The sequence below is a fragment of the Kitasatospora sp. NPDC048722 genome, assembly GCF_040650235.1.
Lineage (GTDB): Bacteria > Actinomycetota > Actinomycetes > Streptomycetales > Streptomycetaceae > Kitasatospora.
This window is the reverse complement of sequence record NZ_JBEZGX010000070.1, coordinates 1-40742: the sequence shown is the minus strand read 5'-3', so window position 1 is coordinate 40742 and position 40742 is coordinate 1. Positions and strand designations below refer to the sequence as shown.

At 72.8% G+C, this 40742-nt stretch carries 34 protein-coding genes and 2 tRNA genes; 29 read left to right on the top strand and 7 right to left on the bottom strand.

Annotated elements, in window-relative coordinates; translation table 11 throughout:
* Positions 1-128: 128 nt before the first annotated feature.
* Both AB0C76_RS35280 and AB0C76_RS35275 read right to left on the bottom strand, forming a co-directional pair.
* Positions 129-899: a hypothetical protein gene (locus AB0C76_RS35280; RefSeq protein ID WP_359973550.1), complete on the bottom strand. Its 771-nt coding sequence runs from the start codon at positions 897-899 to the stop codon at positions 129-131.
* A complete protein-coding gene (locus tag AB0C76_RS35275; RefSeq protein ID WP_359973549.1) occupies positions 896-1720 on the bottom strand; it encodes a hypothetical protein in 825 nt (274 codons plus the stop codon). The genes AB0C76_RS35280 and AB0C76_RS35275 overlap by 4 nt, the downstream gene beginning before the upstream one ends.
* 189 nt (positions 1721-1909) lie before the next feature.
* On the opposite strand from AB0C76_RS35275, the gene AB0C76_RS35270 reads away from it, so the two are divergent.
* Entirely contained in the window at positions 1910-4546 is a 2637-nt protein-coding gene (locus tag AB0C76_RS35270; RefSeq protein WP_359973547.1) for a valine--tRNA ligase, read from the top strand.
* Between the two features lie 282 nt (positions 4547-4828).
* Positions 4829-5356, top strand: coding sequence for a hypothetical protein (locus tag AB0C76_RS35265; RefSeq protein ID WP_329931159.1), 528 nt, complete (start codon positions 4829-4831; stop codon positions 5354-5356).
* A gap of 37 nt (positions 5357-5393) precedes the next feature.
* On the opposite strand, the gene AB0C76_RS35260 is transcribed toward AB0C76_RS35265, so the two are convergent.
* Together AB0C76_RS35260 and AB0C76_RS35255 are read right to left on the bottom strand one after the other, a co-directional pair.
* The gene (locus tag AB0C76_RS35260; protein ID WP_359973545.1) at positions 5394-6926 is read right to left on the bottom strand and encodes a glycosyl hydrolase family 18 protein; all 1533 of its coding nucleotides are present in this window, start codon (positions 6924-6926) and stop codon (positions 5394-5396) included.
* Positions 6927-7078: 152 nt separating this feature from the next.
* Complete coding sequence (locus tag AB0C76_RS35255) at positions 7079-8122, bottom strand: glycosyltransferase (protein WP_359973544.1); 1044 nt, start codon at positions 8120-8122, stop codon at positions 7079-7081.
* Positions 8123-8408: 286 nt separating this feature from the next.
* Between AB0C76_RS35255 and AB0C76_RS35250 the strand changes: the two genes are divergently transcribed.
* The 8 genes from AB0C76_RS35250 to rodA all read left to right on the top strand — a co-directional run bounded on the left by AB0C76_RS35250 (position 8409) and on the right by rodA (position 17235).
* Positions 8409-9800 (top strand): folylpolyglutamate synthase/dihydrofolate synthase family protein, encoded by a 1392-nt coding sequence (locus tag AB0C76_RS35250; RefSeq protein WP_359973542.1) that lies wholly within the window; start codon positions 8409-8411, stop codon positions 9798-9800.
* A gap of 2 nt (positions 9801-9802) precedes the next feature.
* Positions 9803-10153: a DUF4233 domain-containing protein gene (locus AB0C76_RS35245; protein ID WP_359973540.1), complete on the top strand. Its 351-nt coding sequence runs from the start codon at positions 9803-9805 to the stop codon at positions 10151-10153.
* A gap of 87 nt (positions 10154-10240) precedes the next feature.
* Positions 10241-10654 (top strand): nucleoside-diphosphate kinase, encoded by a 414-nt coding sequence (gene ndk / locus AB0C76_RS35240; protein ID WP_359973538.1) that lies wholly within the window; start codon positions 10241-10243, stop codon positions 10652-10654.
* A gap of 321 nt (positions 10655-10975) precedes the next feature.
* Positions 10976-12001, top strand: coding sequence for a rod shape-determining protein (locus AB0C76_RS35235; protein ID WP_329931217.1), 1026 nt, complete (start codon positions 10976-10978; stop codon positions 11999-12001).
* A 98-nt stretch (positions 12002-12099) separates the two neighbouring features.
* Entirely contained in the window at positions 12100-13062 is a 963-nt protein-coding gene (gene mreC, locus AB0C76_RS35230; protein ID WP_359973536.1) for a rod shape-determining protein MreC, read from the top strand.
* Positions 13063-13065: 3 nt separating this feature from the next.
* Positions 13066-13707, top strand: a complete 642-nt coding sequence (mreD, locus tag AB0C76_RS35225; protein ID WP_359973534.1) for a rod shape-determining protein MreD — start codon at positions 13066-13068, stop codon at positions 13705-13707.
* A gap of 58 nt (positions 13708-13765) precedes the next feature.
* The gene (gene mrdA, locus AB0C76_RS35220) at positions 13766-16039 is read left to right on the top strand and encodes a penicillin-binding protein 2 (RefSeq protein ID WP_359973532.1); all 2274 of its coding nucleotides are present in this window, start codon (positions 13766-13768) and stop codon (positions 16037-16039) included.
* Positions 16036-17235: a rod shape-determining protein RodA gene (gene rodA / locus AB0C76_RS35215; RefSeq protein WP_359973530.1), complete on the top strand. Its 1200-nt coding sequence runs from the start codon at positions 16036-16038 to the stop codon at positions 17233-17235. Before mrdA ends, rodA begins: the two co-directional genes overlap by 4 nt.
* An 84-nt stretch (positions 17236-17319) precedes the next feature.
* Here the strand turns inward: rodA and AB0C76_RS35210 are convergent, their stop codons facing one another.
* A complete protein-coding gene (locus AB0C76_RS35210; RefSeq protein ID WP_359973528.1) occupies positions 17320-18615 on the bottom strand; it encodes a M14 family zinc carboxypeptidase in 1296 nt (431 codons plus the stop codon).
* A gap of 457 nt (positions 18616-19072) precedes the next feature.
* Between AB0C76_RS35210 and AB0C76_RS35205 the strand changes: the two genes are divergently transcribed.
* The 6 genes from AB0C76_RS35205 (at position 19073) to obgE (ending at position 28256) form a co-directional block, all read left to right on the top strand.
* Positions 19073-21001 (top strand): TIGR03960 family B12-binding radical SAM protein, encoded by a 1929-nt coding sequence (locus AB0C76_RS35205; RefSeq protein WP_359973526.1) that lies wholly within the window; start codon positions 19073-19075, stop codon positions 20999-21001.
* Between the two features lie 221 nt (positions 21002-21222).
* The gene (locus tag AB0C76_RS35200) at positions 21223-22023 is read left to right on the top strand and encodes a TIGR03936 family radical SAM-associated protein (protein WP_359973524.1); all 801 of its coding nucleotides are present in this window, start codon (positions 21223-21225) and stop codon (positions 22021-22023) included.
* Between the two features lie 398 nt (positions 22024-22421).
* A complete protein-coding gene (locus tag AB0C76_RS35195) occupies positions 22422-25841 on the top strand; it encodes an Rne/Rng family ribonuclease (protein ID WP_359973522.1) in 3420 nt (1139 codons plus the stop codon).
* Positions 25842-26070: 229 nt separating this feature from the next.
* Positions 26071-26388, top strand: coding sequence for a 50S ribosomal protein L21 (rplU, locus tag AB0C76_RS35190; RefSeq protein WP_030233759.1), 318 nt, complete (start codon positions 26071-26073; stop codon positions 26386-26388).
* Positions 26389-26402: 14 nt separating this feature from the next.
* On the top strand, positions 26403-26660 hold the full coding sequence (gene rpmA / locus AB0C76_RS35185) for a 50S ribosomal protein L27 (protein ID WP_030058248.1): 258 nt from the start codon (positions 26403-26405) through the stop codon (positions 26658-26660).
* A gap of 120 nt (positions 26661-26780) precedes the next feature.
* Positions 26781-28256, top strand: a complete 1476-nt coding sequence (gene obgE, locus AB0C76_RS35180; RefSeq protein ID WP_359973520.1) for a GTPase ObgE — start codon at positions 26781-26783, stop codon at positions 28254-28256.
* Between the two features lie 76 nt (positions 28257-28332).
* Here the strand turns inward: obgE and AB0C76_RS35175 are convergent, their stop codons facing one another.
* Positions 28333-29124 carry a hypothetical protein gene (locus AB0C76_RS35175; RefSeq protein WP_359973518.1) on the bottom strand — a complete coding sequence of 264 codons (792 nt, stop codon included), beginning with the start codon at positions 29122-29124 and terminating at the stop codon, positions 28333-28335.
* A gap of 324 nt (positions 29125-29448) precedes the next feature.
* On the opposite strand from AB0C76_RS35175, the gene proB reads away from it, so the two are divergent.
* From proB to AB0C76_RS35150, 5 genes are all read left to right on the top strand, one after another.
* On the top strand, positions 29449-30585 hold the full coding sequence (gene proB / locus AB0C76_RS35170; RefSeq protein ID WP_359973516.1) for a glutamate 5-kinase: 1137 nt from the start codon (positions 29449-29451) through the stop codon (positions 30583-30585).
* Between the two features lie 152 nt (positions 30586-30737).
* Positions 30738-31262 carry a hypothetical protein gene (locus AB0C76_RS35165; RefSeq protein WP_359973514.1) on the top strand — a complete coding sequence of 175 codons (525 nt, stop codon included), beginning with the start codon at positions 30738-30740 and terminating at the stop codon, positions 31260-31262.
* 58 nt (positions 31263-31320) lie between these two features.
* Positions 31321-32643 carry a glutamate-5-semialdehyde dehydrogenase gene (locus AB0C76_RS35160; RefSeq protein ID WP_359973512.1) on the top strand — a complete coding sequence of 441 codons (1323 nt, stop codon included), beginning with the start codon at positions 31321-31323 and terminating at the stop codon, positions 32641-32643.
* Positions 32644-32758: 115 nt separating this feature from the next.
* The gene (locus AB0C76_RS35155; RefSeq protein ID WP_359973511.1) at positions 32759-33352 is read left to right on the top strand and encodes a hypothetical protein; all 594 of its coding nucleotides are present in this window, start codon (positions 32759-32761) and stop codon (positions 33350-33352) included.
* 194 nt (positions 33353-33546) lie between these two features.
* Positions 33547-34515 carry a hypothetical protein gene (locus tag AB0C76_RS35150; protein WP_359973509.1) on the top strand — a complete coding sequence of 323 codons (969 nt, stop codon included), beginning with the start codon at positions 33547-33549 and terminating at the stop codon, positions 34513-34515.
* Between the two features lie 99 nt (positions 34516-34614).
* On the opposite strand, the gene AB0C76_RS35145 is transcribed toward AB0C76_RS35150, so the two are convergent.
* Positions 34615-35676: a M48 family metallopeptidase gene (locus tag AB0C76_RS35145; protein ID WP_359973507.1), complete on the bottom strand. Its 1062-nt coding sequence runs from the start codon at positions 35674-35676 to the stop codon at positions 34615-34617.
* Positions 35677-35924: 248 nt separating this feature from the next.
* Here AB0C76_RS35145 and AB0C76_RS35140 point away from each other — a divergent pair, with 248 nt between their 5' ends.
* From AB0C76_RS35140 to AB0C76_RS35105, 8 genes are all read left to right on the top strand, one after another.
* On the top strand, positions 35925-36071 hold the full coding sequence (locus tag AB0C76_RS35140) for a hypothetical protein (RefSeq protein WP_359973505.1): 147 nt from the start codon (positions 35925-35927) through the stop codon (positions 36069-36071).
* A gap of 165 nt (positions 36072-36236) precedes the next feature.
* A complete protein-coding gene (locus tag AB0C76_RS35135) occupies positions 36237-36392 on the top strand; it encodes a hypothetical protein (RefSeq protein WP_359973503.1) in 156 nt (51 codons plus the stop codon).
* Positions 36393-36529: 137 nt separating this feature from the next.
* Complete coding sequence (gene nadD, locus AB0C76_RS35130; protein ID WP_359973501.1) at positions 36530-37162, top strand: nicotinate-nucleotide adenylyltransferase; 633 nt, start codon at positions 36530-36532, stop codon at positions 37160-37162.
* 14 nt (positions 37163-37176) lie between these two features.
* Entirely contained in the window at positions 37177-39000 is a 1824-nt protein-coding gene (locus tag AB0C76_RS35125) for a LytR C-terminal domain-containing protein (RefSeq protein WP_359973499.1), read from the top strand.
* Positions 39001-39150: 150 nt separating this feature from the next.
* Positions 39151-39609: a ribosome silencing factor gene (gene rsfS / locus AB0C76_RS35120; RefSeq protein WP_359973497.1), complete on the top strand. Its 459-nt coding sequence runs from the start codon at positions 39151-39153 to the stop codon at positions 39607-39609.
* Positions 39606-40253, top strand: coding sequence for a histidine phosphatase family protein (locus tag AB0C76_RS35115; protein ID WP_359973552.1), 648 nt, complete (start codon positions 39606-39608; stop codon positions 40251-40253). The genes rsfS and AB0C76_RS35115 overlap by 4 nt, the downstream gene beginning before the upstream one ends.
* Positions 40254-40427: 174 nt before the next feature.
* Positions 40428-40500: transfer RNA gene (locus AB0C76_RS35110), tRNA-Ala, on the top strand.
* A gap of 43 nt (positions 40501-40543) precedes the next feature.
* Positions 40544-40616: transfer RNA gene (locus AB0C76_RS35105), tRNA-Ala, on the top strand.
* The last annotated feature ends 126 nt before the right edge of the window (positions 40617-40742 follow it).

The window sequence follows — 40742 nt, the reverse complement described above, 5'->3', positions numbered from 1 at the left end:
CGGTGAGCAGCGCCGAGCAGCCGAGTTCGTAGAGCACCTCGGCGCGGATGCCGTCGGCGGGCGGCCCCGCACCACGACGGTGCGGGGCCCTCTCGTTCGTTCGGAGGTCCGGTGGACGGGGCCTGGGGTTACTTCGGCACCTCGGCGACCGCGCGCAGGTCGCGGGTGTCGGCGGCGAGCTTGTCCACGTCCGGCTGGGTGCCGTCGTCGGCGCCCTTGAGCACCATCACGAGGCTGCTGCTGTCGGCCCAGGCGCACACGGCCATCTTGGTGTCGCCGTCCACGGACGTCCCGCACTCCATGGTGCCGCCCTTCGGACCGGGGTCGACCGCGTGCCGGTCGCTGACCTGCCCGCCCGAGCCGGAGAATCCCTGGAACATCTGGTCCAGCTCCTGCTTGGGCAGCAGGACCTTTCCGTACACGCCGACCGCGACCAGCTGCGGGTCGGAGTCGGCGTCCTGGTAGACCGCGGCGACGCCGGTGGGCTTCCAGTTGCCGTCGCCGTTGCCGATCTTGGACGTGATCTCGTCCTGGATCTTCTGGGTCGTGGTCGGGTCGTCGTTGGCCTTGAGGTCCTTGAAGGCCGTCGGCATCACGATCTTCTGGGTGCCCGCGTTGTTCGTCAGGTCGAAGACGAAGTACGCGAGCGCGCCGCCGCCGAGGAGCAGCACGCCGAAGACGCAGCCGAGGACGATCCACAGCGTCTTGTGCGACTTGCGGGGCGGGGGCGGCGGGTACATGCCGTACCCGGGGTAGCCGGCCTGGTCGGGCGCGGGGTAGCCGGGCGGCGGTGCCTGCGGCGGCACGGCGCCGTACGGCTGTCCGGCGGGCGGCGGCGGGGCGCCGTAGGGCTGGTTGGGAGGCGGCGGCGGGGCGCCGTACGGGCTCTGGTCGGTCACTTGGCCACCTTCATCGCGTCGCGGATGGCGCGGGTCTTCTCCGCGGCCTGGGCCGCGGAGAGCGGGGTCGGGGCGGTGCCGGTGATGCTGACGTGGTTGAAGCTGACGCGGCCGTAGGTGGACTTGTCGGCCCACACGCAGACGACGGGTCCGGGCTTGCCGATGATGCTGGTGGCGCCGCAGGCGAGCTTCGCGGCGGAGCTCGTGCTGTCGTTCGCGGGGTAGTCCGTCATCGGCGTGGTCCAGGTGATGCCGCCGCTGTCCTGCTTCGACTCCTGGATGATCTGGTCGGGGTTGTTCAGCTGCCCGTAGATGCCGATCACCGAGATCGTGTCGAGCGGGTCGGCGCCCTTGGTGTAGCTGGCGATCACGCCGGTGAGGTTCGAGCCGTACTTCGCGGACTCGGGCTTGTTGGGGTCGGCCGGCTTCTCGTCGGACGACTTCTTGACGTAGCCGTCCGGCAGCGACTGCGGGGCGGAGAGCTTGTAGTTGCCGCCCGAGGAGTCCTTGCCGCCGAGGACCTTCCACGCGGCGAAGCCGCCGCCGCCGAGCACGAGCGCGCCGATCACCAGGCCGACCACCAGGCCGCCCTTGCCCTTCTTCGGCGGCGGCGGGTACCCCGGCTGGCCGTACGGGGCCTGCGGAGGCACGCCGTAGGGCTGCTGGGGCGCTCCGTACTGCGGCTGGCCCTGCGGCGGGTAGCCGTACTGGGGCTGCGGCGCCCCGTACGGCTGCTGCGGCGGCTGCGGCGCGCCGTACGGGGGCTGTCCCCCGTAGGGCTGCGGCTGTCCCTGCGGATACTGCTGACCCTGGCCGTACATCTGTCTGTGCTCCCCCGCCGCACCCGCGGCCTGTCTGGTGTGGAATTGTTCCCGTGTACGTCCGGAAATCCGGACGATTGTCCGGGCACGGTACCGCACGCCGCCCACGGCCGCCCCGGTCGGGAGCGCGGTGTCCGCGGACCGAAAGCGGTTCGTAACCCGAGCCCACGGTTACGTAAACTGTGCGTCGTGACCGACACGACGAACCAGCGCCCCGTGAGCACCACCGGGGACGATGCGGCAACCCTCCCGACGACCTACACCCCCGCGGACGTAGAGGGTGAGCTGTACGAGCGCTGGGTAGAGCGTGGCTACTTCACCGCGGACGCCAAGAGCGACAAGCCCCCGTTCACGATCGTCATCCCCCCGCCGAACGTGACCGGCAGCCTGCACCTGGGCCACGCCTTCGAGCACACGCTGATCGACGCGCTGGTGCGCCGCAAGCGGATGCAGGGCTACGAGGCGCTCTGGCAGCCCGGTATGGACCACGCCGGCATCGCCACCCAGAACGTGGTCGAGCGCGAGCTCGCCAAGGAGGGCAAGTCCCGCGACGACCTGGGCCGCGAGGCCTTCGTCGAGCGCGTCTGGAAGTGGAAGGCGGAGTCCGGCGGCCAGATCTCCGGCCAGATGCGCCGCCTCGGCGACGGCGTGGACTGGTCGCGCGAGCGCTTCACCATGGACGAGGGACTCTCCCAGGCCGTCCAGACCATCTTCAAGAAGCTCTTCGACGACGAGCTGATCTACCGGGCCGAGCGCATCATCAACTGGTGCCCGCGCTGCCTGACCGCCATCTCGGACATCGAGGTGGAGTACCAGGACGACGACGGCGAGCTGGTCTCGATCCGCTACGGCGAGGGCGAGGACTCCATCGTCGTCGCCACCACGCGCGCCGAGACGATGCTGGGCGACACCGCGGTCGCCGTCCACCCCGAGGACGAGCGCTACAAGCACCTGGTCGGCACCGAGATCGAGCTGCCGCTCACCGGCCGCCGCATCCCGATCGTCGCCGACACCCACGTCGACCCGGAGTTCGGCACCGGCGCCGTCAAGGTGACGCCCGCGCACGACCCGAACGACTTCGAGATCGGCCAGCGCCACGGCCTGCCGAACATCGCCGTGATGGACGAGCACGCCGTCATCACCGTGCACGGCCCCTTCCTCGGCCTGGACCGCCTGGAGGCCCGTTCGGCGATCGTCGCCGCGCTGCGCGCCGAGGGCCGGATCGTCGCCGAGAAGCGCCCGTACGTCCACTCGGTCGGCCACTGCTCGCGCTGCAAGACCACCATCGAGCCGCGGCTTTCCATGCAGTGGTGGGTCAAGGTCGGCCCGCTGGCGAAGGCCGCCGGCGACGCGGTCCGCGACGGCAAGGTCAAGATCCACCCGCAGGAGATGGAGAAGCGCTACTTCGACTGGGTCGACAACCTGCACGACTGGTGCATCTCGCGCCAGCTGTGGTGGGGCCACCGCATCCCGGTCTGGTACGGCCCGAACGGCGAGGTCGTCTGCGTCGGACCCGACGAGCAGCCGCCCGCCGGCGAGGGCTGGCACCAGGACACCGACGTCCTGGACACCTGGTTCTCCTCCGGCCTGTGGCCGTTCTCGACGCTCGGCTGGCCGGAGCGGACGGAGAGCCTCGCGAAGTTCTACCCGAACTCCGTCCTGGTGACCGGCTACGACATCCTCTTCTTCTGGGTCGCCCGGATGATGATGTTCGGCCTCTACGCGATGGACGGCACCCCGCCGTTCCACACCATCGCGCTGCACGGCATGGTCCGTGACCAGAACGGCAAGAAGATGTCGAAGTCCTTCGGCAACGTGGTCAACCCGCTGGACTGGATGGACAAGTACGGCTCCGACGCGCTGCGCTTCACGCTCGCGCGCGGTGCCAACCCCGGCGTCGACGTGCCGATCGGCGAGGACTGGGTCCAGGCGGCCCGCAACTTCGCCAACAAGATCTGGAACGCGACCCGCTTCGCGCTGATGAACGGTGCCACCGTCGAGGGCCCGCTGCCCGCGCCGGAGGAGCTGACCGCGAGCGACCGCTGGATCCTGTCGCGTCTGAACAGCACCGTCGCCGAGGTGGACGGGCTGTACGAGGACTACCAGTTCTCCAAGCTGTCCGAGGCGCTGTACCACTTCGCCTGGGACGAGGTCTTCGACTGGTACGTCGAGCTCTCCAAGACCACCCTGGCCAAGGGCGGCCCGCAGGCCGACGCCGCGCGCCGGGTGCTCGGCGAGGTCCTGGACGTCACGCTGCGCCTGCTGCACCCGATCGTGCCCTTCGTCACCGAGACGCTGTGGACCACGCTCACCGGCGCCGAGTCGGTCGTCATCGCCGACTGGCCGCAGGACAGCGGCTTCCGCGACGCCGCTGCCGAGGCGGAGATCGCCACGCTGCAGCAGGTCGTCACCGAGGTCCGCCGGTTCCGCACCGACCAGGGCCTCAAGCCGGGCCAGCGCGTCCCGGCCGCCCTGGAGCTGGACGGCACCGCGCTGGCCGCCCACGAGGACGCGATCCGCTCGCTGCTGCGGCTGACCGCCCCCGAGGAGGGTTTCGCGGCCACCGCCTCGCTCCCGGTCGCCGGTGCCACCGTGGCGCTGGACCTCTCCGGCACCATCGACGTCGCGGCGGAGCGCAAGCGCCTCGCCAAGGACCTCGCGGCGGCCGAGAAGGAGAAGGCCCAGACCACCGGCAAGCTCGGCAACGAGGCGTTCCTCGCCAAGGCACCGGACGACGTGGTCGCCAAGATCCGGACCCGCCTGGAGGCCGCCGAGGCCGACATCGCCCGGATCACCGCCCAGCTCGCGGCGCTGCCGCAGGGCTGAGCCGCCCCGCCGGCCCACGACGAGGGGCCGTATTCCGCGACCAGCGGAGTACGGCCCCTCCGTCGTTTACACCGAATAGCCCAGCAACATTGCTCCCTTCCGGCGAATATTCATCCTGGACCGGGTAAGGTCCTATTCCGCTCGAATTCATTCCGGTCTTGCCAGCGCGGGTTCTCGGAAGTTTGCAGGTCGGATGTGTACGGTGTGCTCTGAGTTTGCGCGGTGCGCTCCTGCGGGCTTCTGCCGGGCGTTTCGCTGAGCCAACGGACGGGAGGGCATGGCGTGGTGGTGACCGAAGAGTTGGTCGACGAACTTCCTGCCGAGGCGGTCGAGGAGGCCAAGGCCAGGGCGGCGACGCTGCTGCTCGCGTTCCGGCACGGCAACCAGCTCGCGTTCGACCACGAGCTCGACGTGCTGTTCGCGGAGCACGCCGAGCGCGAGGTGACGACCCTGCTCGCCTGGATCGCCGCGGAGGCGGTCCGCAAGGCCTACGCCCCCGCGGTCGGCGACAAGGTGCTGCGCGCGATGGCCCGGCGCGCCCCGGCCGACGCGGGCGCGGTCTGCGTCGACGAGGAGACCGCCGACGCCGCCCGGCTGATCGAGGCCGTGGCCGTCGGGGACGTGGCGGAGGTCCGCGGCCTGGTCGCCGCCAACGCCGACACCACCTTCCTGCTCGGCGGCCTGCTGCAGGGCGTCGCGATGATGCTGCCGTTCCTGCCCGAGGGCGAACTCGGCGAGATCACCGCCGAGTTGCGCCGCCGGCACGGCGGCGGTGCGGCGCACGTGCCGGAGGCCCGGGCCGGGGTCTGAGCCGGGGCCGGCTCCGGCACGGGCTTCCGGGCCGGGGTCACGGCATGGCGTGCAGGTGCGCGCCGATGGTGTTCGCGACCGGACTGCCCGCCGAGGCGTCCCAGTTGGTCGACCAGGTCATCGCCCCGCCGATCCCCGGCCAGGTGGTGGCGGGCCGGTAGCTGCCGCAGTCGGTGCCGGCGGCGAGGCAGTCCAGCGCGTCGTCGACGACGCCCGCGCTCACGTACCCGCCGCCCGCGGCGCTGGTCGAGGCCGGCACCCCGAGCCCGACCTGGTCGGGCCGCAGTCCGCCCTGGAGCTGGATGCAGGCGAGCGCGGTCAGGAAGTTCTCGGTGCCCTGCGCGTACACGTTGCCGTCGCAGCCGTTCATCGTGCCGGAGTTGTAGTACTGCATGTTGACGATGGTGAGGACGTCCTTCACGTTCAGCGCCAGCTTGAAGTACTCCATGCCGGTCGACTGCATGTCGATGGTCTGCGGCGCCATGGTCAGGACGAACCCGCTGCCGGCCTTGGCCGCGACCGCGTGCAGCGCCTGGCCCAGGTACGTCGCGTTGACGCCGTTCTCCAGGTCGATGTCGATCCCGTCGAAGCCGTAGGTCTGCATCAGCGACCACGCGGAGCTCGCGAAGTTCGCCGCCGACGCCGGGTCGGCCACCGACACCGTGCCGTTCTGCCCGCCGACCGAGAGCACGACCCGCTTGCCGGCCGCCCGCTTGGCCGCGATGTCGGCCTTGAACCGGGCGTCGGTGTAGCCGCCGAGGCGCGAGGACAGGGCCGGGTCGAGGGTGAAGCTCAGTGCGCCCGGCGTGGTGGTGGCGTCGGCGAAGGCGACCGCGATGATGTCGTACGCGGCCGGGACGTCGCTGATGCGCTGGACGGCGGCGCCGTTGTCGAAGTTCTGCCAGTAGCCGGTGAGCAGGTGTCCGGGCAGGCCCGGCGGCTTGGTCGGGGTGCCGGTCGGGGTGCCCGTCGCGGTTGGGGTCGCGGTCGCCGTGGCGGTCGGGCTCGGGGACGAAGGGGGCGTCGGGCTCTGCGACGGCTGCGGGCCGCCGGGGCCCACCAGTGACACGTCGTCGGCCAGGAACGCCGCCTGCCCGTACCAGCCGTGCAGGTAGACGGTGACGCTCGTGGTGGTCGGGCCGGTGGTGAAGCCGGTGCTGAGCTGTGCCCAGCCCGCCGACGTCGTCCAGGTGCTGGGGTCGGTGCCGCCGGTGCCGCGGGCGCCGAGGTAGACGTACGAGCCCTGCACCCAGGAGCTCAGCGTGTACGCCGATGAGGGCTTCACGGCGACGGTCTGCGTGCACTCGCCGGTGTCGCCCGCGCCCGGGGTGGACCGCAGCGCGAACGAGCCGGAGCGGACGGTCGCGCTCTGGACGGTGCCGCCGGTGCAGGACCAGCCGGTGAGGGCACCGGCCTCGAAGCCGCCGTTGGTGATCAGGTCGACGTCCGCGGCGCGGGCGCCGGTGCCGGTGACGAGGACGAGTCCGCTCAGGCCCAGCGCGATCGCGCCGGCCCCGGCGAGCAGGGTGCGGACGGCGCGCGGGCGCCGCCGGTGTCGGGCAGGTGGCATGACTCCATCTCCTGTGGGGGAGGCCCGGCGGCGTGCTGTGGGGGTGCCGCCGTCCGGGGTGTCGATGGTGCGCGTGCGGGAGCTACCGACAACTCAAGTCCCGGTCGGGAACGGAGACTTGCCTCACAAGGTGGAGTAGACCAATTCGGCTGTCAAGCCCGGCCGGCGATCGGCGTCACGCCGCCCCTGGCCGGCGACGCCCTCGGGCCGGGCGAACTTCGCGATCCGGGCGGTGAGTTCGGCGATGCGTGCCGAGGCCGGGCCGTCGCCGTAGGGGCTCGGGGTGGCGGCGAGCCGGGCCAGCCGCTCTGCATGTTGCCCTGGGCCCAGCGGGTGCGCTGGGTGAGGAAGCGGCGCGGCGAGACCAGGGCCTCCTGGGAGACCTGGGCCTCGGTGACGCGGGTCAGGCGCCACCCTGCCAGGCGCAGGTCGAGGCCGGACTCGTAGTCCTCCAGCAGGGCGCGCTCGGGCCAGGGCCGGCCGGCCCGGCCCTCCTCGGCGGTGAGCGAGTCGAGGGCGGTGAGGCGCACGAACTGGCCGTTGCCGCCGAGGCCGACGCTGCCGGTGCGCCGGCGCAGCAGCTGCATGCCGGCGTTGTTGGCCTGGAACCCGACGTCCTGCATCCGTACGAGCGCGCGGGCGAACGCGTTGGCGGTGCGGCCGCGGCCGGGCAGCGGGAGCTCGTGGTCGGCGTTGCCCATCCGCACGCCGATCTGGACGGCGCCGGTGTCGGGGCGGCCGAGTGCCCTGTCGCTGCACACCTGCGCGAGGGTGCCGGCGCCGAGCTGTCCGTCGGCGTCGACGACGCCGATCACCACGCGGGAGCGGTCGGCGTCCTCGGGCAGCCGGGCGGAGATCTCGCGGTAGGCGGCGTTGAGGGCGGCGCCCTTGCCGATCCGCGCGTGCGGGCGGCGGCGCTGGACGAGGTGGACGCGGTCGTCGTGGGCCGTGGCGGCCAGGACGAGCTCGCGGGTGGCGTCCTCGCTGTCGTCGTCGACGACCCACAGGTGCGCCTCGGGCGCGGAGGTGCGCAGGCCGGCCGGGGTCTGGGCGACCACGGCCTCCTCGTCGCGGCAGGGGATGACCAGGTGCCGCTGGAAGGCGGCGGGGTCGCCGGGCTCGGCGGGGCGGTTGCGCCTGAAGGCGTGGCGGGAGCCGGCCCAGTAGACCAGGAAGCGGCCGAACACCAGGACCATGTAGGCGACGAGCAGCAGTGAGATCAGTCCGGCGAACCGGACGATCGTGTCGTGCCGGAGGGCGATCCAGTCGTGCAGGCGTCGGGCATGGCGCGGCGCTCCCGATGATCAAAGGCAATTGGCTCCCTGGAGATGCGAATCGATGGTTAATTGCGGTAAAAATTCGCTGAATCGATAGCAAGGGGGGTGAACTGGGAACCGTGGGCCAAGACCGGGCAAAGTGGTCGTTCTCACCCCGGCCCTCACCCTGTGAGGACGGGCCGCCGACCCTCCGTAGACTGTGGTCGTGAGCGACAAGGCCGACCCGAACCCGTACACCCTCCGCCCCGCCGACGGCGGCACCGGCGACGCCCTGCGCGACGTCGAGGTCGAGCTGTCCAAGCGCTGGCCGGAGAACAAGCTGGAGCCCTCGCTCGACCGGATCGAGGCGCTGATGGACATCCTGGGCCAGCCCCAGCGGTCCTTCCCCTCCATCCACATCACCGGCACCAACGGCAAGACCTCCACCGCCCGGATGATCGAGCAGCTGCTCAACGCCTTCGAGCTGCGCACGGGCCGCTACACCAGCCCGCACGTGGAGACCGTCACCGAGCGCATCAGCCTGGACGGCGCCCCGATCGCCCCGGAGCGCTTCGTCGAGGTGTACCGCGACATCGCGCCCTACGTGGAGATGGTCGACGCGCAGCAGCCGGTGCCGATGTCCTTCTTCGAGGTGCTGACCGGCATGGCCTACGCCGCCTTCGCCGACGCCCCGGTGGACGTCGCCGTGGTCGAGGTCGGCATGGGCGGCTCCTGGGACGCCACCAACGTCATCGACGCCGCCGTCGCGGTGATCACCCCGATCGGGCTGGACCACACCGACAAGCTCGGCGGGACCACCGGCGAGATCGCGGTCGAGAAGTCCGGGATCATCAAGTCCGGCGCCGTCGCCGTGGTCGCCCAGCAGCAGCTGGACGCCGCCCAGGTCATCCTGCGCCGGGCCGTCGAGGTGGACGCCACGGTCGCCCGCGAGGGCATGGAGTTCGGCGTGATCCGCCGTGAACTCGCCGTCGGCGGACAGCTGGTGACGCTGCGCGGGCTCGGCGGCGAGGAGTACGAGGACGTCTTCATCCCACTGCACGGCGAGTACCAGGCGCACAACGCGGCGCTGGCGCTGGCCGCGGTCGAGGCCTTCTTCGGCGTCGGCGGTGCCCGTGGCGGGCAGCTCGACGTGGACAAGATCCGCCAGGCCTTCTCCGGCGTCTCCTCGCCGGGCCGCCTGGAGATCGTCCGCCGCAGCCCCACGATCATCCTGGACGCCGCGCACAACCCGCACGGCGCCCGCGCCACCGTCGCCGCGATCACCGAGTCCTTCGGCTTCACCCGCCTGGTCGGTGTGATCGGCACCTCCGGCGACAAGGACGTGGCCGGCGTGCTGGAGGCCTTCGAGCCGATCCTCGCCGAGGTCGTCATCACCCAGAACTCCACCCACCGGGCGATGGACGTCGACGCGCTGGCGGCGCTCGCCGTCGAGGTCTTCGGCGAGGACCGCGTCCAGGTCGAGCCCCGCCTCGACGACGCGATCGCCGCCGCCGTCACCCTCGCCGAGGAGGAGGGCGACCTCGGCGGCGCCGGGGTCCTGGTCACCGGTTCGGTCATCACGGTGGGCGAGGCCCGCCTGCTGCTCGGGAGGAAGTGAAGATGAGGACGCTCTGCTCCTCGACGCTGATCGGCGAGGCGCTGCTGATCATGTTCGCGGCGCTGGTCGCGATGCGGCTCTCCAGCGTCTCGACGGCCGCGGTCTGGATCGTCAGCGGCATCGCCATGGCGCTGTGCATCGCGCTGTGCGGCATGATCAACCGGCCCGGTGCGGTGGCGCTCGGCTGGGCGCTGCAGGTCGGCCTGATCGCCAGCGGCTTCGTCCTGCCGACGATGTTCGGCCTCGGCGTGGTCTTCGCCGCCCTGTGGTGGTGCTCGGTGCACTACGGCCGCAAGGTGGACGAGTTCAAGGCCGCCCGCGCCGCCGCCTTCGCGGCCGCCGCGGAGGCCTAGACCAGCGCAACCGGCGGGTCGTTCACGCAAGGTAACCTCTGCCGTACCGCATACCGTATGCCGAACCGATTCCCCAGGAGACGCACCGTGTCCCAGCGCACTCTCGTCCTGCTCAAGCCCGACGCCGTCCGCCGCGGCCTGGCGGGCGAGATCATCAGCCGCATCGAGCGCAAGGCCGGCTGGCAGCTCGTCGCCGTCGAACTGCGCACCTTCGACCGGGCGACGCTGGAGCAGCACTACGCGGAGCACGTCGGCCGCCCGTTCTACGAGCCGCTGCTGGAGTTCATGACCTCCGGCCCGTCGATCGCCCTGATCGTCGAGGGCGAGGACGTCGTCCCGGGCATCCGCATGCTGGCCGGCGCCACCAACCCGCTGGAGGCCGGCGCCGGCACCATCCGCGGCGACTACGCGACGATCACCCGCGAGAACCTGATCCACGCCTCCGACTCGCCCGAGTCCGCGGAGCGCGAGATCAAGATCTTCTTCCCGGCGCACGCCTGAGCCGGCCCGGGCGACACACCCGGAGGACCTAAGGACTGCCCCGGTCGGGACCATTGGCCCGGCCGGGGCATTCTTATCGTGAAATAGGGAACTGGGAGTGCCGACACGGCGTCCCAATCCTCGGAGAAGCGATCACGCTCCGGACAATGGACGGCATGCCCCGCGTCCACGTCCGTACCGCGAGGCGTGACTACGATGGACGCGACTCAAGGGCCCGGTAAGGCAGCTCAGCTGGTCTCCGCCCAAGCGTGGGCGCACGCAGTCGTCCACCCCTCATGAACTCCGAGCCCGGGAAGGCACCTACACCCCATGGCGAGCAACCTGTCGTTCATCGGCCGCGACTTGGCGATCGACCTCGGAACTGCCAACACGCTGGTGTACGTCAGGGGCAAGGGGATCGTGCTCAACGAGCCGTCCGTCGTCGCGGTGAACACCAACACCGGCGGCATCCTCGCGGTCGGCGCCGAGGCCAAGAAGATGATCGGCCGCACCCCGGGCAACATCGTCGCCATCCGCCCGCTCAAGGACGGCGTGATCGCCGACTTCGAGATCACCGAGCGGATGCTCCGCTACTTCATCCTCAAGATCCACCGCCGCCGCTACCTCGCCCGCCCCCGCGTCGTCGTCTGCGTGCCCTCCGGCATCACCGGCGTCGAGCGCCGCGCCGTCATCGAGGCCTCCTCCCAGGCCGGCGCGCGCCAGGTGCACATCATCGAGGAGCCCATGGCCGCCGCCATCGGCGCCGGACTGCCCGTCCACGAGGCCACCGGCAACATGGTCGTCGACATCGGCGGCGGCACCACCGAGGTCGCCGTCATCTCCCTCGGCGGCATCGTCACCGCCCAGTCCATCCGGGTCGCCGGCGACGAGCTCGACAACGCGATCGTCCAGCACATCAAGAAGGAGTACTCGCTGCTCCTCGGCGAGCGCAGCGCCGAACAGATCAAGATGAGCATCGGCAGCGCCTACGGCCTGGAGGGCGAGAAGGACGAGCACGCCGAGATCCGCGGCCGCGACCTCGTCAGCGGCCTGCCCAAGACCGTCGTCATCTCCGCCGCCGAGGTCCGCGAGGCCATCGACGAGCCGGTCAACTCGATCATCGACGCGGTCAAGACCACCCTCGACCAGTGCCCGCCCGAGCTCGCCGGCGACGTCATGGACCGCGGCATCGTGCTCACCGGCGGCGGCGCCCTGCTGCGCGGCCTCGACGAGCGGCTGCGCCGCGAGACCGGCATGCCGATCCACATCGCCGAGAACCCGCTCGACTCGGTGGCGCTCGGCTCCGGCAAGTGCGTCGAGGAGTTCGAGGCGCTCCAGCAGGTACTCGACGCGCAGCCGCGCCGTTAGCACCGACGACACATCCGACACTCAACTGAACGGGCCGCCGCCGCCCGGGCCCCACAGCCCCGGCGGCCGGCCAGGTACGAAGGGGCAGTACCAGCACCGTGAGGGACACACGAGAGAGCCGGCTGCTGCTCATCCTGCTGGTGGCGGTCGCCTTCGCGCTCATCACCGTGGACATCAAGGGCGGTGAGAGCTCCCCGCTCGGCGGTGCCAGGCGCGCCGCCGCCGGAGTCCTCGGCCCGGTCGAGCGCGGCGCATCCACCCTCGTCGACCCGGTCGCCAACACCGTCCGGGCCTTCCGCGACGCCGCCACCAACAGCGGCCGCACCGACCAGCTCGCCCGCGAGAACACCGAACTGCGGCAGAAACTCGCCTCCTCCGACATGGCCGCCGGCCGCACCAAGCAGCTCGACGACCTGCTGCGCACCGCCGGCGCCGGCGGATACACCGTCAAGGCCGCCCAGGTCATCGCGATCGGCCCGGCCCAGGGCTTCTCCTGGACCATCACCATCGACGCCGGCAGCGACGACGGCCTCACCCGCGACATGACCGTCATCAACGGCCAGGGCCTGGTCGGCCGGATCACCACCGTCGCCCCCACCACCGCGACCGTCCTGCTCGCCTCCGACCCCGGCTTCACCGCCGGCGCCCGGCTGGAGGGCAGCGGGGAGATCGGCTTCGCCTCCGGCGGCGGCGACAGCCCGATGAAGGTCTCCCTGCTCAACGGGAAGGCGCAGGTCAAGGCCGGCGACCGGCTGGTCACCTTCGGCTCGCAGAGCGGCCGCCCGTTCGTGCCCGGCGTCCCGGTCGGCAAGGTCGTCGAGGTCCAGGCCAACGCCGGCCAGCTGACCAAGACCGTCCTGGTCGAGCCGTTCGTCCAGTTCACCCGGCTGGACCTGGTCGGCGTCGTCGTCGTGCCGCCGCGCACCGACCCGCGCGACGGCGTGCTGCCGCCCGCGACGGCACCCGGCCAGAGCCAGGCCCCGGCCGCTCCCGCCGCACCGGCGGCGCCCGCCACCACGGCTCCCGTCGCACCGCCCGCCAAGCCCACTGGGGGGAACTGAGCCATGCGCCTCGCCCGCATCCCCGTCTCCGCCGTCCTGATCCTGTTCGGCCTGATCCTCCAGGTCAGCGTCTTCGGACGGCTCCAGCTCCCCGGAGCCACCCCGGACATACTGCTGCTCGTCGTCGTCGGCCTCGCCATGGTCTACGGGCCCACCGGCGGCTGCGTCGTCGGCTTCTGCGCCGGACTGCTCGCCGACCTCGCGCCGCCGTCCGACCACGCGATCGGCCGCTACGCGCTCGTGCTCTGCCTGATGGGCTACGCCGCCGGACTGCTGCGCCCGGAGCACGGCCGCCAGCGGTCCGTTTCCAGCGCGCTGCTGGTCGTCGCGGCCGCGGCCGTCGCCTCCACCGTGCTGTACGCGATGGTCGGCGCGCTGGTCGGCGACACCGCGGCCCGGCACGTCGGGCTCGGCGGCCTGGTGATCAGCGCCCTGCTGTACGACCTGCTGCTGGCACCGTTCGTCGTGCCGCTGGTGATGCTGCTCGGCCGCCGCTTCGGCCGCGACCCGGTGACCGCCGCCAGCGACGACGACGACGGCGGCCCCGGCCTGGGCACGCTGGCCCGCTACCGCACCACCCGTGAGGTCTCGGCGGGCCCCGGCTACAAGAAGCGGCGCGTGCCCGGCTTCGCCCGGCGCCCGTAACCCCGCCCCCCGCGGCCCCCGACCTCCCGACCCTCCCGCACCCTGGAGCGCACGAGACGTGAGCAACATCCCCGAGACCGGCCGAACCCGGCGGGTGACGATCCGTCTGGTGGTGCTGCAGATCCTGGTGCTGTCGCTGCTCGCCACCCTCGGCGGGCGGCTGTGGTACCTGCAGATCCGCAACGCCAGCGTCTACACCGCCAAGGCGACCGGCAACCACATCCGCGAAGTGGTCGAGCCCGCCGTGCGCGGCGAGATCCTGGACGCCTCCGGGCGGATCCTGGCCGGCAACGAGACCCGCCTGGTGGTCTCCGTCAGCCGCACCTCGCTGCTCCAGCAGAAGGACGGCGGCAAGGCGGCGCTCACCCGGCTCGCCGACGTGCTCGGCATGCCGGCCAAGGACGTGCAGGAGAAGGTCCGGCTCTGCGACGCCAAGACGCCGCAGCCCTGCTGGAACGGCTCGCCCTACCAGCCGATCCCGGTCACCAAGGAGGCGACCACCCAGCAGGCGATGCAGATAATGGAGCGCCGCGAGGACTTCCCCGGCATCACCGCGCAGCCCACCGCCGTCCGGCGCTACACCGGCGCCGAGGGCGCCAACATGGCCCAGGTGCTCGGCTACCTCTCGCCCGTCACCGACGACGAGGTCAGCAAGACCGCCGACAAGACCGGCCTGGACCGCTACCTGCCGGCCGACCAGATCGGCCGGGCCGGCCTGGAGTCGGTCTACGACCGCGACCTGCGCGGCACCGCCGGCGTCACCAAGCTGGAGGTGGACAACCTCGGCCGGGTGATCGGCACCGCCGGCACGGTGGCCCCGCAGACCGGCAACAACCTGGTCACCAGCATCGACGCCCGGGTGCAGAAGGTCGTCGAGGACAACCTGGCGCAGGCCATGAACGACGCCAGGAACACCTTCGACAAGGTCACCAACCGCAACTACGAGGCCGACTCCGGCGCCGCCGTCGTGATGGACGTGCACACCGGCCGGATCGTCGCCATGGCGAGCGCCCCGACCTACGACCCCAACCTCTGGGTGGGCGGCATCAGCGGCAAGGACTACCAGTCGCTGACCAGCAAGGACTCCAACTTCCCGCTGCTGAACCGGGCCATACAGGGTCAGTCCGCCCCCGGCTCGACCTTCAAGGTCGTCTCCACCACCGCCGCGGTGCAGGCCGGCTACTCGCTCGACGGCCGGTACGACTGCCCGAAGTCCATGACCATCGGCGGCCGCGAGTTCAAGAACTTCGAGAGCGAGAACTTCGGCGCGATCTCCCTGGAGAAGGCGCTGGAGGTCTCCTGCGACACCGTCTTCTACGGCCTGGCGTACGACCAGTGGATGAAGGACGGCGGCATCAAGCCGAAGAAGGACCCGGGTGACTGGTTCTTCAAGACCGCCCACGAGTTCGGCCTCGGCGCCAAGACCGGCATCGACCTGCCGGCCGAGGTCCCCGGCCGGGTGCCGGACCGGCAGTGGAAGCAGTCCTTCTACGACAACAACAAGGACGCCTGGTGCGCGCAGGCGCAGAAGGGCGGCAACAGCTTCTCCGACCAGATCGCCCGGGAGAACTGCGTCGACGGCTACCAGATGCGCGCCGGTGACGCCGTCAACTTCGCGATCGGCCAGGGCGACACCCTCGTCACCCCGGTCCAGATGGCCCGGATCTACTCGGCGCTGGCCAACGGCGGCACCTTCTACCGGCCGACCGTCGCCAAGGCGGTGATAAGCCCGGGCGGGGACCTCGTCCGCGAGATCGCCCCGCACGAGGACGCCAAGTTCCCCGGCGACCAGAAGCTCCTCGGCTACATCGACCAGGCCACCGCGGGCGTCATCACCAGCGGCACCGCGGCCTGGAAGTTCGCCGGGGCCGGCTGGCCGCAGGGCAAGATCGAGCTGCACGCCAAGACCGGCACCGCCGAGGTCGAGGGCAAGCAGACCACCTCGTGGCTCACCACGTACAGCAAGGACTACGCGGTCGTCATGACGATCAGCCAGGGCGGCACCGGTTCCGGCGGTTCCGGTGACGCGATCCGCCGGATCTACCAGGCGCTGTACGGCGTGGACGACAAGGGCAACGTCGACAACGGCAAGGCTCTGCTGCCCGCACCGCAGGCCGAGCTGCCGAAGTTCAACCCGGACGGCACCGCGATCATCAAGCCGGCCGCGTACACCGTCGAGGACCCGTCCGGCCCCGCCGACCCGGGCGTGACCGGCGGCTCCCCGCGGGTCTTCCTCGACCCGGCGCCGCCGGCCGGCCCGGCGACGCCCCTGCTCACCGCGGCCGGCGCCGCGCTCGAACCGCTGCGCGGCGCGGGAAGGGGACGGGCATGACCTCGTACGGCTCGTACCGGCAGCTGCGGCTCTCGCCGCAGCGCACCGGGGTGTCCAAGGCCCTCGCCAAGGACTCGCCGCTGTGGCGGCTCGACTGGATACTGCTGCTGGCCGCGCTGACCCTCTCGCTGGGCAGCTCGCTGCTGGTGTGGTCGGCCACCCGCGGGCGGGACTCGCTGACCCACGGGGACCCGCAGTACTTCCTCTACCGGCACCTCACCAACGTCGTCGTCGGGCTCGTGCTGTGCGCCGTCGTGATAGGGATAGGGAGCCGACGCTTCCGCACCCTCGTGCCCTTCGTCTACGTCGCCGTGATCCTGCTGCTGATGGCCACGCTGAGCCCGATCGGTTCGACCATCAACGGCGCGCACTCGTGGATCCAGCTCGGCGGCGGCTTCTCCGTCCAGCCGGCCGAGTTCGCGAAGCTCGGGATCGTGCTGGCGATGGCGGTCGTGCTGTCGGACCAGGTGGACGCGGGGGAACGGGCGTTCCCCTCGCACCGGGCGGTCTTCCGGGGCCTGATCTGGGCGTGCCTGCCGATGGGCCTCGTGCTGCTGATGCCGGACGCCGGGTCGGTCATGGTGATGTCCGCGATCGTGCTGGGCATCCTGCTCGGCTCGGGCGCGGCCAACCGCTGGGTCCTCGGGCTGCTGGTCCTGGGCACCGCGGGATCCCTCGCGGTCTGGAAGTTCGGGCTGCTGAGCAAGTACCAGATCGACCGCTTCGCCGCGTTCGCCAACCCGCAGCTCGACCCCTCCGGCGTCGGCTACAACACCGCGCAGGCCCGGATCGCGATCGGCTCGGGCGGGCTCACCGGCAAGGGGCTGTTCCACGGGACGCAGACCATAGGACAGTTCGTGCCGGAGCAGCAGACCGACTTCGTGTTCACGGTGGCCGGCGAGGAACTGGGCTTCGTCGGGGCGCTGGCGATCATCCTGCTGGTCGGCGTCGTGCTGTGGCGGGCCTGCCGGATCGCGCGGCAGGCGACCGACCTGTACGGGACGATCGTCGCGGCGGGCGTCATCGCGTGGTTGTCGTTCCAGGCGTTCGAGAACATCGGGATGTGCCTGGGCATCATGCCGGTGGCGGGCATCCCGCTGCCGTTCGTGTCGTACGGCGGTTCGTCGATGTTCGCGGTGTGGATGGCCATAGGGCTGCTCCAGGCGGTGCGCAGCCAGCGGCCGATAGCGGCGTGAGAGCGAGTCCTTGAGTCGAGGGCCGGTCCGGGAGCGAATCCCGGGCCGGCCCTCGGCCTCTCCATGGGGCTCGGCGGTCGAGGGTCAGCCGAGCAGGCACTCGGCGGCGGCGAGGGCGGCGCGGGTCTGGTGGGCCACCTGCTGCTCGACCGGCACCCAGCGGGCGCCGAAGCGGTGGCGCAGCTGGTTCAGGCTCTCGGTGACGATGGCGCGGGCGCGCTCGCGGCCGGCCTCCGCGCCCGGTCCGCGGACGTCGGCCAGCAGCCGCAGCAGCATCGACGCGACGCGCAGCGGTACCCGGGCGGCGACGATCGCGGCGGTCGTCACCCGGGAGACCGTGAGCGGCTCCGCGCACCAGCGCTCCAGCCACTCGTCCGCGACCGACGGGCAGACCGCCAGGTTGAAGTCGGCGGCGCGCACCAGCGGGCCGTGCACGGCGCGGGCGTGTGCGGGGACGCGGGCGAGCAGTCCGGAGAGTTCCTCGGCGCGGTCGCGCAGGGTGCGGGCGGCGGCGGTGACGGCGGGGCCGACGGCGGGGTGGGGGCGTGGGTCGGCGACGGCGTCGACGGACCACATGGGGACTTCGAGGACGGCGGTGGCACCGCCGTGGCGGGTGGCGTAGGACCAGGTGGAGAGTTCGGGTTCGTCGGGCAGGGCGCGGGTGGCGGCGCCGCTGCCGGGTGTGGGCATGAGGTAGGTACCGGGGGCGGGGCTGGCCCATCCGATGGCGTCGAAGGAGTCGATGTCGAGGGGGAGGCCGGCGCGGTCGGCGGAGCGGGCGAAGCGTTCGGGCAGGCCGGGGACGGGGCGGGTGAGCTGGACGAAGGCGCCGCCGAAGTCGACGCCGTGCAGGGAGCACTGGAGGAAGGGGCGCAGTTCGTCGATGAGCGCGGTGAGGGCGAGGCTTTCGGGCATGGGGCGGCGGCCGGTGGCGGGGGAGGGGAGGAGTTCGGGCTGTTCCTCGAAGGAGGGGCGGAAGAAGTGCTGGTAGTGGCGGCGCATGGTGAGGGGGCCGTCGAGCCAGCCGGCGTTGAGGGCGGCGCCGTCGGGGTCGAGGCACAGCAGGAGGTGCCAGGAGAGGCCGGGGCGGGCGGGGGAGGCGAGGAGGAGTTCGGCGAGGCGGACGGCGGTGGCGGTGCCCACGGGTTCGTTGGGGTGGGGGCCGCCGACGGCCAGGACGGTGTGCGGGCCGCGGTCGACGGAGAGCAGCAGCAGGGGCCGTCCGGCGCGGGAGCGGCCCACCTCGCGCAGCCGGCAGCGGTCGGGGTGGCTGCGGGCCAGCCGCCGGGCCGCGGCCTCGGCGCCGGCCACCGTCGGGTAGCGGGCCGGCGTCACGTCGAGGGACCGGGGCGGACGGACCCGGTGGCCGGTGTCGGTCATGCTTCTCCTTGCCCCCGGGCGTGGGCCGCCGGGGCGCGGAGGGGTGCGCCGCCGGCCGCGGCCCGCGGGCCGGGGCGGTGTCGGTCGCCGGTGGGGAGTCGGCGGGGGGCCGAGCGTACGGCCCAACTCCCGGCGCGGGAAGGGGTGCAGGGGTGGGTGGCGGAGCCCTGCCAGTAGCGCACGGGCTCTCCGGGGGTGTCAACGGCGGACGGTCCGGCAGCGGCGGGCGCGCACCGTGCGTGCGGGGCGGGTGCGAACGGACCCGGCCGCGCCGGTGCGCGCCGCGGGCGGGGGCGCGTGCGGGGCGGGCGGCGCCGCGGGCGTTCCGGCGGGCGAAGGCCGCCGATCGGGCCCGCCGGGTCGTTCCCCGGATTGGGCTACCCTTGAGGGTCACCCCTCCCAGCCGTCGCCTGCCGGTGCGCGCGGCCCCGAATCACGTCGTAAGGGTTCCTAGTACATGACTGTCGAATCGGTCTTCCCACGCCTGGAGGCCCTCCTCCCGCACGTCCAGAAGCCGATCCAGTACGTCGGCGGCGAGCTCAACTCGACCGTCAAGGACTGGGACGCCTGCGACGTCCGCTGGGCGCTGATGTACCCCGACGCCTACGAGGTCGGCCTGCCCAACCAGGGCGTCATGATCCTCTACGAGGTGCTCAACGAGCGCGAGGGCGTGCTGGCCGAGCGCACCTACAGCGTCTGGCCGGACCTCGAGGCGCTGATGCGCGAGCACCGCGTGCCGCAGTTCACGGTGGACGCCCACCGGCCGGTGAAGGCCTTCGACGTGTTCGGCCTGTCGTTCTCCACCGAGCTCGGCTACACCAACATGCTGACCGCCCTCGACCTGGCCGGCATCCCGCTCGAGGCCAAGGACCGCACCGACGACGACCCGATCGTCCTGGCCGGCGGTCACGCGGCGTTCAACCCCGAGCCGATCGCGGACTTCCTGGACTGCGCGGTGGTCGGCGACGGCGAGCAGGCCGTGCTCGACATCACCGACATCATCCGGGCCTGGAAGGCCGAGGGCCGTCCGGGCGGGCGCGACGAGCTGCTGCTGCGCCTGGCGCGCACCGGCGGGGTGTACGTCCCCAAGTTCTACGACGTCGAGTACCTGGCCGACGGCCGGATCGGCCGCGTCGTGCCGAACGCCCCGGGCGTGCCGTGGCGGGTGTCCAAGCACACCGTCATGGACCTCGACGAGTGGCCCTACCCGAAGCAGCCGCTCGTCCCGCTCGCCGAGACCGTGCACGAGCGGATGTCCGTGGAGATCTTCCGCGGCTGCACCCGCGGCTGCCGCTTCTGCCAGGCCGGCATGATCACGCGCCCCGTGCGGGAGCGAAGCATCACCGGCATCGGCGAGATGGTCGAGCGCGGGCTCAAGGCGACCGGCTTCGAGGAGGTCGGCCTGCTGTCGCTGTCCAGCGCCGACCACACCGAGATCGGCGACATCGCCAAGGGCCTGGCCGACCGGTACACCGAGGACAAGATCGGCCTGTCGCTGCCGTCCACCCGCGTCGACGCCTTCAACATCGACCTCGCCAACGAGCTGTCCCGCAACGGGCGCCGCTCCGGCCTCACCTTCGCGCCCGAGGGCGGCAGCGAGCGCATGCGCAAGGTGATCAACAAGATGGTGTCGGAGGAGGACCTGATCCGCACCGTCGCCACCGCGTACGGCAACGGCTGGCGCCAGGTGAAGCTGTACTTCATGTGCGGCCTGCCGACCGAGACCGACGAGGACGTGCTCCAGATCGGCGAGATGGCGAAGAACGTCATCCAGAAGGGCCGCGAGGTCACCGGCCAGAACGACATCCGCTGCACCGTCTCCATCGGCGGGTTCGTGCCCAAGCCGCACACCCCGTTCCAGTGGGCCCCCCAGCTGTCCGCCGAGGCCACCGACGCCCGTCTGGCCAAGCTGCGCGACTCGATCCGCGGCGACCGCAAGTACGGCAAGAACATCGGCTACCGCTACCACGACGGCAAGCCGGGCATCATCGAGGGCCTGCTCTCGCGCGGCGACCGCCGGGTCGGCGGGATCATCCGCGCCGTCTACGAGGACGGGGGCCGCTTCGACGGCTGGCGCGAGCACTTCTCGTACGACCGCTGGATGGCCTGCGCCGAGAAGGCGCTGGCCGGCACCGGCGTCGACGTCGACTGGTACACCACCCGCGAGCGCACCTACGAGGAGGTGCTGCCCTGGGACCACCTGGACAGCGGCCTCGACAAGGACTGGCTGTGGGAGGACTGGCAGGACGCCCTGGAGGAGGTCGAGGTCGACGACTGCCGCTGGACGCCGTGCTTCGACTGCGGCGTGTGTCCCCAGATGGACACGCACATCCAGATCGGCCCCACCGGCAAGAAGATGCTGCCGCTGACGGTCGTCAACAAGTAGTCGCTCGGCACACCGACGACCCCCGGCCGGAGCGCTCCGGCCGGGGGTCGTCGGTGTGTGGCTGACCAGGGGCGGAGCGAGGGGCGCGGCGGGGCGCGTACCCTTTGAGGTGACAGAGTCCGGACAGTGGCGGGAACCCGCCGCGCCGGACGGGGACAACTGACTAAGGACTGAGCGACCTGGCACGCCGTACGCCCGACGGTCCGCCGCCCGCGCCGACGGTGCAGCGGATCCGTCTCCGCTACACCAAGCGCGGCCGGCTCCGCTTCACCAGCCACCGCGACTTCCAGCGCGCCTTCGAGCGCGCCCTGCGCCGCTCGGCCGTGCCGATGGCGTATTCGGCCGGCTTCACCCCGCACCCCAAGGTGTCCTACGCCAACGCCGCCCCGACCGGGGTGGCCAGCGAGGCGGAGTACCTGGAGATCGGCCTCGCCGCCGTCCGCGACCCGCAGGCGCTGCGCGCCCAGTTGGACGAGTCGCTGCCCGCCGGCCTGGACGTCATCGACGCGGTCGAGGTCCGGACGCCGAACTTCGTGGAGCGCCTGGAGGCCTCCGAGTGGCAGGTGCGGCTGGACGGCGTCGAGCCGCAGGAGGCGGCCCGCGCGGTCGAGGTGTTCCTCGCCGAGGAACGGGTCGAGGTGCAGCGCCAGACCAAGAACGGCGTGCGCGTCTTCGACGCGCGCGGCGCCGTGGCGGCGCTCGAAGTCCTCGCGCCGCAGGTCGACGGCGGTGCGGACACGGAGGCCGGAGCGGCCCACGATGTTCGGACGGGCCGTGCCTGTGCGATACTGCGCCTGGTAGTACGACACGCCACACCAGCCGTACGACCCGACGACGTGTTGTCCGGTCTCCGTGCGACGGCCGACCTGGCGCCGCCGGTCCCCGCAGAGGTGACCAGGCTGGCGCAGGGGCCGCTCGACGAGGAGGCCGGCACGGTGACCGACCCGCTGGCGCTCGACCGCGCCGCGGCCCCGGCCGGCTCAGATCCGGCCGCAGGGCTGCGCGCTACCGCGTCCGCCTAGCGGGCGGAGGCCGGGTCCAGTGCCTCACTGGACCCGAGGGTCCTCCGGGGTTCCCGCGGCTCCCCAGGGGAGCGAGCGTCGTCGCAGCACAGGCCGGCCCCTTGGGGCCCGCCGACCAGGACGGTCGGCGGGCCCGAGGACCCCTTCCGGGAGCCACCCGGGGTTGGGGGACGGCGCAGCTTGGGAAAACCACAGAAGACTGGTCAGACCAGAAGACTTTCGACACCCCGCCGAGCGTGGGGCGCCGAGCGAGACTACGAGCCCCTGTGCGGCCTCGCGTCCGCGCGGCGGCACCGTGAAAGGGTCCGGCCCGAGCACCGTGAGCGGTGCCGGCCGGCCGTAGGTGTCGTGCCGTGCCCGGATGCGGAGCCCGGGGGCCTGACGGGAGATCCACCCGCATGCTCGATAACACCGATCCGCAGCAGTCTGCGACGGAACCGAACGACACCGGTGCGACCGGTGGCGAGGGCGCGTCCGCCGCGCCGCCGCGCCGCCGTCGCCGCGCGGTGTCCCGCCCGGCGGGTGCTCCGCAGGGTGCGGCGGCCGAGGCCGCCGAGACCGTGATCCCGGCCGAGGTCCAGCCCGCCGCCGTCGCCGAGGCTCCGGCCGAGGAGGCCCCCGTGGCCGAGAAGCCGGTCCGGGCCCGCCGGACCCGCAAGCGCGCCGAGGCCCCCGCCGGGGCGCCCGCCGCCGAGGCCCCGGCCGCCGCCGAGGTCCAGCCCGCCGCCGTCGCCGAGCAGGCCCCGGTGGCCGAGCCGGTGGCCGAGAAGGCCGAGCAGCCCGCCGCGGAGGAGGCGCCCGCCGCGCCGGCCCGCCGCGCCCGCCGCCGTCGCGTGGTCGAGGCCGCGCCGGTCGTCGAGGCCCCGGTCGAGGAGCCCGTGGCCGAGGAGGAGCCGGCCGAAGAGGAGGCCGAGGTCGAGGCCGCCGCGCCCGCGCCGGTCGCCGAGCCCGCGCCGGTCGCCGAGCCCGCCCCGGCCGTCGCGGCCGAGCCGCCGCACCGGGTGCGCCGCCGCGCCGTGCGCCCGTCCACCGCGATCTTCCAGGCCCCGGTGTTCCAGGAGCCGGCCCCCTTCGTCGCCCCGGCGTCGACGCAGCAGCAGCCCGCCGCCGTCGAGACCCCGGCCGCCGCCGTGGAGGCCCCGGTGGCCGCCGAGCGCGAGGACGAGGACGAGTACGAGTACAGCGGCGTCGGCCGCCGCCGCCGGGTGCGCGCCCGGGTCGAGCCGGGCCGCTCGAAGGGCGCCGCCAAGGCCGCCCAGAGGGCCGCCGCCAAGGCCGCGCCCAAGGCCGCTCCGGTGGTCGTCGAGGCCCCGGTCGAGGCGCCCGCCGCCGTGGCCGAGGCCCCCGCCGCCGGTCCGGAGACCGAGGGTGAGTGGGAGGACGACGGCCGTCCGTCGCGCCGCCGCCGCCGGGGCGGCCGTCGCCGCCGCCGTGGCGAGGCCGAGGAGTTCGAGGCCGAGGTCCACGAGGCCGAGCAGCCCGCCGAGGAGCCGGCCGCCGCGGCCGTCGACGAGGAGGACGAGGACGACGACGACGACCTGGCCGCCGGCCTGTCCTCGTCGCGCCGTCGCCGCCGTCGCCGCCGCCGCAGCGGTGAGGCCGGTGCGGTCGAGGCCGCCGAGACCACCGAGGACGGCGTCCGCACGGTCGTGAAGGTGCGCGAGCCGCGCCGCCGCTCGACCGAGCCGTCCTTCGACCCCGACGAGGTCCAGTCCATCAAGGGCTCGACCCGTCTGGAGGCCAAGAAGCAGCGCCGCCGTGAGGGCCGCGAGCTGGGCCGCCGCCGGGTGCCGATCATCACCGAGGCCGAGTTCCTGGCCCGCCGCGAGTCGGTCGAGCGCGTCATGGTGGTGCGCCAGAACGGCCAGCGCACCCAGATCGGCGTCCTGGAGGACGGCGTGCTCGTCGAGCACTACGTCAACAAGGAGCAGGCCACCTCGTACGTCGGCAACGTCTACCTGGGCAAGGTCCAGAACGTGCTGCCGTCGATGGAGGCCGCGTTCGTCGACATCGGCAAGGGCCGCAACGCCGTGCTGTACGCCGGTGAGGTCAACTTCGGCTCGCTGGGCGGCCACGGCGGCCCGCGCCGGATCGAGTCGGTGCTGAAGTCCGGCCAGTCCGTGCTCGTGCAGGTCTCCAAGGACCCGATCGGTCACAAGGGCGCCCGCCTGACCAGCCAGATCTCGCTGCCCGGCCGCTACCTGGTCTACGTGCCCGAGGGCTCGATGACCGGCATCTCGCGCAAGCTCCCCGAGAACGAGCGCGCCCGCCTGAAGCAGATCCTCAAGAAGATCGTCCCGGACGACGCGGGCGTCATCGTGCGCACCGCCGCCGAGGGCGCCTCCGAGGACGAGCTGACCCGTGACGTCCAGCGCCTCCAGCAGCAGTGGGAGGAGATCCAGAAGAAGACCGCGACCGGCAACGCCCCCGCGCTGCTGTACGGCGAGCCGGACATGACCGTCCGGGTCGTGCGCGACATCTTCAACGAGGACTTCACCAAGGTCATCGTCTCCGGCGACGAGGCGTGGAAGACGATCCACGAGTACGTCTCCAGCGTGGCCCCGGACCTCGCCGAGCGGCTCCAGCGCTGGACCTCCGAGGTGGACGTGTTCGCCACCTACCGGATCGACGAGCAGCTGATGAAGGCGCTGGACCGCAAGGTCTGGCTGCCCAGCGGCGGTTCGCTGGTGATCGACCGCACCGAGGCGATGGTCGTCATCGACGTCAACACCGGGAAGTTCGTCGGCCAGGGCGGCAACCTGGAGGAGACGGTCACCCGGAACAACATCGAGGCGGCCGAGGAGATCGTGCGCCAGCTGCGGCTGCGCGACCTCGGCGGCATCATCGTGATCGACTTCATCGACATGGTGCTGGAGTCCAACCGGGACCTGGTGCTGCGCCGTCTGCTGGAGTGCCTGGGCCGGGACCGGACCAAGCACCAGGTGGCCGAGGTCACCTCGCTGGGCCTGGTCCAGATGACCCGCAAGCGGGTCGGCCAGGGTCTGCTGGAGTCCTTCTCCGAGGCCTGCGTGCACTGCAACGGCCGCGGTGTGATCGTCCACATGGAGCAGCCGAGCGCCCACACCCACGCCCCGGCGGCCGCGGCCGCCGAAGCGGGCCAGGGCGGCGGCAAGCGCCGTCGCCGGGGCAAGGGCGGTGCGGGCCACGAGGAGCCGCAGGCCGTCGAGGCCGTGTCGGTGACGGAGGAGACGGTCGTCGAGCTCGTCGAGGCCCCGGAGGGCCCGGCCGAGCCGGTGCGCGAGGAGATCGAGGGCCAGCTGGCCCTGGAGGTCCCGGGCGCCGAGGCGCCGGTGGCCGAGGCGGCCACGGAGGCCGTGGAGGCCCCCGCCGCGGAGCCGGCCCCGGTGGCCGCTCCGGCGGGCCGTCCGCGCCGCCGCGCGGTGCGCAAGGCGACGGCCCCGGCCGGTTCGCCGCAGGGCGCCGAGATCGTGGTGCTGCAGGCGAAGGCCGACGCGGCGCTGGAGGCGGCCCTGGAGGCCGCCGCCGTGGCCGCCGCGGCTCCCGCCGAGCCGGCCGCCGAGCCGGCCGTCGAGCCGGCCGTCGAGGAGGCTCCGGTGGAGGCCGCCGCCGAGGCTGCGGCCGAGGCCCCCGCGGAGGAGCCGGCCGCCGAGGCCGAGGCCGAGGAGGCGCCGGCGCCCAAGAAGCGGGCCGCGCGCAAGACCGCCGCGAAGAAGACCGCCGCCAAGAAGACGACGACGGCGGCCAAGAAGACCACCGCCCGCAAGACCGCGACCAAGCGGACGAGCGCGGCGGCCAAGAAGGCGGCGGCCGCCGAAGGTGATACGGCGGCCGAGTAGTGCCCACGCCCGGGGCGGGACCCTTCCCGCCCCGGGCCGTACGGGCCGGTTTGCCCCCCGGGCGGCCGGTCCGTATTCTTGACCATCGGCGTGTCTACGCCATTGCTCCCGAGCACATCACCTTCCCGGTACGTCCGCGCCAGCGCGGCGGGACGGGGAGAGGCTCCTGTGTCCGTACCCAGGTGGCTGGCGTCGGGGGTTCCGACCGAGTAAGGAAAGCAGGTACCGCATGTACGCGATCGTTCGCGCAGGCGGCCGCCAGCACAAGGTCGCCGTCGGCGACGTGCTGGAGATCGACCGTATCGAGGCCAAGCCGGGTGACTCGGTCGAGCTCTCGACCATCCTGGTCGTCGACGGTGACGCCGTCACCTCCGACCCGTGGGTCCTGGCCGGCGTGAAGGCTCACGCCGAGGTGGTCGACCAGACCAAGGGTGACAAGATCGTCATCCTGCGCTACAAGAACAAGACCGGCTACCGCCGTCGTCAGGGTCACCGTCAGAAGCACACCGCGGTGCGCATCACCAGCATCGACTCGGTCAGCAAGTAAGGGGATAGCGAGATATGGCACACAAGAAGGGCGCAAGCTCTACCCGCAACGGCCGTGACTCGAACGCCCAGCGCCTCGGCGTGAAGCGCTTCGGTGGCCAGGTCGTCTCCGCCGGCGAGATCCTCGTCCGCCAGCGCGGCACCCACTTCCACCCGGGTGCCGGTGTCGGCCGCGGTGGCGACGACACCCTGTTCGCGCTGACCGCCGGTGCGGTGCAGTTCGGCAACCGTCGCGGCCGCAAGGTCGTCAACATCGTGGCCGTCGAGGCCTGAGTCCCCGCGGACTCACGAGTCGCGCCAGACTCACACTGAAGGGTGGGCCGGAATGTTCCGGTCCACCCTTCGGCTTTACGCAGGTAGCAAGCAGACTCATCCGTACTGGAGGCACACCCCATGACCACCTTCGTGGACCGCGTCGAACTTCACGTCGCCGCGGGTAACGGAGGCCACGGCTGCGCCTCCGTTCACCGGGAGAAGTTCAAGCCGCTCGGCGGCCCCGACGGCGGCAACGGCGGTGAGGGCGGCAGCGTCATCCTCACCGTCGACGCGCAGATCACGACCCTCCTCGAATACCACCACTCGCCCAAGCGCAAGGCGACCAACGGCAAGCCCGGCGCGGGCGGCAACCGCACCGGCGCCGAGGGCCAGGACCTCGTCCTGCTGGTGCCGGACGGCACCGTCGTGCTCGACCGCCAGGGCAACGTGCTGGCCGACCTGGTCGGCCACGGCACCAGCTTCGTCGCCGCCCAGGGCGGCCGCGGCGGCCTCGGCAACGCGGCGCTGGCCTCGGCCCGCCGCAAGGCGCCCGGCTTCGCGCTGCTCGGCGAGCCCGGCGAGGCCCGTGACATCGTCATGGAGCTCAAGTCCGTCGCCGACGTCGCCCTGGTGGGCTACCCGAGCGCCGGCAAGTCCTCGCTGATCTCGGTGCTCTCCGCCGCCAAGCCGAAGATCGCGGACTACCCGTTCACCACGCTCGTCCCGAACCTCGGCGTGGTCACCGCGGGCGACACCGTCTACACCATCGCGGACGTGCCCGGCCTGATCCCCGGCGCCAGCCAGGGCCGCGGCCTCGGCCTGGAGTTCCTGCGCCACGTCGAGCGCTGCTCGGTGCTCGTGCACGTGCTGGACTGCGCCACCCTGGAGCCCGGCCGCGACCCGCTGAGCGACCTGGAGACCATCGAGGCGGAGCTCGCCCAGTACGGCGGCCTGGACGACCGTCCGCGCCTGGTCGCGCTCAACAAGGTGGACGTCCCGGACGGCCAGGACATCGCCGACCTCACCCGCGCCTCCCTGGAGGAGCGCGGCTTCCAGGTGTTCGAGGTCTCCGCCGCCTCCCGCAAGGGCCTGCGCGAGCTGAGCTTCGCGATGGCGAAGATCGTCGCCGAGGCGCGCGCCGCCAAGCCGGTCGAGGAGTCCACCCGGATCGTGCTGCGGCCGACGGCCGTCGACGACGAGGGCTTCACCATCACCGAGGAGGACGGCGCCTTCCGCATCCGCGGCACCAAGCCGGAGCGCTGGGTCCGCCAGACCGACTTCTCCAACGACGAGGCCGTCGGCTACCTCGCCGACCGGCTCGCCCGCCTCGGCGTCGAGGAGAAGCTGTGGAAGGTCGGGGCGCACGAGGGCGACACCGTCATCATCGGCCCGGACGAGAACGCCGTCGTCTTCGACTGGGAGCCGACCATGGCCGCCGGTGCCGAGATGCTCGGCCGCCGCGGTGAGGACCACCGCTTCGAGAGCCCGCGGCCGGCGGTCGACCGCCGTCGCGAGAAGAAGAAGGGCCGGGACGCCGCCGAGCAGGAGTTCCTGGACTTCGAGGCGCTGTCGAGCGGCCGGCAGGCCGCCATCGAGGGCGACGACGAGGACTGATCCCGCGCAGCCGAACGGCCCCGCCACCCTTTCGGGGGAGGCGGGGCCGTTCGCGTCGTTCAGGCGTGACGGGACGTCACTTCGTCCAGGCGGCCTGGACCTTGGTGATGTCGGTCGAGTCGCCGAAGCCGACCATCACCGGGGTGCCGCCGGCCGGGAAGCTGACGATGTCGCAGCCCTTGAACGCGACGCCCTTGGTGGCGCCCGAGAAGCTCGGGGTGGTGCACTTGGCGATCGGGGTCGAGCCGACCGGGTTGGCGAACGACGCGGTGTTGCCGCTCGCGTCGTAGACCTTGAGCTTGGAGTCCGGGGCGCTGAAGGTCAGCTTGGTGTCCCCGAGGTTCGTCATGGTCCAGCTCACGTAGTACAGCGCGCGGCCGTCCAGGCCGGCCGTGTTGGCCTTGGCGTCCTGGAAGTCCTTGAGCGAGCCAGGGGTTATGCCGGTCACGGTGAGCTGCAGCTTGGCGGCGGTGTTCGAGGTCTTGTCGTTGAAGTCGACCGCGGCCGGCTGGCCGAACTTCACCGAGGTGCCGGCCTGCGGGAGGCTGCCGCCGGCGGCCCCGCCGGTCGCGGCTCCGCCCGTCGCGCCCGCCGTCCCGGCGCCACCGGCCGCCGCGCCTCCCGTGGCGGCACCGCCGCCCGCGGCCGCTCCGCCCGCGGCCGCGCCGGTCGGGGCCGCGGAACCGCCGGTAGCGGCGCCGCCCGTGGCCGCGCCGCCGGTGGCCGCGCCGGTCGGTGCGGAGGTCGAGCCGGTGGCGCCGCCCGTGGCGGCGCTGGTGTCCGAGTTGTCCGGGCCGCAGGCGGCCAGCGACAGGGCGGTGGCCGCAGCGAGCGCGGCGACGGTCAGCTTCGTGGTGTACGAACGCATGGTGCGCTAACTCCTGGGCGCGCGACCGCGAACCGTTGCCGGCATGCCCAGTGCGGTGCCGCCCGATGGCATTGAGGGTCGAAGACGAGTGGGTCCAGCGGGCAAGAAGCCGTCCCCCGATCTGGCTTTCGGTCAGGGACCATACCAGCCATCCGGATTGGCGGCCCGGCTGTGGCGAGGCCGTGACAGGGCCGGGTCCAGCCGGTGAAACACCCTGCGGCCGACCTGCACGGATCGCGTAGATTTCGGGGGTGACCGCCGGGCCCGGCGACCCGGTCCACGGCATGGCCGCACCCGCAACACACCGGAAGGGCGTACAGCGAGATGAGTGAGGACTCACTGCGGGAGGAGGTGCTGACCGCACGGCGCATCGTCGTCAAGGTCGGTTCCTCCTCACTCACCACGGCGGCCGGCGGCCTGGACGCCGACCGCGTCGACGCCCTCGTGGACGCGCTCGCCAAGGTGCGCGCCCGCGCGGACGCGCCCGAGGTCGTCCTGGTCTCCTCCGGCGCCATCGCCGCCGGCCTCGCCCCGCTCGGCCTGGAGAAGCGGCCCAAGGACCTGGCCCGCCAGCAGGCCGCCGCGAGCGTCGGGCAGGGCCTGCTCGTCGCCCGGTACACCGCCTCCTTCGCCCGCTACGGCATCCGGGTCGGCCAGGTGCTGCTCACCGCCGAGGACGCCAGCCGGCGCGCCCACTACCGCAACGCCTACCGCACGCTCGACCAGTTGCTGGCGATGGGCGCGATGCCCGTCGTCAACGAGAACGACACCGTCGCCACCGCCGAAATCAAGTTCGGTGACAACGACCGGCTGGCCGCCCTGGTCGCCCACCTCGTGCGGGCCGACCTGCTGGTGCTGCTCTCCGACGTGGACGGCCTCTACGACGGGGACCCGGCCCGCCCCGGCACGAGCCGGATCGCCGAGGTGCGCGGCCCGCACGACCTCGACGGCATCCAGATCGGCAGCGCGGGCAAGGCCGGCGTCGGCACCGGCGGCATGGTCACCAAGGTCGAGGCGGCCCGGATCGCCACCGGCGCCGGCATCCCGGTGGTGCTCACCGCGGCCAGTCACGCCGCCGACGCGCTGGCCGGCCGGCCCACCGGCACCCTGTTCCTGCGCACCGGCAGCCGCACCTCCGACCGGATGCTCTGGCTCGCCCACGCGAGCAGCCCGCGCGGCGCCCTGCACCTCGACGCGGGGGCCGTCGAGGCGGTCGTCTCCGGGGGCGCGTCGCTGCTGCCGGCCGGGGTGGTGAAGGTCGACGGCGAGTTCGCCGCGGGTGATCCGGTGGACCTGATTGCCGAAAACGGCCACATCGTGGCGCGCGGGCTGGTCAACTTTGATGCGAGGGAGTTGCCCCGCCTGCTCGGCCGGTCCACCCGTGACCTGGCCCAGGAGCTCGGCGCCGCGTACGAGCGGGAGGTCGTCCACCGTGACGACCTGGTCGTCCTGCGCGGCTGACCGGCCGGCGCGGGGCGGGCGCCGGCCGGGGGCCGCTCCGTACGGGGAGGGGCCCGCCCGCCGGGCGAGGAGGGGCGCAGCCGTGCGCGCCGGCCGAACGCCGGCGGGACGGGTGGGGGGACGACAGGACATCGCCGAACAGGAGGCCGCCGGTGGAACGCAGGCGCGAGGCAGCGCTGACCGGAGAAACGGCGGGCCGGCGGCTGACCAGCATCGACGGCGGACGCGGGGACGGTCCCGCCGAGCCGTCCGGTCCGCCGCCGCAGGGGCCCGGCGGGGTGCGCAGGCTGCGGCCGGACCACCGGGACGCGGGGGAGCCGCCGACCGTGCCCGAGCAGGCGCGGCTGTGGCACGTGGTGCTGAGCGTGGCCGGCCAGGTCACGCCGCTGTCCTCGCTGCGTACCTCGCTGGAGCGGCTCGCGCACGACCACTCGTTCTTCCTGACCGCCCGGTACGCCGCGGACCACGCGGAGATCCGCTACTGGGAGCAGGCGCGGGACCTGCACGACGCCGCGGCGATCGCGCTGCGGCTGTGGGGCGAGCACAAGGTGACCGCGAACCTGCCGCCGTGGGAGATCGTCGGCCTGGAGGTGGTCGACCGGGCGACCTACCACAAGCGGGTGGCGGAGGGCTTCGGAGACCCGCCGCCGCACCTGGGCGGCGTGCACCCGTACTGACCGTTCGGATGGCGAAACGGGGGCCCGGCGGGCGCGGCGCAGTCGCTACCCTTGGCGCATGACCAGCGACCTCGCCCCCGCCGACAGTCCCGTCCTCGCCGTAGCGCGCCGTGCCCGGGAGGCCGCCGCCGCGCTCGCCCCGCTGCCGCGCGGCGCGAAGGACGCCGCGCTGCTGGCGATCGCGGACGCCCTGGTCGCCCGTGCCGCCGAGGTCGTCGAGGCCAACGCCGAGGACGTGGCCCGGGCCCGCGAGGCCGGGACGGCCGAGTCCGTGATCGACCGGCTGACGCTGACCGACGAGCGGATCGCGGCGATCGCCGCCGACGTGCGCAGCGTGGCCGGCCTGCCCGACCCCGTCGGCGAGGTCGTGCGCGGCTACACGCTGCCCAACGGTCTGGACGTGCGCCAGGTGCGGGTGCCGCTCGGCGTGGTCGGCATCATCTACGAGGCCCGGCCGAACGTCACCGTCGACGCCGCCGCGCTCTGCCTGAAGTCGGGCAACGCGGTGCTGCTGCGCGGCTCGGCCTCCGCCTACCGCTCCAACACCGCGCTGGTGGCCGTCCTGCGGGACGCCGTCGCCGCGGCCGGGCTCCCCGCCGACGTGATCCAGCTCGTCCCGGGCGAGAGCCGCGACTCCGTCCAGGAGCTGATGCGCGCCCGCGGCCTCGTGGACGTGCTCATCCCGCGCGGTGGCGCCTCGCTGATCCGTGCCGTCGTCGAGGGTTCGACCGTGCCCGTGATCGAGACCGGCACCGGCAACTGCCACGTCTACGTGGACGCGCAGACGGACCTGGCGATGGCCGTCGGCATCCTGTTGAACTCCAAGGCGCAGCGGGTCAGCGTCTGCAACGCGGCCGAGACGCTGCTGGTGCACCAGGACGTCGCGGACGCCTTCCTGCCGCTCGCCCTCGCCGCCCTGGCCGGTGCCGGGGTGACGGTGCACGGCGACGACGCGGTGCTCAAGGCCGCCGAGGGCACCGGGGCCGCCGTCGTGCCGGCCACCGACGAGGACTGGGGCGCCGAGTACCTGTCGTACGACATCGCCGCCGCCGTGGTGCCCTCGCTGGACGCCGCCGTCGAGCACATCCGCCGCTGGTCCTCCGGGCACACCGAGGCGATCGTGACGACTTCGCAGGCCGCCGCCCGGCGCTTCACCCGGCTGGTCGACTCGACCACCGTCGCCGTCAACGCCTCGACCCGCTTCACCGACGGCGGTGAGTTCGGCTTCGGCGCGGAGATCGGGATCTCCACGCAGAAGCTGCACGCCCGCGGTCCGATGGGCCTGCCGGAGCTGACCAGCACCAAGTACATCGTCACGGGGGACGGGCACGTCCGCGGCGAGGCCGCGCAGACGGTGGGCGGGGACGCGGACGCGCTCTGAGCGTGGGCGGCGGCCGGGGCCCCGGGGCGGGTGGGCCGGGGTCCGCGTCACACGTGTGACGGACCAACTGACAGGAGCCACAGACAAATCGTCCGCCCGGTAATACGCTGAATCCGTGGCTGAGGATGTGGGGGGCTTGCCGTACCCCGACGGCTCCGACCACGGTGGTGCGGACGACGAGTTCGCCACCGTGGTCTTCGACGAGGCCTTCGTCCGGTCCGCCGCCGTGCACGAGCCGACGGCCAAGGAGCGGCAGCTGGCCGCTGCCGAGGCCAGGCTCGAGCCGGACACCGCGGGGCCGGGCTGGGGCTATGACGTCCCGGCCGGGGACGGGGTGCCGCTGGAGCTGCGCCCGTACCCGAGCCGGCTCGACGATGACCACCTCTACCCTGATCCGTGGTCAGGGCCGGGCCGGGTGGTGGGCCGTTCGGGCCGTCGCCGGGGCAGGCGGGACGGCGTTGCGGTGCGGGGGCGCGGGCGTTGCGTCGCCCAGCAGCGCTGGCACCGGCCGGTCGCGTGGGTGCTCGCGGTGATCATGGGCGTGAGCCTGGTGGCGGTCGCCGTCGCGGCGATCTACCAGGGCGTGGGCGGTGCCTCCGGCGCGCCCCCGCGGCCGGAGTCCGGGAGCAGCAGCGCCGGGGTCGACCCGACGCCCGCGCCCGCACCGCCCGCCGAGCCGTCCCTGGCGGTCACCGCGCCCGCCGGCTGATCCCGCGGGGTCGTGCGCCCGGGGCGGGTGGTCACGCAGCGTTCCCGGGAATCTGCGTGCGCACCCTCGTGGCGGGGCGGGGGTGCGCCTACCCTGGTGGTGTGGGTGACCCGCGAGAGCCTCCGGAGGGTACGCCCGACGGTGGGTCCGGAAACGAGGACGAGTATCGGTCCGTCGTCTTCGACGAATCGTTCGTGCGGGCTGCCCGGATCCAGGAGCTGTCCGCGCGGGAGCGGCTGGCCGGATCCTTCGGCCGGGCCACCCGGCCCAAGGTGCGGCTCGGCCCGTTCGGCACGGTGCCCCGCCAGGCGCTCGCGCTGCTGCTGCTCATCCTGCTGGCCTTCGCGGCCGCCGTGTACTTCGGGGTCAGCTCGCCGAAGGGCACGGCCGCACGCCCCGAGGGCAGCCAACTGACCGTCAGCCTGGTCGCGTTGAGCCCGGCCTCGGCGGTGCGGCCGGTCGCCGACCCGGCGAACCCGTTCGCCGCGCTGCCGACGGGGTACGAGGACGGGACGATGGGGCTGAACACCCCGGCCGGGACGTCCACCGAGCACTTCAGCCGGGTCGAGGTGACCAAGGCGCTCGACACCGTGCAGCGCTACCTGGTCGCCTCCTCGCTGGCGCCGGCCGCCCTCGTCAAGGGCGCCACCGGCGACGTGCGGGCCTTCGTGACGCCCGGCGAGCAGACCCAGTTCGACGCGAGCGTGGCACAGCCCGTCGACGACCGGCACCACGCGGTGACCGGCTGGCTGGTCCGCTTCGACCCGGCGCAGGTGGCCCTGGCGACCGACACCGTGAAGGTGGTCGGCGCGATGCGGGTCGACGAGGCGGACAGCGGCACGCTGCAGGTCACCACCGACCACACCTTCGTCTACGCGCTCAGGCCGGCCGGCGCCCCCGCCGGCGCCCCGGTCACGCTGGAGACCGTGCGGCGGGAGCTGACCTTCCAGTTCGACCGGATCGACCTCGGCGCGGCGCAGCTGCGGCTGGTCGACGCGGTGGTCCAGGCCGGGCCGGAACCGTGCACGACGTCGATGGCGGGCTTCTTGCAGCCGGTGCTCGCGACCCCGCAGGGTGTCCAGGTGCCGGGTCCGGCGGCGGTCGACCCGGGCAACCACGCGCACCCGGCGTGGCAGGTGTGCGGGGTGCTGGCCGGGAGCTGACTCCCGGTGCCCGGAGCCGGGGCCCGGGAGCCGGGGTCCGCGACGGCCGACGGCCGGTGGCCCCGGGCGGGGCTCACCGGCCGTCGGCGGCGGTCGCGGTTACGCCCCCTCGCCGTCCTTGGGCGCGGACCCGGTGCGCGCGCCGGCGCCCGTGAAGGTGTCGCGGAGCTTGCCGCCCACGGTCGCGGCGCCGCCGGCGACGTCCCTTATCAGGCCCATCAGCGGGTCCTTGCTCTCCTTGACGGAGGTCGTGTAGTGGTCGGCGGCGGCCTTCCACTGCTCGGTGACCGAGGTGTCCGGGTCGTCGCTGCGGCGCGGGTAGGCGCCGGCCAGGATCGAGCGGTACTCGTCGCTCTCGGCCCACTTCTTCAGCGCGGCGACCCGGACCACGGCGAACGGGTGGCTCTGCGGCAGCACCTGGAGCAGCTTGAGCACGCCGTCGCGCAGGTCGCCGGCCTTCTCGTACTCCTCGGCCTGCTCCAGGAAGGCGTCCACGTTCATCTCGGCCAGGTTGTGCCCGCCGGCCAGCTTCATCAGGGCCCGCATGGACGCCTGGAGGTCCTGCCCGGCCAGCAGTCCGGCCCGGTCGCTGGACAGCTCGGCCTTGCGGAACCACTCCTTGAGCGCGGTGACGATGGCCATGATCGCCAGGTTGCCGAGCGGCACCCAGGCGATCCGGGTGGCGATGTTGGTGAGGATGAGCAGCATCGTCCGGTAGACGGCGTGGCCGGACATCGCGTGGCCGACCTCGTGGCCGATGACCGAGCGCAGCTCCTCCTCGTCCAGCAGCTCGACGAGCCCGCTGGTGATCACGATGATCGGGGTGTCGATGCCGATGGTGTAGGCGTTGACCACCGGGTCCTGGGTGACGTAGAGGTCGGGGACCTTCTCCAGGTCGAGCACGTAGGCGGCGTCGCGCACCATGTCGTGCAGCTCGGGGAACTGCCGCTCGGAGGTCTTCACGGCGGTGGCCAGGAACATCAGCCGGATCGCCCGCTCCGACACCAGGCCGGCGAGCTTCTTGAGGACGTCGTCGAAGCCGGTCAGCCGGCGCAGCGCGACCAGGGCGGAACGGTCCGCCGGGTGCTCCCAGGCCCGGGTGGAGATATCGGGGAAGCGCTGGCGGCGTCGGCTCGGGGCCTTCGCGGTCGTGTCGGTCATGGTCTGAGCACCCTCCTGGTCGACGGCGGCCCCGGCCGGTGGCCGGCCCCCGCTGGTCTTCGTCTGCAACGACTGCTTGTGCAACGTCCGCGGTTGCGTACTCGTCCCCGCCCGGAGCCCTCGCGGGGTCCGGCCGCGCCGGAGGGGTCGGTGGCGGGCCCGGGTGTGAGGCCGGTTTACCCTGAGGGCCCTGGAGAACCGAGACCGGACCCGGCCGCGGTAACCGAGCAGTCCGAGGAGCACCGCAGATGTCCACCGACGCCCTTGTCAGCCTGGCCGCACCGATCTCGGACGAGGCCGGCCCGGGCCTGTTCCTGCGGATCATCATCATCGCGTCGTTCGTCGGGGTCGGCCTGCTGGTCTGGATCATGGCCCGCGCCTTCCGCGGCAACTAGGGCGGACGGGTCCGGGGCGTGGTGACACCGTTCGCTCACGCCCGGTCAGCGGCAGTGGGCCGCCGAGCGGTTGCCCCGTCACCCCCCGTACGATGACGGGTGGGCCCTGACCGGCCCGCCAGCACCCCCAGGTCCGTCCTCCGAGCCGAGAAGGTCCAGCCGACCATGAACACCGCCGCCGCACTGCCCGTCCTGAACCTGCTCGCCGACGGCGAGGGGGGCAACCACGACAGCCTCAACCCGTACCTCACGGGTGGCGCCGCACTGTTCGTCCTGCTGCTCCTGCTCTTCGTGACCACCCGCTTCAACCGGGACCGCTGAGCCGGGCCCATGGGCCGCTCGGGGAGCGTCCGGCACACCCGCCGGCCGCTCCCTCACGCACGTCCGGGCCGGACGTGCGGCCTGCTCCCACACGGGTGTTCCCGCACCGCAACGGGCGTCGCGTAAGGTGTCTCGCCATGGGAGAGCAGGCCGGGATTCCCGGCGGACCGGAACCGGTGAAGAAGCGCCTCGGCGTGATGGGCGGCACCTTCGACCCGATCCACCACGGCCACCTGGTCGCCGCCAGCGAGGTGGCGAGCGCGTTCCACCTGGACGAGGTGATCTTCGTGCCGACCGGGCAGCCGTGGCAGAAGAGCGACCGCCACGTCACCCCGGCCGAGGACCGCTACCTGATGACGGTCATCGCCACCGCCGAGAACCCGCAGTTCTCGGTCAGCCGGATCGACATCGACCGCGAGGGTCCGACGTACACCGTCGACACCCTGCGCGACCTGCACGCGCTGCACCCCGACGCCGACCTCTTCTTCATCACCGGCGCCGACGCGCTCGCCCAGATCCTGTCCTGGCGCGACTCCGACGAACTCTTCTCGCTCGCCCACTTCATCGGGTGCACCCGGCCGGGGCACACTCTGTCCGACGCCGGACTCCCGGTGGGCGGGGTCTCCCTGGTGGAGGTCCCCGCGCTGGCCATCTCCTCCACGGACTGCCGCAACCGGGTCGCCAAGGGCGAGCCGGTCTGGTACCTCGTGCCGGACGGCGTGGTCCGCTACATCGACAAGCGGGCGCTGTACGCGCCGCACGGGACCTGACCAGGAGCGTATGCGTGACTGATCGCAGCGGCGGCGACGCGGGGCAGCGCCCGGAGGACTGGTCGACCGGACAGTACCCGCAGTACCAGCCGTACGGGCAGCAGCCGGCGCAGCAGTACGACCAGTACGGGCAGCCCGTGCCGGCGGCGCCCGCGTACGGCCAGGACCCGTACGGCGGCTACCAGGGGCAGTACCAGCAGCAGCCGTACCAGGCCTACCAGCAGCAGGGGCAGGCCCCGCAGCAGTACGAGCCGTACGAGTCCTACGGGCAGCAGCCGGCGCAGCAGTACGACCAGTACGGGCAGCCCGTGCAGGCGTACCAGCAGGGCGGCTACGGGTACCAGGAGCCGCAGCCGTACACCTACGACGGCTACCAGCAGCAGGCGTACCCGGCGGCCGAGCCGCAGGCCGGGCACGCGGCGCCGGCCCCCGCCGCGCCGGAGCCCGTCGCCCCGGCGCCGGCCGCCGCGCCCGTGCCGCCGCGCCCGCGCACGCCCGGGCCCGCCGGAACGGCGCCGGCCAAGCCCGCGCAGCCGTCCGAGATGGTCGGCGGCAGCCGCACCCCCAAGGGCGCCAAGGAGCCCAAGGACTCGTACACCACCGGTGAGTTCACCTTCGTCGACGAGGAGGCGGAGGAGACCGAGGACGTCATCGACTGGCTGAAGTTCGCCGAGTCCCGCAGCGAGGTGCGCGCCGAGCGCCGCCGGCGGCTGCGCAACCGGCTGATCGGCCTCGGCGTCGCCGTCGCGCTCGCCGCGGGCGGCGTCGGCGGCTACCTGTTCTTCACCGGCGACAAGCAGACCGCGGCCAAGGCGGTCGGCAAGCGCCAGGTCAACGTCGTGCACCTGCGCGACCTGCAGGGCAAGGTCTCCAGCGCGCTGCTCGTCAACGACGCCGCCGGGGGCAAGGGCACCGTGCTGCTGCTCCCCGACACCCTGCGGCTGCCCGGCCCGGGCGACCCGGCCGTCGCCCCCGTCAGCCAGGCGCTGGACCCCTCGATGGGCGCCGCCGCCACCCGTGACGGTCTGTCCACGGTGCTCGGCGCCCCCGTCGCCGGCACCTGGCGGCTGGACACCCCCTACCTGGAACTGCTGGTCAACCAGCTCGGCGGCGTCCGGGTGGACACCAACGCCGAGACCCACGACGGCGGCAAGCCGGACGGCGCCCTGCTCAGCGCGGCCGGCAAGAACACCCTGCTCAACGGCAAGGCCGCGGTCGCCTACGCGACCCTGCAGGCGGCGGGGGAGAACCGCGACGCCCAGCTCGCCCGGTTCGGGCAGGTCATGGACGCCGTCGTGCGCACCATGCCCACCGACTTCAACGAAGCCAAGGACGACGTGCACCGGATGAACGCGGTGCTCGACCCGTCGCTGCCCGAGGACGCCCTCGCCGGGGTGCTCGCCCAGCTCGCCCAGCAGGCCAAGGACGGCCACTTCGGGACCACCACGCTGACCGTCAAGCCGGACGGCTCGCTGGACGAGGCCACCGCGGGCAAGCAGGTCAAGGACGTGCTCGGCGGCACCGTGAAGTCGGCCGTCGCGGGCGACGCCCCGGCGCGCGTGTCGGTCCAGGACGCCTCCGGCAACGACCAGGCGGCCGCCTCCGCGCAGGTCCAGATCGTGAACGCGGGCCTGACCTTCATCCCCGGCGGCGCCAAGGGCGCGCCGCAGGCGACCAGTGAGATCCGCTACACCGACGACGCCCGGCAGGCCGCCGCGAAGTCCCTGGCGACCAGCCTCGGACTGCCGGACACGGCGGTGAAGAAGGTCGGTGACGCCCAGAACGCGGACCTGGTCGTCGTTCTCGGCAAGGACTACCAGCCGCCGAAGAACCAGTAGCCGACGCCCGGCGGTGGTGGGGGCGGGGCCGCCCCGCCCCCCACCACCGAAAAAAAGCGGTTCCGGGGCGGCCCGGACGGCGTGAGATCCTGGAAGGCGGTCCCGGCGGTGCGTCGGGGCAGCCCCAAGCCGCCGAGCCGGAAGTACACCGTGACCGTCACCGACCACAGCCAGCAGCTCATCACCGTCGCCGCCCAGGCGGCGGCCGACAAGCTGGCGCACAACATCATCGCGTTCGACGTCAGCGAGGTGCTGTCGATCACCGACGCCTTCCTGATCGCGTCCGCGAACAACGACCGCCAGGTCCGCTCCATCGCCGAGGAGATCGAGGACCAGCTGCGCGAGCAGCTGGACATCAAGCCGGTGCGCCGCGAGGGCGAGCGCGAGGGCCGCTGGATCCTGCTCGACTACCTGGACATCGTCGTGCACGTCCAGCACTCCGAGGAGCGCTCCTTCTACTCGCTGGACCGGCTCTGGAAGGACTGCCCCGAGCTGCCGCTGCCCGAGGACGCCCTCGCCTCGCGCAACCGTCCGGACGCCCACACCGACGAGGCCGGCAACGCCGTCGCCCCGGCCGACGACTTCGGCAAGCCCGAGGAGCAGTTCTGAGCCCGGACGCGCGGGGCCCGCGCATCGTCTTCTGGCGCCACGGCCAGACCTCCTGGAACCTCGAATCGCGGTTCCAGGGCACGACCGACATCGAGCTGACCGGCCACGGCGTGCTGCAGGCGCAGCGCGCCGCCCGGCTGCTCTCGGGCCTCCGCCCCGACCTGCTGATCTCCTCCGACCTCAAGCGGGCCAGGCGCACCGCCGACGAGCTCGCCAGGATCACCGGGCTCGACGTGCAGCACCACGAGGGCCTGCGGGAGACGTACGCGGGCTCCTGGCAGGGTCTGACCAACGCCGAGATCCGGGCCCGCTACCCCGAGGAGTACGCGGCCTGGGCGGCCGGCGAGCCGGTGCGGCGCGGCGGCGGCGAGCTGTCCAGCGAGGTCGCGGACCGCTCGGTGCCCGTGGTGCTGGAGGCGGTCGACAAGCTGCCGGAGAGCGGCACGCTGGTCGTGGTCAGCCACGGCGGGACGATCCGCACCATGCTCGGACGCCTGCTCGGCCTGGAGCCGCGGCTCTGGGAGTGCTTCGGCGGACTGTCCAACTGCTGCTGGTCGGTGCTGGGCCGGGGCGCGCGCGGCTGGCGCCTGCTGGAGCACAACGCGGGCACGCTCCCGCAGCCGGTCATCGGCGACGACACCTGAGTGTCGGCGGGCGGGGTGCGGAGCGGGAGCGCGGGGCCCCGGCGGGGCCCGCAGGGGGCTCGCAGGGGGCTCACAGGGGCGGATTTCGCAGTTCCGGGCCTGACCAGCTAGAGTCTTCCTCGTTCGCAGGGAAGGAACGCGGCCCGGAAGGGAAGCGGGAGATCCGGTGAGTGCGGGGCTATAGCTCAGTTGGTAGAGCGCTTGCATGGCATGCAAGAGGTCTGGGGTTCAATTCCCCATAGCTCCACTCCGCACCAGTGGTCCGGCCTGGCCGGTACCGCACGTGTCGCGGGGCTATAGCTCAGTTGGTAGAGCGCTTGCATGGCATGCAAGAGGTCTGGGGTTCAATTCCCCATAGCTCCACAGTCGCCGAGAGGCCGCCACCCACCGGGTGCCGATCTGGTGGCTCGGCTGCTGCTGTACTGGGATGTCCGCCAATTCGCTGTTCGAGCATCACCCGTGCACGGCGGGATCACCGTGTGCGGTCGA

What these genes read in the sequence shown, in the direction of transcription:
- AB0C76_RS35140 (WP_359973505.1), top strand. Translation starts at nt 35,925, where the DNA reads ATGTCCACCGACGCCCTTGTCAGCCTGGCCGCACCGATCTCGGACGAG.
- AB0C76_RS35210 (WP_359973528.1), bottom strand. Translation starts at nt 18,615, where the DNA reads ATGACCGACACCGGCCACCGGGTCCGTCCGCCCCGGTCCCTCGACGTG.
- AB0C76_RS35260 (WP_359973545.1), bottom strand. Translation starts at nt 6,926, where the DNA reads ATGCCACCTGCCCGACACCGGCGGCGCCCGCGCGCCGTCCGCACCCTG.
- mreD (WP_359973534.1), top strand. Translation starts at nt 13,066, where the DNA reads ATGCGCCTCGCCCGCATCCCCGTCTCCGCCGTCCTGATCCTGTTCGGC.
- AB0C76_RS35195 (WP_359973522.1), top strand. Translation starts at nt 22,422, where the DNA reads ATGCTCGATAACACCGATCCGCAGCAGTCTGCGACGGAACCGAACGAC.
- rodA (WP_359973530.1), top strand. Translation starts at nt 16,036, where the DNA reads ATGACCTCGTACGGCTCGTACCGGCAGCTGCGGCTCTCGCCGCAGCGC.
- AB0C76_RS35135 (WP_359973503.1), top strand. Translation starts at nt 36,237, where the DNA reads ATGAACACCGCCGCCGCACTGCCCGTCCTGAACCTGCTCGCCGACGGC.
- rplU (WP_030233759.1), top strand. Translation starts at nt 26,071, where the DNA reads ATGTACGCGATCGTTCGCGCAGGCGGCCGCCAGCACAAGGTCGCCGTC.
- AB0C76_RS35145 (WP_359973507.1), bottom strand. Translation starts at nt 35,676, where the DNA reads ATGACCGACACGACCGCGAAGGCCCCGAGCCGACGCCGCCAGCGCTTC.
- AB0C76_RS35160 (WP_359973512.1), top strand. Translation starts at nt 31,321, where the DNA reads ATGACCAGCGACCTCGCCCCCGCCGACAGTCCCGTCCTCGCCGTAGCG.
- proB (WP_359973516.1), top strand. Translation starts at nt 29,449, where the DNA reads ATGAGTGAGGACTCACTGCGGGAGGAGGTGCTGACCGCACGGCGCATC.
- AB0C76_RS35175 (WP_359973518.1), bottom strand. Translation starts at nt 29,124, where the DNA reads ATGCGTTCGTACACCACGAAGCTGACCGTCGCCGCGCTCGCTGCGGCC.
- AB0C76_RS35255 (WP_359973544.1), bottom strand. Translation starts at nt 8,122, where the DNA reads ATGGTCCTGGTGTTCGGCCGCTTCCTGGTCTACTGGGCCGGCTCCCGC.
- rpmA (WP_030058248.1), top strand. Translation starts at nt 26,403, where the DNA reads ATGGCACACAAGAAGGGCGCAAGCTCTACCCGCAACGGCCGTGACTCG.
- AB0C76_RS35205 (WP_359973526.1), top strand. Translation starts at nt 19,073, where the DNA reads ATGACTGTCGAATCGGTCTTCCCACGCCTGGAGGCCCTCCTCCCGCAC.
- nadD (WP_359973501.1), top strand. Translation starts at nt 36,530, where the DNA reads ATGGGAGAGCAGGCCGGGATTCCCGGCGGACCGGAACCGGTGAAGAAG.
- obgE (WP_359973520.1), top strand. Translation starts at nt 26,781, where the DNA reads ATGACCACCTTCGTGGACCGCGTCGAACTTCACGTCGCCGCGGGTAAC.
- AB0C76_RS35245 (WP_359973540.1), top strand. Translation starts at nt 9,803, where the DNA reads ATGAGGACGCTCTGCTCCTCGACGCTGATCGGCGAGGCGCTGCTGATC.
- AB0C76_RS35275 (WP_359973549.1), bottom strand. Translation starts at nt 1,720, where the DNA reads ATGTACGGCCAGGGTCAGCAGTATCCGCAGGGACAGCCGCAGCCCTAC.